Consider the following 57,671-nt stretch of genomic DNA (forward strand, 5'->3'; position numbering starts at 1 on the left):
GTGAGTTCGCCGCCGTTGACGGTGAGGCCGTCGATGGTCACCGGATCGTCGTTGTTGTGGACTTGCAGCACCAGGTTGGCGGTGCTGGTGTCGCCATCAGCATCCGTCAGCGTGTAGGTAAAGGTTTCCGTGCCGCTACCGCCGCCGTGCAGCGCCTTGAAATCGGCGTCGCTGGTGTTCAGCGTGTAGGTGTAGGTGCCGTTGGGATTCAGCACCAGGGTGCCGTAGGTGCCGGTGAAGGTGCCGCCAATCACCGGGCCGCTGTTGGGGCCCGTGGGAATGCGGTCGGCCCCCTGGGTGTCGTTTGGCAGCACGCTGCCGGTCAGGGTCAGCAAGGTTTCCGACGCGGTGTTGGCGTTGCTGTCATCGACAGCCTTGGGCACATCGTCGGTGATGTTGACGTCCAGCGTGCCGGTGGCGGTGTCGCCGTTGCTGTCGCCGGCCACCACGGTGAACTGTTCGCTGAGGGCGTTGGCGCCGTCGCCGGCCGAATGGGTTTCGTTGCCGTTGAGGGTGTAGCTGTAACTCACCACGCCTGTGGCCGGATTGTAACCGGTGATGGTCAGGGTGTTGCCCAGTTGCGTGGTGATCGACTGCGGAAAGCCAATCGCCACGCCACCGCTGATCACATTGATACCGCCGATGCTCAGGCTGTTCAGCCCGTCCGGCGCCGATATGCTGAACGTGCCGCTCTGGGTCAATGCGCCCGGATTGCTCGCGGAACCGTCGGCCAGGTTGGCTTCGTTGACGGTCAGTTCGCCACCCGCCACCGACAGGCCATTGAGCGTGACCGGGTTATTGACCGGCGTTACCGGTGGGGCAATGACCGCAGGAGTGCCGTCGGCGTTCTGCTGGACGTCGGCGTTATGGCGTTCTTCAGGGAACTCAGGAATGCCGCCAAATCCAGCGGTCGGGAAGCCAATCGTCGGATCGACCTTCCCGCCCACTTCTTCGAGCATGACAAAACTGTGACCACCGCCCTGCGCACCATTGGGCGCCCCTGTGAAGCTCGGCCCGGCCGCAGTGGCTTCACCGGTTTGCGTCGGGTCAGCGCCCGCCGCGATAGCTTTTTGCAGTTGCTCGACATCGGTCAGTTGCGCTTCGCTCGGCGTTACCGCTTCTGAAGTGCCGACGTGCGGCGACTCATTGGCGAGGAGATGCGGGTCCATATTCATGCTGCTGCCACGCCCGAGGGTCAGTTCCTGGCCATTTTGCAGATGGACCGCCACCGCGCCTTCGGCCCCGGTGACCAGTTGATCGCCGGCGAACAATCGATCGCCCTCGATCACCGCACGCCGGGTACCGTCGCTCGCGACCACGAACACCTGACCAATGACTTTACTGACGATACCGATGAGCGTAGCCATGTGCATTTCCTCCGCTGCCAACCGGTGTCGGCATCCTGTTTTTAGCGAAGAATGTGCTCATGGTTTGAAAGCAGGTGGCTGCGCGGATCGCCTGCAGGACGCGTTTACCTGAGTAATCCACTGCCCTGGCGATGTCCTCGCCCAGCGTGCCGCTCACCGGCAACGTCGGCGACTGCGGGATAAACCCCTCTGCAATCAATGGCTTCGAAGGCCCAATTGCGTCGCCCTTGCCCAGTGAGCGATGCGTAACGATCCTGAATCAACAGGGTGACAAAAAACCGTCACTGCAAATCGTTACGCGTCCCTCCCCTCCAGCACTTCTCCGCCCTATGTCGATAAGTGGATGGAACTTTTCCTGAAACCTTTGAAAGCTCCCTAAAGCTCGTAATTCAAAGGCTTTCGTAATGAACAATGTGCTGGATTTTGCTGACGGCATAAGTTTTTTTTGGCATAAGGGTTATGAGAAAAATTTCTTAGCTATTCTCTAGAATGTTCTTAGCTCTGTTGTTACAAGGGTGAAACGGTTTTACCTATAAATGCCGTCAAATATTTGGCGACTGATAAGCACCATCAGGAATTCAGGGAGATGCACCCATGCGCGTTTTAACCCCCCTCTGCAGCGCGGTTCTGCTGGCCATGGCCTGCACTTCCGGCGCTCAGGCCATGTCGTTGACCGAGGCAATCCAGAGCACTATCGCAACCCATCCGGAACTGGCCTCGCGCGTGGATTCGCGCCTGTCCGCGGATGAGCAGGTGAAAGTGGCCAAGGGGGGCTTTTATCCATCTGTTGATCTGAACGCCGCCTACGGGCGCGGGTACAGCGATAACACCAACACCCGGGCATTCGGCAATCACCACACCGAAATCCTCAACTACACCCAGTCGGAACTGCGCCTGCGGCAGATGCTGTTCGACGGTTTCAACACCGCCAACGAAGTTGAACGCACCAAAGGCGTGGTCAACTCCCGGGCCTATTACGCTCAAGGCACCGCTCAGGACCTGGCCCTGCGCACCATCGAGGTCTACCTCGAAGTGCTCAAGCGCCGCGAACTGGTGACCCTGGCTACCAACAACCTGCAAGCGCACTTGCGCGTCAACGACCAGATCGGCCTGCGCACCCAGCGTGGCGTCGGCAGCAACGCCGACTCCGATCAATCCGGCGCTCGCCGTGCACTGGCGCAAAACAACCTCGACACCGCCGAAGTCGATCTGGCGGACGCCGAGTCGAACTTCGCCGCCGTTGTCGGGCGCCTGCCCGATGAGCTCGAAACACCGCCGTCGACCCGCGGTGAACTGCCCACCTCCCTGCAAGAAGCCCAGCAGAGCATGGTGGAAAACAACCCCTATCTGAAATCCGCCCAGGCTGACGTGCAATCGGCCGAGAGCCAGTACGAAGTTGCCAAGTCGCCATTCTACCCACGCTTCGACGCCGAAGCCGCCGTGGGCGCGAACAACAACGTGCAAGGCGATGAAGGCCACGACAATGAGTGGCGCGTGGGTGTGGTGATGAACTACAACCTGTTCCGCGGTGGCAGCGACAAGGCACGCCTGGCGTCCGATGCGCACCAGATCAACCAGGCCATGGACATCCGCAACAACGCCCTGCGCCAACTCAACGAGAACATTCACCTGGCCTGGAACGCCATGGTCAATGCGAAGAAACAAACCCCGACTGCACGCGAATACGCTGAAACCAGTAAGCGAGTGCGCGTGGCGTATCAGGACCAGTTCGGTCTCGGTCAACGCACGTTGCTCGACTTGCTCGACAGTGAAAACGAGCTCTACAACGCCAACCGTCGCTACACCGAAGTGCGTTACACCGAGGAATACTCGATGTACCGCGTGCTGGCCAGCATGGGAGAGTTGCTGAGCAAGCAACGGGTGGTGTTGCCCGCCGATGCGATCGCCGCTACCGAAGTGAAGAACGAAGCCCGTTTGCCTGAACTGAAGTAGCTCACTGGAGCGATCAATGTGACCAGCATGGAATCCGGCAACACCGGTGTCGATCCGCGGCTGAGCTTCGATGACCCGCTTCTGGACGGTCTGTTGATCCTCTGCAAACTCCACGGCGCGACGGTCAGTCGCGCCAGCCTGAGTGCAGGGCTACCGCTGCACAAACAGCGCTTGAGCCTGGACCTGCTGCCCCGCGCAGCGGCCCGGGCCAGTTTGCAGGCGCGACTGCTGCGCCGGGAACTGGGGGATATTTCCGCCCTCAACCTGCCGGTGATGCTGATCCTCAACAACGGCCGAACGGCCATCCTGCGACGCTTTGGTGACAACGGTCAGGTGCTGATCCTGCCCAGCGAAGCCGATGGTGGCGAACAATGGGTCAGCACAGATGAGCTGGCCGAAAATTACAGTGGCCAGGCCTTGTTTGCCCGGCCACGCCATGAACTCGAAGACTTGCGTTCGCCCCTGGTTCCGCGCGTCGAAGCGTGGTTTCGCGACACGCTGAAACTGTCGAAGTGGCTGTACAGCGATGCGATCCTGGCGAGTTTCCTGATCAACCTGCTCGGGTTAATGGTCCCTCTGTTCGTCATGCAGACCTACGACCGGGTGGTGCCAAACCAGGCCACCTCGACCTTGTGGGTATTGTCGATCGGCCTGCTGATCGGCACCGGCTTCGAACTGGTGTTGCGCGTTGTGCGCGCCCATTTGCTGGACACCGCCGGCAAGAAAACCGACGTGATCCTGTCAGCGACCTTGTTCGAGCGCATCACCGGCATGTCGATGAAAGCCCGCCCGGCGACCATCGGCGGCTTCGCCCAAAGCATTCATGACTTCCAGGGCCTGCGCGAGTTTCTCACCGCGGTCACCCTGACCAGCCTGATCGACCTGCCCTTCGCCGTGTTGATGCTGGTGGTGATCGGTTTGCTCGGCGGCTGGCTGGTGGTGATTCCGCTGCTGGCGTTCCCCATCACGATCATTTTCGCGATGATGATCCAGGTGCGCCTGCGCGACACCGTGCAAAAAAGCCTGAGCCTGGGCGCCGAACGCCAGGCCTTGCTGATCGAAACCCTCGGCGGCCTGGAAACCCTCAAGGCCTGTAGCGCCGAAAGCGAGCGCCAGCACAAATGGGAAAGCACCCACGGCGCCCTCACCCGCCTCGACAGCCATGCACGCAACCTCTCGGCACTGGCCACCAACGGCACCTTGTTCATCCAGCAGTTCTCCGGCATGGCAACGATTGTCGCCGGGGTCTACAGCATCATCGCCGGTAACCTCAGCGTCGGGGCGCTGGTGGCGACCTACATGCTCGGCAGCCGCGTGCTCGCGCCGCTGGGGCAGATTGCCGGGCTGATCACCCGCTACCAGCAAGCGCAGCTGACCATGAAAAGCACCGATGCGCTGATGGGCCTGCCGCAGGAGCGCGACGCCAAACAGCGGCCGCTGGAGCGCACACAACTGCAAGGCGCGATCGAAGTCAGCGGCGTGACCTTCCACTACAACGGCCAGAACGCGCCCGCGCTGGCCAACGTCAGTTTCAGCATGAAGCCGGGCGAACGCATCGGCATCATCGGTCGCAGCGGTTCGGGAAAAAGTACCCTGGCGCGATTGGTGATGGGTTTCTACGCACCGGAGGAAGGCCAGTTGCTGCTCGACGGCCTGGACCTGCGGCAACTGGACGTCGCCGACCTGCGCCAACAGATCGGTTACGTCGCCCACGACCTGCCACTGCTGGCCGGCAGCCTGCGCGACAACCTGACCCTCGGCGCCCGCTACATCAGCGATTCACGGATGCTCGAAGTGGCCGAGCTGACCGGCGTCACGGAACTCGCCCGTCAGCATCCGCAAGGGTTTGATCGCCCGGTCGGCGAACGTGGGCAATTGCTGTCCGGCGGGCAACGTCAAGCCGTGTTGCTGGCGCGGGCCTTGTTGCTCGATCCGCCGATCATGCTGCTCGACGAACCGACCAGCGCGATGGACAACAGCAGCGAAGACATTCTGCGGCAAAAGCTCCACACCTGGGTCCAGGGCAAAACTCTGCTCTTGGTCACCCACCGCACCTCGATGCTCAGCCTGGTGGATCGACTGGTGGTGCTGGATAACGGACGGATCGTCGCTGACGGTCCCAAAGAAGCGGTCATCGATGCACTGCGCAAGGGCCGCGTCGGCTCTGCGGCTGTCTAGGAGCGACCCATGGCCCGTTCATCGTCCGACACCTCCAAGGACCGCGGCTACTTCGGCAGCTTCGGCAAAACCGCCGAGAGCGAGTTCATGCCGGAAACGGCCGGCGCCTCGTTGCAGGATTCCCCGCGCTGGTCGCGCATTACCGTGTGGCTGGCTGCCGGGCTGATTATCAGCGCGGTGGTGTGGGCCAAGTTCGCGGTGCTTCAGGAAGTCACCATGGGCGAAGGCAAGGCGATTCCGTCGAGCAAGGTCCAGGTGATCCAGAACCTGGAGGGCGGCATCGTCACCGAGATCTTCGTGCGCGAAGGGCAAATGGTGAACAAGGGCGATACCTTGCTGCGTCTGGATGACACGCGATTTCTGTCGAACAAAGGCGAAAGCGAAGCGGATCGTTATGCTCTGACCGCGCAGGTTGAACGCCTGTCGGCGGAAGCGGAAGGACGCCCCTTCAAACTGTCAGAAGAAGTAATCGCCAAAGCCCCGCAAGTGGCCGAAGACGAGCGCTCGCTGTACGAACAGCGCCAGCGTCGACTCGCCAGTGAGCAACGCACGCTGAGCGAACAACTTCGGCAAAAAACCCAGGAACTGGCAGAGTTCCGCTCAAAACAGGGGCAGTTCAGCTCCAGCCTGGCGTTACTGCAACAAGAGATGAACATGTCCACGCCTCTGGTGGGCACCGGCGCGGTATCACCGGTGGAAATCCTGCGCCTCAAACGCAGTGCGGTGGAGATTCGCGGTTCATTGAACGCAACGACACTGGCGATTCCCCGGGCGGAATCGGCGATCAACGAGATCAAGAGCAAGATTGACGAGTCGGAACAATCCTTCCGTTCCGACGCAGCGAAAGAGCTGAATGAGAAACGCACTGACCTGTCGAAAATCACGGCGTCGAGCATCGCCATCGATGACCGCGTGACGCGCACGACGGTGGTGTCGCCGGTGCACGGGATTATCAAAGTGCTGAAGGTCAACACCATCGGCGGCGTGGTCCAGCCCGGCAGTGACATGGTGGAAATCGTGCCGCTGGAAGACAACCTGTTGATCGAGGCCAAGGTGCGGCCGCAGGACGTGGCGTTCCTGCATCCGGGGCAGAAAGCGATGGTGAAGTTCAGTGCGTATGACTACACGATTTATGGCGGATTGAGCGCCAAGCTCGAACTGATCGGCGCCGACACCATCACCGATGACAAGGGCAACAGCTTTTATCTGATTCAGGTGCGCACGGATAAAAACCACTTGGGCGGGGATGTGAAACCGCTGCTGATCATTCCGGGGATGGTTGCCACGGTGGACATCATTACGGGTGAGAAAAGCGTGCTGGATTACCTGCTCAAACCGGTGTTGAAGGCCCGGACTGAGGCGATGCGCGAGCGGTAGTCTCTGGCTCGGGTTTGTGGTGACTGTTTCACCGCCATCGCGAGCAGGCTCGCTCCCACACTGGATCTGTGTCGTTCACACCCGCCCGGTGGGAGCGAAGTTGCTCGCGATGAGGCCCTTAAATTCAGCGATCATTTCGGCCCATGATTACGCTGGAACGTCTCCTCCCCCATCGCCGCAATCTGCCCCTCGATCAACGCCTCGAACGGTTTTAACAACGGCTCAAACGAGCCCGGCGTTTCCAGCGTTTGCAGCGCCTGCACAATCGCCTCCACTGTCGACAATGCCCCCGGCCCCGGCGCCTTGCGCAGTCGGTATCGTGACACTCCGCCCTGCGCCAACGTCACCCTCGGCAACGCCGCCAACAGCGGATTGAGGTGCAGCATCTTGCGCGCCTTGCGCCAGGTGCCGTCCGGAACCACCAGCAATAGCGGCTCGTCAGTCGCCGTATACGTTTGCATCGGCTGCGCATGCTCGCCCGGAAACAACAACCGTGCCTGATACCCCGGTTGATTCAACAACGCCGGCAAATCTTCGAACACCTCGCCGACAATCAGCTCGGCATTGTTCAAGCCCAACGCCGCCAACCGGGCCGTGTTGAGCGCGTGATTCACTTCGCTCGGATGCTGCAACAGCAGCACCCGAGTGCGGCTGTCGAGGCTCGGGATCAGCGCGCACAAACAATGAGTTTGCGGACGCAGGCAACGGGGACACTGGATTCTGGACATCGATCAAGCCTGATTCAGTTGTGCTTTAAGCAAATCGCGGAAGGTCTGGATCAGCGGTTCGCGGCTGCGGCCACGGCGCACGATCATCGAGAACGGCGCCTGATAACCAAAGGTCGCCGGTAGCAACACACGCAAATCGCCCTTGTCCGCCCAGGCCTGGGCGTAGTGTTCCGGCAGGTAGCCGATGTAGGCACCGGACAGCACCAGAATCAGTTGTGCCTCCATACTCTCCACCGTGGCCGCGCTGTGCTTGAAACCGTGACGCGCCAGTTCCGCCTGGCTCCAGTAACCCCGGCCGACCATGCGTTGCTGGGTGATGACTTGCTCGGGGATACGCCGCTCGGTGAACAGCGGATGACGGCTGCTGCAATACAGCCAGTGCTGTTCGCGGTAGAGCGGCATGTAGACCAGGCCGCTCATGCGCGTGGAGAACGCGCCGATGGCGAGGTCGAGGCGATTGTCCTGCACGCCGAGTTGCAATTCGTAAGGGCTCATCACCGACAAATGCAAATGCACCGCCGGGTGTTCCTGGCTGTAGGCGCCGATGGCTTCGGCGAAGGGCAACGCTTTGTCACTGACCGTCGAATCGATCACGCCGAGGTTCAGCGTACCGCGCAATTCGCCCTTGAGGGCGGCGGCGTATTGCTCGAAGCCTTCGAGCTCGCCCAACAGACGCAGGGTTTCCTGATGGAATAGTTCGCCCTTGCTGGTCAGGCTGAACCCACCGCGACCGCGATGACACAGGACCAAGCCGAGGGCCGCTTCGAGCTGGCTCATGTAGGTGCTGATGGCCGAGGTCGAAAGGTTGAGCTCTTGCTGGGCGTTGGCGAACCCCTGATGGCGGACCACGCTGACGAAGATGCGCAATAGTTTCAGGTCGGGTAAAGCGTTGGCCATGGGGCACTCCAGCAAAAACACAGACAGGTATTGACCCCGTAGCAGCTGACGAGCACCGCCGAACGCAGCCTCGCGGTGCTCGTCAGCTGCTACGGGGCTCTGCGAGTCTATCGCCACCAGAACCATTAGTTTAGAAAAATCTGAACTAAGTATTTGCCCGTAGCGATTCTTCCCGGCCACTACATTTCGCAGAATCGGCCTCCAACGGTACCTGTGTCTGTCCTGACCTGTGCAACCGACATAAATAAAACAACGACGATGAGGCCCTACCCGTGGACAAAATTCTTCACCAACCACTGGGCGGTAATGAAATGCCGCGCTTCGGCGGCATCGCCACCATGATGCGACTCCCCCACCTGGATACCGCTGCCGGTCTGGACGCTGCCTTCGTTGGCGTGCCACTGGACATCGGTACCTCGCTGCGCCCCGGCACCCGCTTCGGGCCTCGCGAAATCCGCGCTGAATCGGTCATGATCCGCCCGTACAACATGGCGACCGGCGCGGCGCCGTTCGATTCGCTGTCGGTGGCCGACATCGGCGACATCGCGATCAACACGTTCAACCTGCTGGACGCGGTACGGATCATCGAAGAGTCCTACCACAAGATCCTCGAACACGATGTGATCCCCCTGACTCTGGGCGGTGACCACACCATCACCCTGCCTATCCTGCGTGCCATCCATAAAAAGCACGGCAAGATCGGCCTCGTGCACATCGACGCTCACGCTGACGTGAACGATCACATGTTCGGCGAGAAAATCGCCCACGGCACCACCTTCCGTCGCGCTGTCGAAGAAGGCCTTCTGGATTGCGACCGCGTGGTGCAAATTGGCCTGCGCGCTCAGGGCTACACCGCTGACGACTTCAACTGGAGCCGCAATCAGGGTTTCCGTGTGGTTCAGGCCGAAGAGTGCTGGCACAAATCCCTGGCCCCATTGATGGCCGAAGTTCGCGAGAAAGTCGGCGGCGGTCCGGTGTACCTGAGTTTCGACATCGACGGCATCGACCCAGCCTGGGCACCTGGCACCGGCACCCCGGAAATTGGTGGTTTGACGACCATTCAGGCGATTGAAATCGTTCGCGGCTGCCAAGGCCTCGACCTGGTCGGGTGCGATCTGGTAGAAGTCTCGCCCGCTTATGACACCACCGGCAACACCTCGCTGCTGGCCGCCAACCTGCTGTACGAAATGCTCTGCGTACTGCCTGGCGTGGTCCACCGCTGAGGATGGGCCATGAACGAACGTGATCAGGTGTTGGAAGCCGCCGCCGATCTGGTGTCCGCTTTCGCCCGTAACGATCGCGAAGCCTACTTCGGTGCGTTCAGCACCGATGCCAGCTTCGTCTTCTACACCCTCGAACAGCCTCTGCTGTCGCGCGATGCCTATCAGGCGTTGTGGGACGCCTGGCGCTCGGAGGATGGCTTCGAGGTGCTTTCGTGCACCTCGAGCAACGCCTTTGTCAGCCTGCAGGGTGACGTGGCGATTTTCATCCATGACGTGGCCACCGAGTTGCGCATGCAAGGGGAGCAACACTTCAGCCAGGAGCGCGAGACGATTGTTTTCAAGAAACAAGCGTCTGGCCAAGAACAACAAGGCCTATGGCTGGCCTGCCACGAACATTTGTCCGCGATGCCGGAAGGGCTGCCAACCCCTTAGCCAAACAGGTGACGCTCACGCACGATGAGCGCGCCTTTATGATCGGAGCTGATCATGAATAAAAACAACAACGACCAAAGCCTTACGCAAATTGAAACCTACGGGGTCGAACAGATCCCGGACAGCGAACGCACCGCAGGCCCGACGGATTTGTTCCGGATGATCTTCGGTGGTTCCAACACCTTTGCCACCGCCGTGCTCGGCAGTTTCCCGGTGCTTTTCGGTCTGTCGTTTCAGGCCGGTGTGCTGGCGATTGTGCTGGGCGTGCTGCTGGGCTCGCTGATCCTTGCACCCATGGGCCTGTTCGGCCCGATCAACGGCACCAACAACGCCGTTTCGTCGGGTGCGCACTTCGGCGTGCACGGGCGGATCGTCGGTTCATTCCTCTCGCTATTGACCGCCATCGCGTTCTTCTCGCTCTCGGTATGGAGTTCGGGTGATGCGCTGATCGGTGGCGCCAAGCGTCTGATCGGCCTGCCGGAAACCGACCTGACCCTGGGCCTGGCCTACGGCCTGTTCGCGATTCTGGTGCTGACCGTTTGCATCTATGGTTTCCGTTTCCTGCTGTGGGTCAACAAGATCGCGGTGTGGAGCGCCAGCCTGCTGTTCCTGCTGGGTGTCTTCGCCTTCGCCGGTCCTTTCGATGTGAACTACGCCGGCACCGTCAGCATGGGTCAGCCAGGGTTCTGGGCTGCGTTCATCGGTGCCGCACTGGTGGCGATGAGCAACCCGATTTCCTTCGGTGCGTTCCTCGGTGACTGGTCGCGCTACATCCCGCGTGACACGCCAAAAGGCCGGATCATGGCGGCGGTGGTGATCTCGCAGGTCGCCACCTTCATCCCGTTCCTGTTTGGCCTGGCCACCGCGACCATCGTGGCGATCAAGGCACCGGACTACATCGCCGCCAACAACTATGTCGGCGGCTTGCTGGCTGTCTCGCCGAGCTGGTTCTTCCTGCCGGTGTGCCTGATTGCAGTAATCGGCGGCATGTCCACCGGCACCACGTCGCTGTATGGCACCGGGCTGGACATGTCCAGCGTGTTCCCTCGCGTGCTGTCGCGGGTCAAGGCCACGCTGCTGATCGGTGTGATGTCGATTGCCTTCATCTTCATCGGGCGCTTTGCGGCGAACCTGGTGCAGAGCGTGTCGACCTTCGCCGTACTGATCATCACCTGCACCACCCCGTGGATGGTGATCATGATCATCGGCCTGGTGGTGCGTCGCGGCTTCTATTGCCCGGATGACCTGCAAGTGTTCACCCGGGGCGAGAAAGGTGGCCGCTACTGGTTCACCCACGGGTGGAACTGGCGTGGCCTGGGTGCCTGGATCCCGAGCGCGGCCATCGGCCTGTGCTTCGTGAACCTGCCGGGGCAGTTTGTCGGACCACTGGGCGAAATGGCCGGCGGTATCGACATCAGCCTGCCGGTCACCCTGGGCCTGGCCTCGCTAGTGTATCTGGCGCTGCTGAGCCTGTTCCCGGAAACAGCTACGGTGTTCGGCCCGAATGATTCACGCAGCAAGGGCACGCATTCGCTCGCTAAACCGGCATTGCGACAAGCCGCCTGAAAAACACAACAGAGTGATGAGGTGAACATTTGTGGTGAGGGAGCGTGCTCCCTCGCCACAAAAAGCATCCCATCACAGTAATGCAATTGCGCCTCACCATAAAAAAGACAATCGGAGACACGCCATAATGGCTTTGGATTTATTCGTTGTACTCATCTACGCCGCCGCGATGCTGCTACTCGGCTACTACGGCATGCGCAAGGCCAAGACCAACGAAGACTTTTTGGTCGCCGGTCGTAACCTCGGCCCGACCATGTATATGGGCACCATGGCCGCCACCGTTCTGGGCGGCGCTTCTACAGTTGGTACCGTTCGCCTGGGCTACGTCCATGGCATCTCCGGTTTCTGGCTCTGCGCGGCACTCGGTTGCGGGATCGTGGCGCTGAACCTGTTCCTCGCCAAACCGCTGCTGAAACTGAAGATCTACACCGTTACCCAGGTGCTGGAAAAACGCTACAACCCGATGGCCCGCTCCGCGAGCGCGGTGATCATGCTGGCGTATGCGCTGATGATCGGCGTGGTCTCGATCCTGGCCATCGGCACCGTGCTGCAAGTGCTCTTCGGCCTGCCGTTCTGGGTCTCGATTTTGCTCGGCGGTGGCGTGGTAGTGATCTACTCGGCGATTGGCGGCATGTGGTCCCTGACCCTGACCGACATCGTCCAGTTCGTGATCAAGACCGTCGGCCTGATGTTCATCCTGTTGCCGATCTGCCTGTACCGCGTTGGCGGCTGGGATGAGTTGGTGTTGAAACTGCCGGCGACCGCCTTCAGCTTCACCACGATTGGCTGGGACACCATCATCACCTACTTCATGATCTACTTCTTCGGGATCCTGATCGGCCAGGACATCTGGCAGCGGGTGTTCACCGTCAAGAGCGCCAAGGTGGCTCAAGTCGCCGGTACCTTCGCAGGCTTCTACTGCATCGTTTACGGACTGGCCTGTGCCTTGATCGGCATGGCCGCTCACGTGCTGATCCCGGACCTGGACAACGTCAACAACGCCTTCGCCGCCATCGTCAAATTGTCCCTGCCGGACGGTATCCGTGGCCTGGTGATCGCTGCGGCCCTGGCCGCCATGATGTCCACCGCCAGCGCCGGCCTGCTCGCCGCTGCCACCACCCTGACCGAAGACCTGCTGCCGAAACTGCGTGGCGGTAAGCAGTCGAGCCTGGGCATGAACCGCCTGTTCACCCTGTTGACCGGTATCGTGGTACTGGGCATCGCCCTGGTCGTGAATGACGTGATCAGCGCCCTGACCTTGGCGTACAACCTGTTGGTAGGCGGCATGCTGATCCCGCTGATCGGTGCGATTTTCTGGAAACGCGCAACCACCGCCGGCGCTATCGCCAGCATGGGCATGGGCTTCGCTACCGCGCTGGTGTTCATGTTCAAGGATGGTCTGGATGCCAACTCCCCGATCTACTACAGCCTCGCCGTAGGTCTGGTGAGCTTCGTGGTGGTGAGCTTGATGTCCCGCCGCCCTGCATTGGTGGCCAACGCCGCCTAAGCTGAACATAACGACTTGATGCTTTCTTCGACGGGTGTGGCGTCGGTTGCCACACCCGTTTTTTTTCGTCTGAAGGAAACTGCTTATGAAGATCGTCAGCCGCGATCAGTGGTTCGAAGTCAAACAGCTCAGCGACGGCATTCGCCTGATTCACGAGCCGTACATTCGGCCTTTCTATCGCTGCAACCTCTGGCACGTACAGGGCCGCGACAAGGACCTGCTGCTGGACAGCGGATCGGGACTGGTGAGCCTGCGCGAGCAATTGCCATGGATCACTGAACGGCCGCTGGTGGCGGTGGCGAGTCATTGCCATTTCGACCACATCGCCGGGCATCACGAGTTTCCTGAACGGCTGGTACACCCGGCTGAGGCCGACATCCTTGCCGCACCGGACGGCGACAACGATTTGAGCAAGGCCTTTGTCGGCGACGAGATGTTCGAGGCTCATCCCGATTGCCCGTTGTGCTACGCCGAATACCGGGTCAAGGCCGCGCCGGCCACGGGTCTGATTGAAGAAGGTGATGTGCTGGATTTGGGTGACCGCGTGCTGCAGGTGCTGCACACACCGGGGCATTCACCGGGTGGCATCAGCCTGTATGAAGCGGCGACCGAGACGCTGTTCAGTGGCGACATCATCTATGACGGACCGCTGATCGAAGACGCTTACCACTCCAATCTCGATGACTACGCCCGCAGCTTGCAACGCTTGCGTGCCTTGCCGATCCGCACAGTGCATGGCGGGCATTTCGGCAGTTTTTCCGGTGAGCATTTGCGCACGATGATTGACGAGTGGCAGCGCTCACACGGCTGAAGCCTGCTGTACTCAAGCGCAGGGACAACTACAATAACGCCCGCCAAGAGCAACCATGAAAAGAGCTGCCGTTCGCCGCGCCGTCCATCAGTTCATCAGCCGCTTGCTGGAGGGCCGGGATGACTTCAGCGACAACGTCAGTCTGGTGGAGTTGGGATTGGATAAAGCGGACATTGAAGACCTGATCTTCCATCTGGAAGATGAATTGGGGTTGACGGCGTTTACGGCGGAAGAAGACCGGATGCTCAAGACCGCCAGAACGGCGAATGATTTGAGTCGGTTTTTGCTGGAGATCGGGCGGGATTGACTGTGCCCGGTCTCTGAAATTCAGCTGCCCCCTGTAGCAGCTGCCGAGCACCGCGAGGCTGCGTTCGGCGCGAGTCGCGTTCGGACGGAGCCGTCGGTGGAGTCAAGGTTTCGACGTGTGTCAGGTAGATCGTGCATGTAGGGTTTACGGCTGCTGCGCAGCCGAACGCTGCCTCGCGGTGCTCGACAGCTGCTACATGCGTCGCGATTACCGGCGGCGCTGCTGGCGTCGGCGCTGTTCGTCGTCCGTCCGAATAGGCACAGGTTGCAGAGGCGGTTCGATCAAACCGAGTGCAACACCCAAGTCGTGCAGCCAGTTTTGGATTTTCTCTTTCATGGTGCCCCCTTCAGGGTAGTGCCGAGCGACCGGAATTCTGAGGCCGCTTCGCACTGATAATAGTCCGAAGTCCTACGCAATGCTCATCAAAAGTCGCAATGATCTGTTACTGAATTGAACAAAATACCTGACCGTTCGTTCAGGCAATCGCCTGGGCTTCAACCGGCGCCCACGGATAGACCGTTCGCTGCTGCTCGATCCACGCATTCAAATTGGCCCCGACCATGCCCTTGCGCCACATCAGCCACGTCGTCGCGCGGGCGAACGGCTCGGCCAACGGGTGCGCCGCGACACTCTCACGGCCCGGCAGGCTGGCAAGCATCGACTCCGACATCAACGCCACGCCGGAGCCGGCAATCACGCATGCAAGCATTCCTGGATAAGATTCGATCTCCATCGCCCGGCCCATCGCTGCATGGTCGTGGGCGAACCAGGCCTCCAGGCGCATGCGGTAGGAACATCCCTGGCGGAACGTGAACACCGAGCGCCCTTCCACATCCAGCGCGCTGTGCACTGGCGGGTGATCGGCCTCCGTGATCAGCACCAGCCGTTCGTCGCACAAGGGCACGCCGTCCAGCCCCGCGAGCTCCAGTGGGCCGTCCACCAGCGCCGCATCCAGCCGGCCGGTGAGCAGGCCTTCAAGCAATTCTCCGCTCGGCCCGGATTGCACTTGCAGGTTTACCGCGGGGTAAGTGCGGTGATAACCCGCCAACAATGGCGGCAGATGAATTGCCGCCGTGCTGTACATGGTGCCGAGCACAAAGTCCCCGGCCGGTTGCCCACCCTGCACGGCTGCACTGGCTTCGTCATGCAGGGCGAACAGCTTGGCGGTGTAGTCCAGCAGGACTTTTCCTGCAGGCGACAACTGCAAACGCTGACGCTCGCGGACGAACAGTTCTACGCCGAGTTGCTCCTCGAGTTGTTTGAGACGCGTCGACAGGTTGGACGGCACCCGATGCAATCGCTCGGCGGCACGGGTGATCGAACCCTCCTGCGCCACGGCCTGGAAGATCCGCAACTGGCTGAACTCCACGATCTTCTCCAAATCAGAACAAGTTACTCACTATTATTCATTTTAAAAGAAAGTCAATCAGTCCTAGCCTGACGGTCATTGATCCTTTGCCGGAACTGAGACTATGTCTGCGCTGATTCGCTTAACCGCCAGTTTTATCGCCCTGATGATGGCCATGGGCATCGGGCGCTTCGCCCTCACCCCGCAAATGCCACATTTGCTTAGCGAAGGTCAGATCGACCTGACCGCAGCGGGCCTGATTGCCGCTGCCAATTACCTGGGCTACTTCGTCGGCGCGTTGGATGCGATGTTCTCGCGCAAGCCGGCGCAAATCCGTCAGCGCTTGCTGGGCGGGTTGTGGCTGTGTGTGCTGCTGACACTGGCGTCGTTCTGGGCCAACGGGTTCTGGTCGCATCTGCTGCTGCGTTTTGGCACCGGCGTGGCCAGCGCCTGGGTGCTGGTGATGATCACCGCGCTGAGTCAGCCATTGGCGGCCGCGGCCGGTCGTCCACGGCTGGGCGCCCTGGTGTTTGCCGGGCCGGGTCTGGGGATTTTTCTCACGGGTTTATTGGCCTTGGGCTCGAACCTTCTGGGGCAGACCTCCGCGACGCTGTGGCTGGTGTATGCCGGCGTAGCGCTGGTGATGCTGCTGGGGATTCTGCCGTTCCTGCCACCATCCGCGGCAACGGTGGCGGCTGCGCCCGTCGCCGCCACAGCGAACAATCAGGGTATCGCTCGACTGGGTGTGATCTATGGCCTGTACGGTCTGGGCTACATCATCCCCGCCACATTCCTCTCGCAGATGGCCAATGCGCAGTTCCATGGGCAATGGCAGGCCGACCTGTTCTGGCCGTGCTTTGGCCTGGCGTCGTCGATTGGGGTGGTACTGGTGAGCCTGCGTCGACAATCCCTGAATGGCACGCGCCATTGGCTGATGATCACCTTGTGGCTGCAAGCCGTCGGGGTCTTCGCTTGCCTGTTGGGCAGCGGAGCGGGTCTGGCGTTGGGCGTGCTGCTGTGTGGCACACCGTTTCTGGCCTGCATGCAACTGGTGATGCAACGCTCTCGGGAACTGGCGCCCCACGCCACCCAGCGCAACGCCGGGCTGCTGACCGCGTGCTTCGCCGTGGGTCAACTCGCCGGGCCGTTGCTGGCGGCCCTGAGCAGTCACTTCAGTGGCGGTTTGCAGCCCGCGCTGATTGTTGCCGGCAGCGGACTACTGATCGCCGGCAGCCTGTTGCTGCGCCCGGTCAATACTGCCCGAGGGCTTTGCGCAAACGACGGCGCACCCACTGCTCAGCACTGACAAAGGTGATGCCGAGCAAGACCAGCACCGCGCCGATGACAAAATTGAGGCTCAGTTCCTCGCCCAACAGCACCACGCCGAACGTGACGCCGAACAACGGCGTCATGAACGAAAACACCGCCAGGTTCGCCGCCAGATAACGCCGCAACAGCCAGAACCAGGTCAGGTAACTGAAGAACGACACCACCACCCCCTGGAACAGCACGCTGGTCACCGCGATGGTGGTCAGGCTGACGTGAGTGACCTGGCCGCTGAGAATCGCGATCAGCATCAGGCCGACGAAACCGACGATCAATTGATAGAACAAAGTCAGCGTCACCGGCGCTTCCGACAGCCGTGAAGCGCGCACCACCACCGTGGTTGCCCCCCACGCTGCGCCGGCCAGTACGCCCAGCGCATCGCCCATCAACATGCGGTGATCGAGGTTATCCCAGGACACGCCACCGGCAAACGCGATGGCGATCCCGACAAAGGCGAGGAAAATCCCCAGCCACTGCACCGGCCTCAAACGCTCACTCGGCAGCAACCAATGCACGCCCAACGCGGTGAAAATTGGTGCGGTGTAGAGGAACACCGACATGTGCGCCGCGGTGGTCAGTTGCAGGCCTTCGGAGATGAAGAAGAATTCCAGACCAAACAGCGCACCGGCCAGCAAACCGCCGCGCCAGGTCGCGCCGACCTGATCCCAGCCGCCCTTCCAGCAGATCAGCAAACCGACGAGCAACGCGGACATGCCCGACCGCCCCGCCGCCTGCATGACCGGTGCGATGTCCGGCGCCGCCCACTTGATCATCACCTGCTGCACACCCCAGATCAGGCACAACCCGATCATCACCTGCAGGGCAAACCCGTCGGCGCTACGCCGGCTGGCGCTCATCGTGATACCTCGATAACACAATCCATGGCAGAAACCCGGCAGTCAAAAAGCAAAGCCCGGCACAGGGGCCGGGGCTTTTCATTACGGTTGTTGCAGGATCAGCTTAGTTCAATGCGATCCGCATGAATGACGATCTGGCCATTCTTGTACAGCGCACCAATGGCCTTCTTGAAGTTGCCCTTGCTGACGCCAAACATACTGGTGATCACCGTCGGGTCGCTCTTGTCGCTGACCGGCAGGGAGCCGTTGTTTTCACGCAACTTGGCGAGGATCTTCGAGTTGAGGCTGGTGGCCGCTTCTTCGCCCACCGGTTGCAGGCTCAGGCTGATCTTGCCGTCGGCACGGACTTCTTTGATAAAGCCCTTCTCTTCTTTGCCGGCGCGCATGAACTTGAAGATTTCGTTCTTGTGGATCAGGCCCCAGTGCTTGTTGTTGATGATTGCCTTGAAGCCCATGTCGGTCGCTTCGGCCACCAGCAAATCAACTTCCTGGCCCGGTGTGTAGCTGGCCGGCGTCTTGTCCAGATAGCGGTCCAGACGCGCGGTCGCGGTAATGCGACGGGTGTGCTTGTCGAGGTAGACATGCACCACCACATATTCACCGGCGGTCATCTGGCGTTTTTCTTCGGAGTACGGCAGCAGCAGGTCCTTGGGCAGCCCCCAATCCAGGAACACGCCGATACTGTTGACTTCAACGACTTTCAAACTGGCGAACTCACCAACCTGAACTTTCGGCTTTTCGGTAGTTGCGATGAGTTTGTCATCGCTGTCCAGATAAACAAAAACGTTGAGCCAGTCTTCATCTTCGCTGGGAATATCTTTGGGGATATAACGATTAGGCAAGAGGATTTCGCCGTCTGCCCCACCGTCCAGATATAAACCGAAGTTAGTGTGTTTAACCACTTGCAAACTGTTGTAACGCCCGACTAAAGCCATTTCAAATACCCTCATTACGTGGGCGGCATTCTACCCGGTTTTGCGGGCGACGTTCGGCGGCCGGCCGGGTGGCGGGCGAAAATACTGCGCAATCCGTGATTTTCCTGAGGGGATGGCCCGCACGGCTTCGCCACTCGTCAGCCCGACGAGGCGGTTTTGTCCCCTGCCAACCCATCCGAACATGGGCCTTTTCATCAACGTTCTTAGTTAAAACAGTGTGTTAGAGACCTATTTCAGATAATACCCTGAGATAAATTCCAGCCCTGCTCTGGGTATTTTGAGGGGATATTAGCCAAGCAATTGTCAAGTATTTCCTGTACGATGCCTGGCCAAGTTAATTTTCTACAGGTTAATGGCCGCCATGCGTGTAAAAGCATCCAACAGCAAAGCAAAGCCAGCTCCAGCCGTTGAAACCAGCGAATCGATCAACAACCAGATTGCTGCGTTCCTCAAGTCCGGTGGTGAAATCCAGCAAATTGCCAAAGGCGTCAGCGGCCAGACGTTCGGCCCGTCCAAGCAAATCACGCTCGGCAAGAAGTAACACCCTGCTTTAACTGGTCCCAAAGCGCTTTGAGCTTCGAAGCGCTTGGACTGGAACCCTCTCGCAACACCCTGCCAAACCCCTCTAAATTTCAAAAAACGACGAACGGCCCTCAATGCCGAGCATTCGCCGGTATCCTTGCACACGTCTAGAACAAGCGTTTCAGTAGGTTTCCGATCCCTGCTCCTCGCTGTCAATGGAGTGACGCATGCTCAAACCCTTTCTCCTGCTGCTCTCTACAGTGCTCGCCTGTCCGCTCGCCAATGCGCAAATCTTCCAGCGTGAACTGGGCGACTACGACCTCAAGCTCGGCACCACACCCAGCCGCAGCATGGCCCAGGGGCTGGTCAAACCCTCCAGCACCGGCTCATTCCATGGCGGCCTCGACCTGACCCACGACAGTGGCTTCTACGTTGGCCAATGGGCACCGAGCATGGGCTTGAGTCCGGGCAAAAACCTCGAAGTCGATTCCTACGCGGGATATAAACAGCCCTTCGATCAAACCCTCGGCTACGAAGTCGGCATGATCCACTACAGCTATCCGAAAGTGGACACCCTCGACAGCCAGGAGCTCTTCGGCGGCCTGACCCTGCTCGGCAGCCGCTTTGGTGCAGCCTTCAGCAACGACCCGGACAAGCGGAACAGAACGTTGTTCGCCGACCTCGGTGGCAACCAGCCGTTCGGCATCGGGATCAGCATGAAATACACCACCCACCAGCTCTACACCCCGGTGTCGGTCGAGGGAGGGTATGTCGACAGTTTTACCGACTGGTCGGTGCAACTTTCCCGGCCCTTCATGGGCATCGACCTGGACCTCATCTACAGTGACTCCAACCTCAGCGGCAGCAACTGTTCAGCCTATTCCGGGCACAACGGCCAATGCGACGGGTTGGTCACTCTCAAGGCTGAACACGCGTTTTATTGAACGGCTGAACTGCCGGGCTCATCCTGCGTTCACATGAATACCCAGGCTTTCGCAAGGATCCGCCCATGTCGCGCTGGCTAATTCGCTTCGCCGCTTTGATCATTTTGAGCCTCATCCTTGGCGCATGCAGCCGGGTGGGCCTGGCCTACCGCAACCTCGACGTGATCATTCCTTGGACGCTCAGCGATTACCTGGACATGAACGGCGAGCAAAAAGGCTGGTTCAACGAGCGCCTCAAAGAGCACCTGAGCTGGCACTGCAGCACGCAACTGCCGGGTTATCTGGATTGGCTGGACCGCCTGCAAACCATGGTCGAAACCAACCAGGTCACCGACGACGCCCTGCAAATCCGCACCCAGGAAGCCAAAGCCGCGATTGCCCAGACCGCCCGGGAAATTACTCCGTCGGCCATCGAGTTGCTGCAGGGGCTGGACGACAAACAAGTCGCGGAAATGAACGACGCTTTCGCCAAGGACCTGCGCAAACGCCAAGAGGAATACCTCAAACCGTCCCTCGATCAACAGATCAAACAGCGTGCCGAGCGCATGGAGAAACGTCTGGATGACTGGCTCGGCCCGCTGAGCACTACCCAACAACAACGTGTAGTCACTTGGTCAAGGGCCTTGGGTGACCAGAACACGCAATGGATCGCCAACCGCGCGCATTGGCAGACGCAGTTCAGCGCGGCGGTTGCTCAACGCCAAAGTCCTGAATTCCCACAGCAAATCGAGACGCTTCTGGTCAATCGCGAGAGCCTGTGGACGCCAGCCTATCGTCAGGCCTATGCCAATACCGAGGCTCAGGCGCGTGGGTTGATCGTGGATTTGATGGCCGAGAGCACTCCGGCCCAGCGTCAGCGGTTGTTGAAGAAAATCGGAGTCGTGAGAAAAGACTTCAACGACCTCAAGTGCCTAAAAGCAGCCAAACAAAGCTAAGCCGCACACACATTTCCCCTGAGGGAGCGAGCCTGCTCGCTCCCTCACTGTTATGCGCAGACTTCAGGCAATCTGCGCTTTAGACGCCACTTCATCGAACTTCACTTCATCCAGCGCATCTTCCTGCTCATCCAGCACCTGCCGCGGATGGTCATTCCCCGGAATGCTGCTGTCGATCAGGCTCAACAAACTGGAGCCGCGCTGCGTCAAAATGTAATTCGAGCCGCTGCCGCCCTGATCCTCAGGCCGCGATTCGATGTAGCCACGCGCCAGCAGCAGTTTTTCGTACTCGCCCGCCACCGCTTTCAAGTGATCGAGGTTTTCCGTCTGCTCGCCTTCCGCCGTTTTCTGCGCCACGTACTGCTCGGCATAGTGCCGTGGCGTGAAGCTGCTGGCACCGTTTTGCACTTCGTGCAGCAAGCGTTCAATCAAATCCCAGTTATAAGTCGTCATCCTGATTCAACCTCCAGACCGCATGAGTGAAAGGGCCTTCTTAATTTGTGACCGGCAGCGTGCGCAGCCGTTCAGCCAATGCGCTGAACAGCACCGACCAGCGGTATGTCGAATCCGGCATCGGTCAAACGACTAGGCTGTGTAAGTCACCTCCCCGCCCCCCGCAGGAGAAAAGCCAATGAACATTCAGAATCATCCCGTCGTGTCCCGCGAAGAATGGCTCGCCGCGCGCAAGCAACACCTGGCCCACGAAAAAGCCTTCACCAGGGAACGCGACAAACTCAGCGCCGAACGCCGCGCCCTGCCCTGGGTGAAAATCGACAAGGACTACCACTTTCAAGGCCCCCATGGCGAACTGAAACTGGCCGACCTGTTTGGCGGCCGCAGCCAATTGGTGATCTACCACTTCATGTTCGCCGCCGGATGGGACGAAGGCTGCCCTGGCTGCTCGTTCCTGTCAGACCACATCGACGGCGCCAATCAACACCTGTCGCACCATGACATCGCCGTCGTGGCGGTTTCCCACGCACCGTTCGCCGAATTCCAGGCCTTCAAGCGGCGCATGGGCTGGAAATTCGATTGGGTTTCGTCAGCGGGTTGCGATTTCAACTACGACTTCGGCGTCTGTGCACGAGCTGAAGAAGTCGCCGCTGGCAGAGCCACCTACAACTACGAAAAAACCGACGGCGCCGAAGAAGAACTTCCCGGATTGAGCGTGTTTTATCGCAATGAAGCGGGCGATATTTTCCATACCTATTCCACTTATGCCCGAGGGCTGGACATGCTGGTCGGCGCCTATAACTACCTCGACCTCACGCCCAAGGGCCGTAACGAAGAAGAGATCATGGAATGGGTGCGGCATCACGACAAATACGAAGACAAAGCCGCAGCAAGCTGCTGCCATGGGGGCTAGTCTCATAGACCGAGTCGCGACCATCGCAGGCAAGCCAGCTCCCACATTGGATTTGCGTTCGCCACCAATCTCCTGTGGGAGCGACCTTGCTCCGGGCGGCGTTCCGACGATGAGGCCGCACCATTCACCCCAGCCCTCAAGAGAAGACCCCGAGGCCCCAAACAATGAACGTCACCCTGAAAACCCTCCCCCCAGCCCGCGTCGCCTACCTGCGCTACACCGGCCCCTACGGCCCGGAAATCGGCACCTTCTGGCGCGAAACCGTCGCCCCGTGGATGGTCGAAAACAACCTCCTCAACCGCGTGCGCTACGGCATTGGCCACGACGACCCGAGCACCACACCAGCGCAATACTGCCGCTACGACGCCTGCGTCGAAGTGCCCGCCGACTTCGAACCGAAATACCCGTTCGCCGTCACCCATCTGCCCGGCGGCCGCTACGCCGTCGCCCACTTCAAAGGACCGACCAGTGAAATCCCGACAGCATGGGGAGAGCTGTGCGGGCAGTGGATGCCGCAAAGCGGATTGGCTTACGACCAGCGTCCGGGATTTGAACGTTACCCGGTGGAGGCGTCCTACGATGAGAACAGCGGCGTGGTGGAAATGGATATGTGCATTGCCGTGAAGGATCAGTAACACCCAAGACTCTGCGGTCAACGAGCTGAACTTTTACCGGCCTTCAACCCTCAACCGATTAACCCGCCTTAACCGGAACTGAGGCTCACTTATGAAAACCCTGCTGAAACTCACCCTCGCCACCACCCTCGCCTGCGCCCTCCCCGTTTGGGCCTGCACCCCCGAGGAAGCCACCGCCAAGCGCGAGCAACTGGCGCAGGAAGTGGCCAAGCTCACCGAACAGAATCCAACCAAAGCCAAAGAGATCAACGCCGAGCTGCAGAAGATGGACCTGGGCACGGCCAGCAAGGATCTACCGGACAAGTGCCAGCTCATCGATCAGCGCTTGAAAGAATTGCAGACGGCGGACAAGAAGGCCGAGAGCTGATCAACCGACAAATCCCGCGCATAAAAAAACCGGACATCCGTCCGGTTTTTTTGGGTCACGACAACGGTTTATTCAGCCGCTGGCGCTTCCGGCTTGCGGCGCTTGAGCGGCGCCATGCCGTCCTTGCTGACCAGCGACAGAGCGTCGGTCTTCGGGCGGTTGGCGATTTTGCGCTTGGTGGGTGCCTTGGCGCCGGTTTTCTTCTTGTCGCCTTTGGCGTCGACTTTTTTCTTCTTCACGCCAACGGCTTTGCCCGAGGCCTTGACCTTTTTCGGTCCGCCGTAGGTGCCTTTGACTTCCTTGATGGTGCGGCGCTCGAAGCTCTGCTTGAGGTAGCGCTCGATGCTCGACATCAGGTTCCAGTCGCCGTGGCAGATCAGCGAGATCGCCAGGCCTTCATTGCCGGCACGGCCGGTACGACCGATACGGTGAACGTATTCGTCGCCGCTGCGCGGCATGTCGAAGTTGATCACCAGGTCCAGGCCATCCACGTCCAGGCCGCGTGCGGCGACGTCGGTGGCAACGAGGATCTTCACGCCCCCCTGCTTCAGGCGGTCGATGGCCAGTTTGCGGTCTTTCTGGTCTTTGTCGCCGTGCAGCACGAACGCTTTGTATTCTTGCGCCACCAGACGACCGTAGATGCGGTCGGCCATGGCCCGAGTGTTGGTGAACACGATAGCCTTCTGATAGGTCTCGTTGGCCAACAGCCAGTTGAGGATCTGCTCTTTATGCACGTTGTGGTCAGCGGTGATGATCTGCTGACGGGTGGTCGCATTCAGATCGCTGACGTTGTTGACCTGCAGGTGCTCAGGGTTGTTCAACACCTTGGCCACCATGTCGCGCAGGCCCGAACCGCCGGTGGTGGCGGAGAACAGCATGGTCTGCTGGCGGTTGGTGCATTCGGCTACCAGCCGCTGCACGTCATCGGCAAAGCCCATGTCGAGCATGCGGTCGGCTTCGTCGAGGACCAGCACTTCAACTTCTTTCAAGTCGAGGTTGCCGGCGTTCAGTTGCTCGATCATCCGGCCCGGCGTACCAATCAGGATGTCCGGCACCTTGCGCAGCATGGCGGCCTGGACCTTGAAGTCTTCACCGCCGGTGATCAGACCGGACTTGATGAACGTGAACTGCGCAAAGCGTTCGACTTCCTTGATGGTCTGCTGAGCCAGCTCGCGGGTCGGCAGCAGGATCAGGGTCTTGATGCTGACGCGGACTTTCGCCGGGCCGATCAGACGGTTGAGGATCGGCAAAACGAAAGCAGCGGTTTTGCCGCTACCGGTTTGCGCAGTCACCCGCAGGTCACGCCCTTGGAGCGCCAGCGGAATAGCCGCTGCTTGCACTGGCGTTGGCTCGACAAATTTAAGCTCGGCCACGGCTTTGAGCAGGCGTTCGTGCAGGGCGAATTGGGAAAACACGGGTGCTACCTCGAAGAAATACAAAAAAACAGCTGCATAGGGTAACGGTTTCGAGCGCTCAGGCCGAGTTTCTTTACGAAAACGACGATAAACAGTGGCTTTTTGTTGCCTGATTTGTCTTCAAACGTCATCCAAACCCTCTTAAATGCTCTAATCGCCCGATCGTGTCCTTCCGGAGAATCGTTTTAGCCCATGGATATCAAACAGCTCTGGCTCAATGCCCAGGACCTCTGGGGTGCCCTCGATCAGCATCCGCTCGTGCACTCAAGTCTGGCGCTGATGCTGTTACTGGTCATTGCACTGGTCCTCGGACGAGTGGCGCGTTTCCTCATTCTTCACGCGACCAAAATGCTCGGCCGCCAACCGGCGCTGCACTGGATCAACGACTTTCGGCACAACAAGGTCTTTCATCGTCTCGCGCAGATGACGCCGTCACTGGTGATTCAATTTGGCTTGCATCTGGTACCGGAGCTGAGCAAGACCAGCCTGAATTTCCTCGGCAATGTGGCGCTGGCGTTCACCACTCTGTTCTTGCTGCTGGCGTTCAGCGCTCTGCTCAGCGCCTTGCTGGACATCTACGCGCGCACCGAGCACGCCCGCACGCGCTCGATCAAGGGCTACGTGCAACTGACAAAAATGGTCTTGTACGTATTGGGGGCGATCGTCATCGTCTCCACCCTGATCGACCGTTCGCCGCTGTTGCTGCTGTCGGGTCTGGGTGCCATGTCGGCGGTGATTATTCTGGTCTACAAAGACACGCTGCTGTCGTTCGTGGCCAGCGTGCAACTGACCAGCAACGACATGCTGCGGGTGGGCGACTGGATCGAGATGCCGCAGGTCGGCGCTGACGGTGACGTGGTCGACATCACGTTGCACACGGTGAAGGTGCAGAATTTCGACAAGACGATTGTTTCGATCCCGACCTGGCGCCTGATGTCCGAGTCGTTCAAGAACTGGCGCGGGATGCAGCAATCCGGCGGGCGACGGATCAAACGCAGCCTGTTCATCGATGCCAGCGGTGTGCGGTTCATCCGCGATGACGAAGAGCAGAAGTTGTCGCAGGTGCATTTGCTGACTGATTACATCGGTCGCAAGCAGGCCGAACTCAAGGCCTGGAATGCAGCGCAGGGCAATGTGGCGGCCATGTCCGCCAACCGTCGGCGGATGACCAACATCGGGACCTTCCGCGCGTATGCGTTGGCGTACTTGAAGAGTCACCCGGAGATTCAGCCCGGCATGACCTGCATGGTGCGGCAGATGCAAACCACCGCGCAGGGTATTCCGCTGGAAATCTACTGCTTCACCAGCACCACGGCGTGGGCGGATTACGAGCGGATTCAGGGGGATATTTTCGACTACCTGCTGGCGGTATTGCCGGAGTTTGGGTTGAGTCTTTATCAGCAGCCGAGTGGTGGGGATATGCGTGCGGGGTTGCTGCCAATAGTGTTGGGTGCGAGCTCAATACCTGCTCTGGAAAAAACCCCATGAAGTGAGGCCGTCGGCTATCCTCGCCACTTGCGTCAACGGTATAAGCGATGACGAGACGGTATCGGTATACTCAACGCTTTTGGCAGACACCCAGACGATGCTCAACTCAATACAGTCGTTACGCGCACTCGCCGCATGGATGGTGGTCTTCCACCATTACATGCAGTTAGTGCATAACTTCCAACTGACCGACCCTATATCCGTTTCAATGCAAAGGTACGGAGCCATGGGAGTCGATCTGTTTTTTGTTATTAGCGGCTTTGTCATTTACCTGTCTGCCACCGGCAAAGACATTTCACCGTCGACATTTATTCGCCATCGACTGGCGAGAGTTGCGCCTGCCTACTGGGTATTTACACTTATCACTGCAGTTACGCTGATACTTTTACCAGGAACTGTACCACTGACACTCTATGAGCCTCTCTTCATGCTCAAGAGTCTGATATTTATTCCTGCCCAGAACCCGTCCGGAATTGGCTTGTATCCGTTGATGACTGTAGGGTGGACGCTTAATTACGAAATGGCGTTCTACATCGTTTTTCTGGGCAGCTTGTTTTTTCCTCAGAAACTCAGAATCCCGTTGATCGTTCTGGGCGTTTATCTGCTTTACAAAGCGCCCCCCAAACTCGGCGACGGTTTCACTTTCTACGGTAATCCAATCGTTTTTGAGTTCCTGTTCGGCATCCTGATTGCTTACGCTTATCAGAAAAAACTGGTTCAGCGCATTCACTTTCTTCCTGCATTCTTGATGGCCGCAACATCTGTCGCCGTCATCATTTATTTCGGACAGACTACTCACTCGCCACTGAAATCAGGCTTGCCCTGCGCGATAATTTTGCTGGCGGCGATTTCCCAAGAACGCTTTTTCACCCGAATAGACTTTATTAACAAACTGGGTGACTGGTCATACTCCACCTACCTGTGCCATGTACTGATTATTTCCGGCATGGTAAAGATCCAGCAGTCACTAGGTCTTGGCCACATCACCACACTTCTATTGATTATCGGACTGGTTATCGCGGCATCTGGCCTGAGCTTTCACTTTATTGAAAAGCCGATATCCAGACGGGTCAAGAGAAACGAAAGCAAGACCATCGTAACGACGCTCTGATTCCACGCACTTGGCCAGGGCTCTCGTCCATCACGGAGCCCTGAACAAAATTGCGAATTGATTACGGGGCTTTCTTCAACAGCAGCCCGAGTTTTGTCGATACGGACGCTCGCCAGTTTAAAGCCAGGGTCACGATGAAAAACACCACCATCAAGCCCACGCCCAAGCGGTATGTGTCCGCCGACATCCAAGGACCGAACCGACCGAAATACAACTGCCACTGTAAGCTTTGAAAGCCCAACCCCAAGCTCACAGCCGACAACGTCGCCGCCTTGAGCCAGAAAACAGGCAGCATAAGCAAGACAGAGAAAACCGCACTCCAGATCCGCACCGCCATCGAATACCCAGCGACTGAAAACACCGCGACTGCAATCGGGAGGATGCCAATCCACTGGCGACTTTCTGAACCAAACGCCAATAACGGCAAGAAGCCCACCATCAACACCAACAACGCTTTGGACATGGTGCTCTTGCTATCGAATGCCAGGGAAACGCTGCTAAGCATCGCCAATAGCATCACGGGGCCAAAAGTAAGAAAGTGTGCAACCAGCGGTTTGAGTGGCGCTGCGAGTGTTTGCAGCAACATGTATTTCCATAAAGGTGGGCCTGTAAAGCCGTTATTCCAATCAACCACCCCATACATCAATCCTCCACTGATGCACAGGCTCGCTACCGCCAGCACGATCCCTGAAGCGCTTATGGACTTCCACATGCTGATGTTGACTGCCAGGTGACTGAATACTCCACATACCACCAGCCCCGAAACGATGAAGCACGCCATGGAAAAGCCGTACAAGTCGATGATTGCCGTCTGACCATCAGGACTGGCGGAGTGCGTCGCGATTTCTTCAGGCGATAGTGCAAAGGCGACCGGCACAATAAAATAGAGAAATCCGATCGTCATCGTCGCAAATACCAAACTCGCAAATACCCACTTGTATTTTAGTTCCTCAAGTGGACTGCATTGCTTTTCCCGAGGCCAGATTGCCAACACGAGAGGTATCAGGAAAAACCCGGGAATCAACCAAAGGGAAAACAACAGCACACTGTAGATAACCCAACGATAGGACCGTGCCCAACTCCACAAACAAAAACAGCTTGCGGCCAACACTACACCATCGCTCAGTACGGGGTAAAAAACCGGCAAGGTTGAAAACGACCAACTGGATACAAGCGTTACAATCGACAGCAGTGCAGCATTTCGCGCTACACCCAGTACACGCAAGGCATCAAAAAACAAGGCAGCCGCCAGCGAAAGCATCGCTATGTTCAAGAAACACTGTATTGAAATCAGTGCCTCTCGTGACACTCCGGATGTAGAAGCAAGAATCAGCGGCAGGAACCCGGACAAACGTATCAGCCGATAGGGATCGCCCATGACGGCCTCCCCTCGCCCAATCTTCTCAATATAATCAAGATAGATACTTCCGTCCCAGCCTCCGCCGTTACCGACGGGAATATGCCCCACCAGGCTATAAACCGCCAATAGCACCAATGCCACGGCGAAACTGACTGCTAAATGCTCTGCCTTCACATGAACCTCAATACAAAACCTGCTCCGCACCCGGCAACAATCAAGCCGTCACTTCACAAAAACAAACCGCGACAACACATAAGTAAGAGGCACGGTAATGGCAATTGCCACGAGGGGAGCGACTTGCTGATTCCACCCCAGTTGCTCAATCCACAGCCAAAGGCACAACATGCTTACCAGGTACTGAAGCAGGTATACAAAGGGGAAAAAAGCGATTGAACGAAACCCTTTATGGCTTTTAAACACGAAATACCTGTTCATGAAAAACGCCAGCAGAATCCCGAACAAATAGGCTGCGGTATAGCTGACCTTGTATGAAGCCACCATCAGCAACAGCAAATAAATAACATAAGTGACCGCTGTATTAAATCCCCCGGAAATCAAGAATCTGGAGAATCGATGCTTCATGGCACCAGACAGAAACTCACGCAATTGAGTCCACACCTTCGGCATTTTTCGACAATCGCAGGAACTCGTTGTAATCGCGTATATAGTCCTGGGAGTTGTAGTACTCCGATGCGAATACCAGAAGCACCGCATCGCTGGAATAACGGTACTGAATACCCCAGGTCATGGGTGGCAAGTAGATACCGACATTGGGTTTATCAAGCACAAACTCTTCGCGTGTCACGCCATCATCAGCAACTACGTGCACCGAGCCGTGGGCCGCGATAAGAAACTGCGCACAACTGTGATGCGCATGTTCGCCTCGGGTTTCGGCTGTTGGGACGTCATAGACAAGAAAAAAACGCAGTACGTTGAAAGGGACTGTACGCTCGAACTCACCGACGGAGAGCTGACCACGGATATCCGCCACTTCATTCAGGTGATGCAACGTTACGTTTTTCACTGACGTTTTCACGACGCCCGGCGTGGACAGCTTGGAGGTCGACTCGCGGTTGTCTCCGACGGCTTTGGCATCCACATATCCGATGATTTTCGCCGGATTGCCCACCACGATTGCGTTGGGTGGTACCGAACGGGTGACGACCGAGCCGGCACCAATCATTGCATTCATTCCAATGGTAATGCCGGGTAAAATGGTCGCGTTCGCGCCCAGCGATGCACCCTTGCAGATAATGGTTCGTGAAAAACTCTCGGGGTACACCTTGCTGCGTGGAAAACGGTCATTGGTGAACGTGACGTTCGGGCCAACAAAAACATCATCTTCCAGCGAAATCCCGTCCCAGACCTGTACACCGCATTTAAGGGTTACCCGATCACCGATGACAACATCGTTCTCAACGAACACGTGATCGCAAACATTGCAGTCCTTGCCGACCCGGGCCTGTGGAAGAATGTGAGCGAATGCCCATACACGGGTGCCGCTCCCTATGTGAGATGACTCGCACAGAGCCCTCTCATGCACGAAGTAGTCCTTTTCCTCACTCATTCGATTCTCCAAAACTGTCTACCCGCATCGGGATCGCCAATGGACGATTCTTGGTATTTTCATATGTTCTCCATGAATAGGAACCCACGATACCCAGCCCCAGCAAATTGAGACATCCAAGAAAGCTGATCGCAAGCATCGTCATGGCATAACCGGGCACGGCAATCATGTCATTGAGTTTGGCAATCAACACCACCAACCCCAGCGTCGCCGCGAGGACGGACCCGGCGGCCCCCAAACGGATCAGCATCCGGATAGGCAGATCGGTGAAAGAAAAAATGCTGTCCATCAGGTAATTGACCTTTTTACCCAGTGTCCAGGCCGACTTGCCATGCTGGCGCTCTTGCCGTGTATACATCACCGTCTCGCGGCGGAAGCCCAACCAGAAAACTTGTGCAATCAAGGAGCTGTGGCGCTCGTCGAGCGTTAACAACGTGTCACGGAAAACTTTGTTGCAGGCGAACATATCAACACCGCCCGGCGGGATTTCCGGAATCACGTAACGACGATACAGGCCCCAGAACATTTTGGACGCGAGTCGAGAGAAGAGCGGATCGCTACGCCCCTCACGAACACCCACGACCACATCCACTTCGCCATTGCACAGGATACGGTCCATTTCCAGAACCAGTTCTGGAGGCTCCTGCAGGTCTGCGGCCATCACGGCAAATCGACTGCCTTTGCCAAATTGAAGCCCCGTGCGAATCGCCATGAAGGAACCAAAGTTCCTGGACAACAGGATCAGTTGAGATCGCACCGGATGATCGGGTAACGCGTCACGCAGCAGTTCATAGCATCGGTCCGGGCTGCCATCGACCACAAACACTACTTCCAGATCATTGCTCAGTTTCTCGTTCAACTGGGTAACGGCCTTCAGCAGGTCTGGAATGGAGCCTTCATTGCGATAGACCGGTATGACTAAACTCAGCAAACTCATGCTCCTTTGAGAAAATAGTCTGAAACTGCATCAATAACCTGCTGCACCTGTTGATCCGTCATTCCTGGAAAACAAGGCAGCGAGATGACTGTTTCACACGCAGATTCAGTAACGGGCAGTGACACGTCCCTATGTACGTAGGCAGGCTGACGATGATCTGGAATGGGATAGTGAATATCTGTGGCAATTGATTTTTCTTTTAAAGCCACCGCAAAGCGCTCCCTGTTTGCGACTCGCAATACATACAGATGCGCGACGTAATCCTCTCCCGTAGAAGACGGTAATTTTGCCTCCAGACCGGCAAAGGCACTGTTGTAACGCATCGCAATTTCACGTCGCTGCGCGTTCCAGGCATCTAGATGGGGCAACTTGATTCGAAGGATGGCAGCCTGGATTTCATCCAGTCGGCTATTCCGTCCACCCCCCAATGAAACTTCGTATTTACGTGACCAGCCGTACTGCCGCAGTTGCCGGATCCGCTCGGCGAGTTCGGTATCCTGGGTCACTATGGCACCGCCATCCCCCAGTGCACCGAGGTTTTTGGTCGGATAAAAACTGAAACATCCGACGGTGCCAAAACTACCGGCTCGCCTGCCTTGACGCTGCGCTCCGTGGGACTGCGCACAATCCTCAAGCACCGGGATGCCAGCAGCAGATGCGATCTTTACCAGTTCCTCGATGCCGGCCAGTTGCCCATAAAGATGAGTAACAATCACCACGGCCGGTTTACTGTCGATCATCGCCGCCAGTGCTTTCGGGCACAGCGTCAAAGTATCTGGATCGACATCCAGGTAGACGGGGACAGCCCCCACTGCATGGATGGCGGTACTTCCGTAAAAACCGGCGTTCGCGACCGCCACGACCCTGTCTCCAGGCTTGACTTGAAGCCCCCGCAGAGCAAGCTCCAGCGCATCAGAACCATTGGCCACACTGATGCAGTGATCAACACCGACATACTTCGCAAATTCCGACTCAAAACGCTTCACTTCTTCGCCGAGAATGTACCAGTGGCTGTCAATTACCTTCATGACTGGAGTAATGAAGTCTATGCCAGCATTGGCGATGGATGCCGAAAACAAGGGAACCAATTCAGTCATGTTATTTCTACCCCAACCTTAAACCTGCAGATAATCCATCAAGCCTTGTCCCAGAGCAATTTTTCACTGCTTACACCCACTTAACCTACTCGGTAGAACTTCTATTCAAACAATCTGGACAGTCAGGTGACGGAAAATTCGTTGATTTAAATGTCAAGAACGGAAGTCCATCGTTTCAGGAGAAACGGTCACCGCACGCCACCGTTACGGGGGAGCACAGTAGCAGATCGCCCTCCACGACGACTTAGCCACACGGCAACCAGGATCACCAAAGCCCCGAGCAGCAACCGCCCCAGCTCCTCATGCTGATTCCAGATCAACAAATTGATCAGCAACCCCACCGGCACATGCAGGTTGTTCATCACCGCGAGCGTTCCGCCGTTCACCATGCACGCGCCCTTGTTCCACCAATACAAACCCAGCGCGGTCGAGACCAGGCCGAGGAACACCAGCACGCCCCATTGCAGCGGCGCTTCGGGCAGGAAGTTCTGTTTGCCGAACAGCAGGAATGCCGGCAATGCCACGGCCAATGCGCCGAGGTAGAAGTAGCCGAAACGCCGGTAATGCGGCAGATCGCTCGGGTGGCGCGCCACCAGATGCTTATAAAGCACCTGCCCGGCGGCGTAGGTGAAGTTGGCCAGTTGCAGCAGCAGGAACCCCATGAAGAAATCCGGGTTGATCCGGTCGTAGCGAATCACCGCCGCGCCCATCACCGCCACCAACGCGGCGACCAATGCCCACGGATTGAAACGCCGGTTCAGCGCGTCTTCGATCAGGGTCACATGCAACGGTGTGAGGATGGTGAACAGCAACACTTCCGGCACTGTCAGCACGCGGAAGCTCAGGTACAGGCACACGTACGTCACGCCGAACTGCAACGCGCCGATCAACAGCATGCCGCGCATGAATGCCGGTTCCACCGAGCGCCAGCGCGTTAGTGGAATGAACACCAGTCCTGCCAGCACTACGCGCACCAGTACTGCGAAATAGCTGTCAACGTGACCGGCCAGGTATTCGCCGATCAAACTGAAGGAAAACGCCTGGATCAGCGTGACAAAAAGTAGATAGCCCATGCTCGCCTCGTTTTGAATGGCGGCGACGATACACACAAAACCATTGTGGGAGCGAGCCTGCTCGCGAAAGCGGTGTGTCAGTTAAAGGAGATGTTGGATGACACGACGCCTTCGCGAGCAAGCCCGCTCCCACAGGGGATCTGGGTATTCATGAAATTCCGGGCAAAAAAAAGCCCGATCTCGCTAAAGCGTTCAATCGGGCGACAGCACTCAGGAGCAACAAGTGCAAAGGGAGGTTCGTTGCGCGTAGAGCCTTGAAGGGGTTGCGCCAGGTCACTAGACCATCCGGTGATTATCTGGCGATTAAAAGATCAGGCGACCTGGGAAAGCTTGGCGTTCGCCTGGTTCAGGCCCTTCTCCTGGAAGTCGCCGCCCAGGTTCATGCCTTCAGCGTGAATGAACGTCACGTCGTGGATGCCGATGAACGCCATGACCTGACGCAGGTAGGGTTCCTGGTGATCCGCCGTGCTACCGGCGTAGATCCCGCCGCGGGCGGTCAGCACGTAGGCACGCTTGCCGCTGAGCAGGCCTTGCGGGCCGGTGTCGGTGTACTTGAAGGTCACGCCGGCACGCAGCACATGGTCGAGCCAGGCTTTGAGCGTGCTGGGGATGGCGAAGTTGTACATGGGTGCGGCCATGACCAGCACGTCGGCGGCCAGCAGCTCATCGGTCAACTGGTTGGAGCGCTCCAGCGAAGCCTGTTCGATGTCGCTGCGTTGCTCGGCCGGTTTCATCCATCCGCCCAGCAGGTTGATGTCCAGGTGCGGCACCGGATTGACCGCCAGGTCACGTACGGTGATCTGATCGGCCGGATGCGCGGCTTTCCATTGGCTGATGAAGGTCTGGGTCAGTTGACGGGAAACCGAGTCTTGCTGACGGGCGCTGCTTTCGATGATCAGAACGCGTGACATGGGATGTAGGCTCCATCTGAGAATGCTGTAAGGCGATGGAGTGAAGGTTAAACAGAGTCATATCGATGAAAAAGCGCAAATAACTGCTACAACCCATCAATAAATTCGTTTATAAGCTGAGCATACCTTGTAGAAGCGAGCAGGCTCACACCTACAAGGAATTGAATTCATTTCGGGGTGCAGGTCAGCTCGATACGCAGCTTGATAATGCTGCGGGTGAACTTCGCAGTGGCATTTTTATGCTTGCCTGCCGGTACATCGATCTTGCGGGTGCGTGGCGCTTCCGGGCCATTAATGAACACCGCCTTGCAGCTGACATCGACGTCGCCGTAGTTAGCCACCCGGATGGAGCCGATGTCGTTATCCGTGTCGAAGGTCTCGTAGTCGACTTTCAAGCCGTTAAGGTCTTTCTGCACATCAATCGGATAAGCAAACGCCGTCAGCGGCAGCATCGCCAGCAGCACACAACAGAATTTATTCATTCAGCAGTCTCCATAAAGGGCTGCCAGCTTAGGACAAGAGGAGCTATTCATGAAAGCGCCCCGCGTGACCCTTGATCAATGGCGAACATTGCAGGCCGTGGTCGACCACGGTGGTTTCGCCCAGGCCGCCGAAGCGCTGCACCGTTCGCAATCGTCGGTGAGCTACACCGTGGCGCGCATGCAGGACCAGCTAGGCGTGCCGCTGTTGCGCATCGACGGTCGCAAAGCCGTGCTCACCGAAGCCGGTGGCGTATTGCTTCGTCGCTCGCGGCAACTGGTGAAACAAGCCAGCCAGCTGGAAGACCTGGCCCATCACATGGAACAAGGCTGGGAAGCCGAAGTGCGGCTGGTGGTCGACGCGGCGTACCCGAGCGCCCGCCTCGTGCGCGCCCTGACCGCGTTCATGCCGCAAAGTCGCGGCTGCCGTGTTCGCCTGCGTGAAGAGGTGCTGTCGGGGGTGGAGGAAGTCCTGCTCGAAGGCGTGGCCGACCTGGCGATTACCGGTTTTAGCATTCCAGGCTATTTGGGCGCGGAATTGAGCGATGTCGAATTCGTCGCGGTCGCCCATCCCGACCATGCGCTGCACCGCCTCAACCGCGAACTGAATTTCCAGGATTTGGAAAGCCAGATGCAAGTGGTGATCCGTGACTCCGGTCGGCAGCAGCCGCGCGACGTCGGCTGGCTCGGTGCCGAACAGCGCTGGACCGTCGGCAGCCTGGCCACCGCCGCGACATTTGTCAGCAGCGGCCTGGGGTTCGCCTGGCTGCCACGGCACATGATTGAACGGGAACTCAAGGAAGGCACGCTCAAGCTGCTACCGTTGGATCAGGGCGGCAGCCGCAACCCGAGCTTCTACCTGTATTCGAACAAGGACAAACCCTTGGGACCGGCGACGCAGATTCTTATCGAACTGCTGCGAACCTTCGACACCGCACCGCTGGACGCGCCTTTCGCCGCCCCTGAACAAGCCTGACAAGGAGTGAATGCATGGCCTATTTCGAACATGAAGGTTGCAACCTGCACTATGAGGAATATGGCCATGGCACGCCATTGCTCCTTGTCCATGGACTGGGGTCCAGCACGCTGGACTGGGAAATGCAGATCCCGGCGCTGTCCACGCGCTACCGGGTGATCGTTCCGGATGTGCGCGGCCACGGTCGTTCCGACAAACCTCGCGAGCGTTACAGCATTGCCGGTTTCAGCGCCGACCTGGTCGCGCTGATCGAACATCTGAACCTCGGCCCGGTGCATTACGTGGGGCTATCGATGGGCGGGATGATCGGCTTTCAACTGGCGGTGGACCAGCCGCTTCTGCTCAAAAGCCTGACCATCGTCAACAGCGCGCCAGAGGTCAAGTTGCGCAGCCGCGACGATTATTGGCAGTGGTTCAAACGCTGGAGCCTGATGCGCCTCCTCAGCCTGGGTACCATCGGCAAGGCCCTCGGCGGCAAGTTGTTCCCGAATCCGGACCAAGGTGATTTGCGTCAAAAGATGGCCGAGCGCTGGGCAAAAAACGACAAACATGCTTATCTCGCCAGCTTCGATGCCATCGTTGGCTGGGGGGTTCAGGAACGACTTTCGAAGGTTGCCTGTCCAACCCTCATCGTCAGCGCCGACCGTGATTACACCCCGGTGGCGTTGAAGGAAACCTATGTAAAACTGCTGCCCGATGCGCGGCTGGTGGTGATCGCCGATTCACGCCACGCCACCCCGCTGGACCAACCCGAACGTTTCAACCAAACACTGCTCGAGTTTCTCACCGCAGTCGATACCACCCCAATCAGGATCACTGACCCATGCTGAAAAAAATCGCCCTCGTCGCCGGTTCCGTTCTGTTTGCCGCCAACCTGATGGCTGCCACGCCAGCCAAGGCACCGCACGTCTTGCTGGACACCACCAACGGCCAGATCGAAATCGAACTGGACCCGGTCAAGGCGCCGATCAGTACCAAGAACTTCCTTGATTACGTGAACAGCGGCTTTTACAACAACACGATTTTCCACCGCGTGATTCCGGGCTTCATGATCCAGGGCGGCGGTTTTACACAAGCCATGCAGCAGAAAGAAACCAAGGCACCGATCAAGAACGAATCGAAAAACGGCCTGCATAACGTCCGTGGCACCCTGTCCATGGCGCGTACCTCTGACCCGGATTCGGCCACCAGCCAGTTCTTCGTCAACGTCAAGGACAACGATTTCCTCGACAGCGGTGATGGTTATGCCGTGTTCGGCAAAGTCGTGAAAGGCATGGACGTGGTAGACGTCATCGTCAATTCCCAGACCACCACCAAAAGCGGCATGAAAGACGTGCCCGCCGATCCTGTCATCATCAAGTCGGCCAAGGTCATCGACTAAGCTACACAGGAAGTCTTGAGCGGTTGCCGGACTGCGGCACCGCTCACACTGTTCAAAGGAGAGCCCGTGCGCGGGCGGAGAACTGATGCTTTATCGCCGTTTTGAAAAATTGATCGACGTCTTTCGTGATGCACCGACGGCGGCTCCGCCGGATCGGGTTCTCCCTTTCTATACCTATTACCTGAAACAGGTCTGGCCGAGTTTCGCCGCCCTGCTGATCGTCGGCCTGTTTGGTGCGCTGATCGAAGTGGCGCTGTTCAGCTACTTGAGCCGCATCATCGACCTTGCCCAGGGCACGCCCAACGTTAATTTCTTCAAGGAACACGGCATCGAACTGGCCTGGATGGCGGTGGTGGCGCTGATCCTGCGCCCAGTGTTCGTCGGCCTGCATGACCTGCTGGTGCACCAGACCCTGAGCCCCAGCATGACCAGCATGATCCGCTGGCAGAACCACAGTTACGTGCTCAAACAGAGCCTCAATTTCTTCCAGAACGACTTCGCCGGGCGCATCGCCCAACGCATCATGCAGACCGGCAACTCGTTGCGCGATTCGGCGGTGCAGGCGGTGGACGCGCTATGGCACGTGCTGATCTACGCCATCAGTTCGCTGGTGTTGTTTGCCGAAGCCGACTGGCGCCTGATGATCCCGTTGCTGAGCTGGATCGCCGCGTACATGGGCGCGCTCTATTACTTCGTGCCACGGGTCAAGGAGCGTTCGGTCGTGTCGTCCGATGCGCGCTCCAAACTCATGGGGCGGATCGTCGACGGCTACACCAACATCACCACGCTGAAGCTGTTCGCCCACACCAATTTCGAACAGCAATACGCCAAGGAAGCCATTGAGGAGCAGACAGTGAAGGCCCAACTGGCTGGCCGCGTGGTCACCAGCATGGACGTGGTCATCACCAGCATGAACGGCCTGCTGATCGTCACCACCACCGGCCTGGCGCTGTGGCTATGGACGCAGTCGCTGATCACCGTGGGGGCGATTGCCTTGGCCACGGGCCTGGTGATCCGCATCGTCAACATGTCCGGCTGGATCATGTGGGTGGTCACCGGCATCTTCGAAAACATCGGCATGGTCCAGGACGGTTTGCAGACGATCTCGCAACCGGTCAGCGTGACCGATCGCGAAGAGGCCAAACCGCTGGCTGTCGCCCGCGGCGAAGTGCGATTCGAGCACGTGGATTTCCACTACGGCAAGAAGAGCGGGATCATTGGCGACCTCAACCTGAACATCAAGGCCGGTGAAAAGATCGGTCTGATCGGCCCGTCCGGCGCCGGCAAATCGACCTTGGTCAACCTGCTGCTGCGCCTGTATGACGTGGAGGGCGGGCGAATTCTCATCGACGGCCAGAACATTGCCGACGTCGGCCAGGAAAGCCTGCGCGAGCGCATCGGCATGATCACCCAGGACACGTCGCTGCTGCACCGCTCTATTCGCGACAATTTGCTGTACGGCAAACCCGACGCCACCGACGCCGAACTCTGGGAAGCGGTGCACAAGGCCCGTGCCGACGAGTTCATTCCGTTACTGTCCGACGCCGAAGGCCGCACCGGTTTTGATGCGCATGTCGGTGAGCGCGGGGTGAAGCTCTCGGGTGGCCAGCGTCAGCGGATCGCGATTGCGCGGGTGCTGCTCAAAGACGCGCCGATCCTGATCATGGACGAGGCCACGTCGGCCCTCGATTCGGAAGTGGAAGCGGCGATCCAGGAGAGCCTGGAAACCCTGATGCAGGGCAAAACCGTAATTGCCATTGCCCACCGGCTTTCAACCATCGCCCGGATGGACCGGTTGGTGGTGCTGGAAAACGGCAGGATCGCCGAAACCGGCACCCACGCCGAACTGCTGGCCCATGGCGGGTTGTATGCACGGCTGTGGCAGCACCAGACCGGCGGTTTCGTAGGAATCGATTAACCCAAAACCACCACTATTCCTTTGTAGGAGTGAGCCTGCTCGCGATGAGGGCTTCACATTCAACATCTCTGTTGACTGATCTACCGCTATCGCGAGCAGGCTCACTCCTACAAGGACCTTTTACACTCAAAAAACCGCCACAGCCTCTCAACCACGGGCTCTGGCGGTTTTTTACAAGCACTGGAATTCTCAAAAAACCCTGCTGTACTCAGCCAAGGTTCTGGAGATGGTTCTGCAGTCCATCTACTGGATGCGATAGGCAGTAAAATCTCGAAAGGACACGCTCTCATGTCTCTATTCAAACGTTCTGCGACAGAGTTGGTAGGCACGTTCTGGCTGGTATTGGGGGGTTGTGGAAGTGCGGTGCTGGCCGCTGCCTTCCCTAATGTGGGAATCGGATTGCTGGGAGTGTCCCTGGCGTTTGGTCTGACGGTGCTGACCATGGCGTTCGCCATTGGCCATATCTCCGGTTGTCATCTCAACCCGGCAGTGTCGCTGGGACTGGTGGTCGGCGGACGGTTCCCGGCCAAGGAACTGCCGGCCTACATCATTGCGCAAGTGATCGGCGGGGTGATTGCCGCCGCGTTGCTGTACTTCATTGCCAGTGGCAAACCCGGTTTCGATCTGGCCGGGGGCCTGGCGTCCAATGGTTATGGCGAACACTCCCCCGGCGGCTATTCCATGGCAGCGGGGTTTGTCTGTGAACTGGTGATGACGGCGATGTTCATCCTGATCATCCTCGGGGCCACCGACAAGCGCGCCCCGGCCGGGCTTGCGCCCATCGCCATCGGTCTGGCGCTGACCCTGATCCACCTGATCTCGATCCCGGTCACCAACACCTCGGTCAACCCGGCGCGCAGCACCGGCCCGGCCTTGATTGTCGGCGGCTGGGCGATTCAACAACTGTGGATGTTCTGGGTCGCGCCGTTGCTGGGTGCGGTGATTGGCGGTGTAACCTATCGCTGGCTGGGCAAAGAAGACACTTAAGGCCCCGGACGAGGATCAGTCTTGCCGATAAGGCAAGGCGGTCCTCGCCTCTTCGGCATAGGCCAGCACCCCGACACGCTCTTGCTGCAGAAAGTCGTTGACCGCCGCCTTCAGCCCCGGGTGACGCAGGTAATGCCAGGAATGCGTGATCACCGGTTCAAAGCCGCGAATCAACTTGTGCTCGCCCTGGGCACCGGCATCGAATCGCTGGAAGCCGTTGGCAATCGCATAGTCCATGCCCTGATAGAAACAGGTCTCGAAGTGCAGGCGATCAAACTCCGCCAGGCAGCCCCAGTAACGACCATAAAAACTGTCGCCGCCCACCAGGCTGAAGGCCATGGCCACCGGCCGTGAACCCTGTTTGGCCAGCACCACACGAATCGATTCCGGCATGCGTTCGGCCAACAGGCTGAAGAATTCGCGCGTCAGATAAGGCCTTTGCCGACGCACCGCGTAGGTGTTGGCGTAGCAGGCATAGACGAAATCCCACTGCGCCTGATCCAGTTGCCGACCTTCAAGCCATTCGAAATCAATACCCTGCCCCGCTACTTGCTCACGCTCTTTGCGCATCTGCTTGCGCTTGCGTGAACTGAGGGCGTCGAGGAAATCCTGGAAATCCCGATAGCCGCGATTCTGCCAGTGATACTGGCAGCCAATGCGCTGCAGCCAGCCAGGTTGTTCGCTCAATGCGGCATCGGTAAACGGGTCGGTGAAGTTGATGTGCGCACTGGACAGTCCTTCGATCTCAAGGTAGCCCGGCAGGCTGTTGAGTAGCTCGAAACCGTCCTCGACACTGGCCGCCAGCAACCGCGGGCCGCTGACCGGACTGAACGGCACGGCGGTCAATAATTTGGGGTAATAGTCGATGCCGGCCCGCTCGCAGGCATCGGCCCAGGCGTGATCGAACACGTACTCGCCATAGGAGTGCCACTTGCGGTAGCTGGGCAGCGCGGCGATCAGTCGATCACCCTCGATGTGCAGCAAATGCTCGGGCTGCCAGCCGGAATGCGGACCGACACTGCCGCTGTCCTCCAGGGCACTGAGGAAAGCATGACGCAGAAAAGGCTGGCGATCGGGAACGAGCGCATCCCAAGTGTGAGGTGCGATTTCGGACAGATTTTCCAAACGTTGCAGCGGCATCAACTTCCTCTCCACTTCTTGCGTGAAAGCCTCGCGAGTATCGCCTATCGCCGTCCATTCCACACCCGCGATTCGCCGACAGACCTGCGACGAAAAAGTTCAAACAGCCTTTATATCGTCATCTAGACGCCATCACTTTGCCACTGCCTTGTCATAAACCATCGCGATACTGGCGCCTGTTTTTAGAGCGCCTGGTTATTACCCGGCCACTGTTTTCCGTCCATCAATGGTCGGTTGTGCCCTGGATGGCTCAGCCATCCACTCTCATCTTCGGAGATTGATATGCGTCTTGCTTCCACGAAAACTGCGGCGGTCCTGTGTGGCGGGCTGCTGCTGGCCATGAGCGTTCCGGCCAGCGCCGCAGTCGACGCCAAACTGCTCGACATGCTCAAGGCTAACGGCTCGATTACCAACGCCCAGTACGGCGAACTGCAAGCCGAACTGGCCCGGGATCAGAAGGACCAGCAAATCGCCCGTCAGGCTCAGCAAGAGACCAACGAGCAGATCGCACAAACTGCGAAGAAAACCGACACGCTGAGCGCTTTCGACCAGAAACTGGCCTGGGCCGCCAAGACCCAATTCAAGGGTGACGTTCGTTTCCGTGAAGAAACCGTCCACAACGATGGCGTTCCAAACAACAAAGACCAGGATCGCCAGCGCATTCGTGCCCGCCTGGGTGCCTACAGCGAAATCAACCCGCAAGTCGACACCGGCATCCGTATCGCCACCGGCAGCAACGACGACGCGCGCTCCACCAACCAGGACTTGAACAACTACTTCGACAAGAAGTCGATCTGGCTGGACCAGGGTTACGTCGACTACCACCCGGACGCGATCAAGAACCTGCACCTCGTTGGCGGCAAGATGCCGCAACAATGGGTGAGCATGGGCGACATCATCTGGGATAGCGACATCAACCCGGAAGGCCTGTCGGCGTCCTACAAGTACCCACTGAGCGGCAGCACCGAACTGTTCGGCAGCGCCGGTCACTACACGCTCAAGGACAACGTCGACGGCGAAGGCGTGCAGTTCAAGCATGACTTGCGCCTGTATGCCGGCCAGTTGGGTGCGCGCTTTGCCATCACCGACAGCATGAAAATGACGTTGGGCGGCAGCATCTACTCGTACGACAACGACTCGAACAGCGCCTGCCCGACCACCGGCACCGCCACCGCGCCATGCGCCTTGGCCGTCAACGGCAACAGCCCGGGCGAAACGTTCAAGCTGTATGAAGGTTTTGGTCAGTTGGACTTCACCAACCTGCCAGTGCCACTTTCGCTGTACGGCCAGTACGTCAACAACAAAGACGCGAGCAACGATCAGGACACTGGCTGGTTGGCCGGCGCCAAGACCAAGCTCTACGGTTTCGCAGTGGACTACAACTACCGCGACGTACAACAGAACTCTGTGGTTGGCGCGTTCACCGACTCCGACTTCGCCAACGGCTACACCGGTTCGCGCGGCAGCAAGCTGAAAGTGAGCTACGAGCTGGACAAGAACTTCAACCTCGGCGCCACATACTTCATGGCTAACTCCGACTACACCAACGCCAGCATCAAGAAGACCGACTCCGACATCAATACCCTGCAACTGGATGCCGAAGCAAAGTTCTGACTTCCCCCGTTACACGACTCGGGCAAGGAAGCCCGGGTTGCTTTTACAGTCTGGCGTGGATGGGTTGATCCCCATCATCCGTTCGATTCATCCACGCGAGCCTGTTTCTTGACCCCCGCCATCAATCCCCTCAGCTACGGAATGTCCTTGCGACGTTCGCCAGCCAGACGTTCGGCCAGCGTATCGGCGTCCGGCACGACCTCCTCCGGCATGGCGCGCAATGTCGCCTGCATCACCCGCATCTGACGAATGAACCGCCGGCAATTAGGGCAGAACATCAAATGATGACGCACCATCAGCCGTTCACGAAAACTCAACTGTCCGTCAAGATAATCGCTGGAACGTGCCACTTGTTCCTTACAGGTCAGCATTCGCCGGTTTCCTCAAAATGTTCTACGGTCGCAAAGACCTTCAACCGTGCCCGATGCAACAGCACACGAACATTGGAGAGCGAGATTTCCAGAAGATTACAGATCTCTTCCAGCTCCAGCCCCTGACGCTCGCGAAGTAATAACACACTGCTTTGCAGTTCCGACAGGCTGAGCAGGGTGTGTTCCAGGCATTCTCGCAGTTCGTTTTCAGTCAGTAGCGCTTCCGGGGTGTCCTGGTGCCAGGCAAACGGCGCCACCAGCCAATGACCATCACCGGGCGAGAAACGATCATCATCGATGGTGCCATGGGGTGACGGCAGGTCATCGAGGAGCACTTCACGACGGTTTTGTTTGTATCGACCCTTTGCCGCATTCGCGGTAATGGTCAGCAACCAGGTCTTGAGGCTCGAACGCGCCTCGAATTTGCTCAGGTTACGCACCACTGAGAGCCACGCATCCTGGACGATTTCGTCAGCATGCCGGCTGCCCACAATTGCATAAGCCACCGCGCGCATGGCGCTCTGGTAAGTGCTGACTAATTCCTTGAAAGCCTTTTGCTCGCCGGCCAGTAATCGCGCAAGCAGTTGCGAATCGTCAGCCGCCATCAATCAATCCCCTTGTTCAGACGTCGAAAATGACGACGGCAAGACTTCGCCCGTTGCGCAGTCCTGCCGTCATTTCCGAAAACTACAGTGTCCTGACTATTTCGACTGTAGGAAACGTCCTAACTATCCAACGAAAAAAGTTCGGATCAACGCTTGCGCAGAATCACACTGCCAATCGAATAACCGGCACCAAACGAACTGAGCACGGCCAGCGAGCCGGCAACCAGATCATCCTGGTTCTTGTGAAACGCAATCACTGAACCGGCAGAGCTGGTGTTGGCGTAGGTGTCGAGAATCACCGGGGCTTCTTCTTCGGTGGCCTCGCGACCCAGCAGTTTCTTGACGATCAGGTGGTTCATGCTGAGGTTGGCCTGGTGCAGCCAGAAGCGCTTCACGTCGCCGATGTTGAGCTTGTTCTCATCCAGGTGCGTGGCGATCAGCTCGGCAACCATCGGGCACACGTCGCGGAACACCTTGCGGCCTTCCTGCACGAACAGTTTGTCCTTGGCACCGATGCCCTCTTCCGCGGCGCGGTTGAGGAAGCCGAAGTTGTTGCGGATGTTGTTGGAGAACTTGGTCAACAGCTTGGTGCTGACGATGTCGAACTGATACTTGGACGTCGCCAGGTCCGCACGTTCGATGATCACAGCCGTGGCCGCGTCACCGAAGATGAAGTGGCTGTCGCGGTCGCGGAAGTTCAGGTGACCGGTGCAGACTTCCGGGTTGACCATCAGGATGGCCCGGGCCTGGCCCAGTTGCACGCTGTTGGTCGCGGCCTGAATGCCGAAAGTTGCCGAGGAGCAGGCAACGTTCATGTCGAAACCGAAACCCTGGATGCCCAGCGCTTCCTGGACTTCGATGGCGATGGCCGGGTAGGCGCGTTGCAGGTTTGAGCAAGCGACGATCACGCCGTCGATGTCCGCGGCGGTCTTGCCGGCGCGCTGCAAGGCTTGTTCGGCAGCGCCGATGGCCATTTGGCAGAGCACCGACCATTCGTCGTTCGAACGCTCCGGCAGGCGTGGTGCCATGCGTTGCGGGTCGAGAATACCGTCCTTGTCCATGACAAAGCGGCTTTTGATGCCGGAGGCTTTTTCGATAAACGCAGCGCTGGACTCGGTCAACGCTTCGATTTCGCCACGGGCAATGGCTTCGGCGTTGTCGGCGTTGAATTGCGCGACGTAGGCATTGAAAGACTGCACCAGCTCTTCGTTGGAGATGCTGTTGGCCGGGGTGTACAGGCCGGTGCCGCTGATGACGACGTTATGCATGGTCGTTTCTCTAATCTGTTCAGGCAGAAAGCATTGGCACCGACGTACCAACACACAAAGGGTCTGTTCCCGTCACGGGAAGCCAACCTGGCATCGCTTTATTCCGATCCGCCCGAACCTTGAAGGGCTCAAAACCGCGGGGCCGGCGTTTATAGGCGCGAAGTTTGCCATAAACGTTAGATTTTGGCGCCTTTTGCTGGATAAAGCGCCTACCCCAGCTGTAGGAGCACGGCTTGCCGGCGATGGCTATCGCGAGCAAGCTCGGCTCCTACAGATCCGGGATCCTACGGTTCGACCTGGGTCCATTGTTTGTTCAGGCGTTTATCGGAGATCGGCACCTTGGTCCCCAATTGTTGGGCGAACAGCGAAACCCGGTACTCCTCCAGCCACCAGCGGTACAGCTCCAACTGCGGATCGCGCTTGCCTTCCTGGGCATGTTTGCCGGCGCGGGTCTGGTATTGGGTCCAGAGGCCGGACAATTCGCCGCTCCACACCCGATCCCTTTGCACCTGAGCACCGATTTTCTCGAACCGTTGCTCGACCGCTTTCAGATAACGCGGCAACTCCTTGAGCCACACCATCGGTGTTTCACGCACGAAACCGGGATACACCAAGTGACTGAGCTGCTGCTTGATGTCGTTCAGGGCCACGGCTTGCGCCAGGTCGATCTTGCCCTTGAAGCGTTTTTGCAGGCCATGCCACAGTTTGAGGATGTCCAGGGTCAGCTTCGCCAGACGCTCGGCATGTTCGGTCCAGCCGCCACGTTTGCGCTCGGCCAACGCCGCCAACCCGGCACCATCACGCGGCAATGGGTCTTCGCCATCGAGAATGCAGCTGTCGAGACTGGCCAACAGAATGTCTTCCACCAGACTGTCGACGCGCCCCATGTCGCGGTACATCAGGCCCAGCTCGGTCAGCCCCGGCAGTTTGCCGCGCAGGAATTTCGCCGGCTCCGCCAGTTGCTGCATCAGCAAACGCTGCAATGCGCGGCGATGCTGGAACTCGGCTTCGGCCGGTGTCGAGAAACGCCCTTCCTTGACCGTACCGCCCTCTTCCACCAGCGCCGGATAGACCGTCATCGACAGCCCGGCGATCTTCTGCTGGGTTTTCTCGGCGACCGCGGCAAAGACTTTCGCCTCCACCGGTTGCTGGCTTTTCGCGGTTTGCGGCACCGCCAAGGCGGCCTGACTGGCTTCGGCAAAACGCGCGGTCAGCTCCGCCAGATCTCGCCCTTCGCCCAGGAACTTGCCCTGGCCGTCGACGATTTCCAGGTTCATCCGCAAATGGCTGTCGACCTGCTGCGACGCTTCGGCCCACGCCTCATCGCTGACCCGCGCACCGGTCATGCGCAGCAATTCGCGGCCCAGCGCCAGCGGCAATGAACCCTCGGCGAAGGTCATGCGTTGCAACGCGGCTTTGACGAAGTCGGGCACCGGCACGAAATTCTTGCGCAAGGCCTTGGGCAGGTTGCGCACCAGCGCGATGCATTTGGCTTCGATCACACCCGGCACCAGCCACTCAAGACGCTCCGGTGGCAGCATCGGCAGCAACGGTGCCGGCACGCGCAGGGTCACGCCATCACGGGGATGGTTAGGCTCGAAGTGGTAACTCAGCGCCAGTTCCAGATCGCCGATGTGCAAGGTGTCCGGGTAATGCAGGGCGGTGACTTCGCTGGCCTCGCGGGCCAGCACGTCTTCTTCGCGCATGATCAACAGCTGTGGGTCTTTCTGACTGTTGACCCGATACCAGCTGTCGAACGTCGCGGTCTGGTGAATCTCCGCTGGCAATCGCGCATCGTAAAAGGCGAACAGGGTTTCCTCGTCCGCGAGAATGTCGCGGCGACGGGCCTTGGCTTCCAGTTCGTCGAGTTGCTCCAGCAGTTGCGCATTGGCTGTCAGGCACTTGGCCTTGGACTGAATCTCGCCGCGCACCAAGCCTTCACGAATGAACATCTCACGGGACACCACCGGATCAATCGGCCCGTAATGCACCGGCCGCCGGCCGACCACGATCAGCCCGAACAACGTGATCTGCTCGAAGGCCACGACCTGACCGCGCTTCTTCTCCCAATGCGGTTCGAAGTGGTTTTTCTTGATCAGGTGCCCGGCCAGCGGCTCGATCCAGTCGGCGTCGATCTTGGCGACCATGCGCGCATAGAGCTTGGTGGTTTCCACCAGCTCGGCAGTCATCAGCCATTGCGGACGTTTTTTACCCAAACCGGATGACGGGTGAATCCAGAAACGTCGCTGACGGGCACCGAGGTAATCGCCTTCATCGGTTTTCTGGCCGATCTGACTGAGCAGTCCGGAGAGCACCGCTTTGTGCAGTTTCGGGTAATCCGCCGGTTCTTTGTTGAGGCTCAACTGCATGTCGCGGCAGATCAGGCTCAACTGGCGGTGCGAGTCGCGCCATTCGCGCAGGCGCAGGTAATTGAGGAAATTCTTGCGGCACCAATTGCGCAATGGACTGGCCGTCAGCGCCTGACGCTGTTCTTCAAAGCCGCGCCACAGATTGACCAGCCCGGCGAAGTCCGAGTCCACGTCTTTCCATTGTGCGTGGGCCTGATCCGCCGCTTGCTGACGCTCCGGCGGACGCTCGCGCGGGTCTTGAATCGACATGGCGCTGGCGACGATCAGCACTTCCTGCAAGCTGCCGAGTTTCGCCGCTTCCAGCAGCATGCGCCCCATGCGCGGGTCCACCGGCAAACGCGCCAGATTGCGCCCCAGCGGGGTCAGTTGGCTGTTGCGGTCCACCGCCGAGAGTTCTTGCAGGAGGTTGAAACCGTCGCTGATCGCCTTGCCGTCCGGCGGTTCGATAAACGGGAAGTCGGTGATCTCGCCAAGGCGCAGATGCAACATCTGCAGGATCACGGCGGCGAGGTTGGTGCGCAGGATCTCCGGGTCGGTAAATTCCGGACGCCCCATGAAATCGTCTTCGCCGTAGAGGCGGATGCAGATGCCGGGCTCGACCCGACCACAGCGACCTTTACGCTGGTTGGCGCTGGCCTGGGAAATCGCCTCGATGGGCAGGCGCTGGACCTTGGCGCGGTAGCTGTAGCGGCTGATGCGTGCAGTGCCGCTGTCGATCACGTAACGAATGCCCGGCACGGTGAGCGAGGTTTCCGCGACGTTGGTTGCCAGTACGACGCGACGGCCTGGGTGCGACTGGAAAATCCGCTGCTGCTCGGCTGGCGACAGACGCGCATACAACGGCAGGATTTCGGTGTGCTTGAGCTGGGCCTTGCGCAGCATGTCGGCGGCGTCACGAATTTCGCGCTCACCGGGCAGAAACACCAGCACATCGCCTGGGCTCTTGCGCTCGCTGCGTTCGAACGCGGCGATTTCGTCGAGGGTGGCGAGGATCGCCTGATCGACGGTCAAGTCATCCTCGACGCGATTGCCCTCTTCGTCTTGCTCCAGGGTCAGCGGGCGATACCAGGTGTCCACCGGGAAGGTGCGGCCAGAGACCTCGACAATCGGCGCATCGTCGAAGTGCCTGGAGAAGCGCTCCAGGTCGATGGTGGCCGAGGTGATGATGACTTTCAGGTCCGGACGACGGGGCAGCAGGGTTTTCAGGTAACCGAGCAGGAAATCGATGTTGAGGCTACGTTCGTGGGCTTCGTCGACGATGATTGTGTCGTAGCGTTCGAGATAGCGGTCGTTCTGGGTTTCCGCCAGCAGGATGCCGTCGGTCATCAGTTTGATCAGGGTGTTGGAATCGCTCTGGTCCTCGAACCGCACCTGATAGCCGACCAGCGCGCCCAATGGCGTCGCCAGTTCTTCAGCCACCCGACTGGCCACGCTACGCGCTGCAATTCGACGCGGCTGGGTGTGGCCGATCAGGCCATGCTGGCCGCGCCCGATTTCCAGGCAGATTTTCGGCAACTGGGTGGTTTTACCCGAACCGGTTTCGCCAGCGATGATCAGCACCTGATGCTTGAGCAGCGCTTCTTTGATTTCGTCGCGCTTGGCGGCGATCGGCAGGCTGTCGTCGTAACGAATCACCGGCAGGCTGGCGCGCCGCGCCAACACCTGATCACAGGACGCCTGCATGCGTGCCACCCATTGGGCCAGCTTGGCCTCGTCGGGCTTCTTGCGCAGCTCAAGCAACTGCCGCCGCAGCCGGTGGCGGTCGGCGAGCATGGCGTGATCGAGGTTTTTCAGCAGTTTGTCGATGGAGGGCGATTCGTCGGTCATCGGGTACGCAATTCAGTCGTCTAGTGGCGCAGGGGGGCGATTGTCGCAGATTTGCGCGGCCCTGTGATCGTTCCCACGCGGAGCGCGGGAACGATCAGTGAGAGGGGTTATTCGTTTTCGAGGCCTTTGCGCCGATACGGGAACACGTCGATGATCTTCCCCGCCCGAATCGCTTCCTGCAGGCTTTTCCAGTAATCGGCGTTGTACAACTCGCCATGCAACTGATCAAACAAGCGCCGCTGCCCCGAGTCAGCAAACAAAAACGGCGGAAACTCCTCGGGAAACACATCCAGCGGCCCGATCGAGTACCAAGGCTCCGACGCCATCTCGTCTTCCGGCGTACGCGGCTGCGGGATGTGCCGGAAGTTGGCTTCGGTCAAAAAGCAAATCTCGTCATAGTCATAAAACACCACGCGACCGTGGCGGGTGACGCCGAAGTTTTTCAACAGCATGTCGCCGGGAAAGATATTCGCCGCCGCCAGTTGCTTGATCGCCAGGCCGTAATCTTCCAGCGCCTCATGCACCTGCGCCTCGTTGGCGTTTTCCAGGTACAGGTTCAACGGCGTCATCCGCCGTTCGGTCCAGCAGTGGCGAATCAATACCGTGTCACCTTCCACCGACACCGTGGACGCGGCCACTTCGAGCAATTCTTCCAGGCACGCCGGGTCGAATTTGCTCAATGGAAAACGGAAATCGGCGAACTCCTGGGTATCGGCCATGCGCCCGACGCGGTCGACGCTTTTGACCAGCCGGTATTTCTCGATCACCGTGGCGCGGTCGACGTTCTTCGACGGTGAGAAGCGGTCCTTGATGATTTTGAACACGGTGTTGAAACCCGGCAGGGTAAACACGCTCATGACCATGCCGCGCACGCCGGGGGCCATGATGAACTGGTCGTCGGTGTTGGCCAGGTGATTGATCAGCGCCCGATAGAATTCGGACTTGCCGTGTTTGTAGAAACCGATCGAGGTGTACAGCTCGGCGATGTGCTTGCCCGGCAGGATGCGCTTGAGGAAACCGATGAACTCCGCCGGCACCGGCACGTCGACCATGAAATACGAGCGGGTGAACGAGAAAATGATCGACACGTCCGCTTCATCGGTAATCAGCGCATCGATCTGAATCCCGCGACCCTCGCGGTGCAGCAGCGGAATCACCAGCGGCCACTGTTCGTCCCGGGTGTAGATACGCCCGACCAGGTACGCTCCCTTATTGCGGTAGAGCACCGAGGAAAACAGTTCGACGCTCAACTCCGGGTCCTTGCACACCCAGTCCGGCAGGTTCTCGCGCAGTTGCGCTTCGAGGCGGTGCAAGTCCCCGGCCAGATCAGCGTAATCCTCACTGAAACGGTAGTCGGCAAAAATGCTCGCGAGCATGCCGGACAACTGGCCCTGAGGCTTGTACGTGCGGGTTTGTGCGGCACGAGCCCGGCGCAGGCTCGGGCGGGTGGTGTGGATGAACATACAGCCGTCGCTGATCAGGTCATGACTGAACAGACCGCAGAAAATCGAGTTGTACCAGGTCTCGGACAATTCATCGTCGAACCGCAGGTCGATCAGCGTGATGTACGCGCTCTTGACCAGTGGCCAGCAACTGACGTCCAGTGTGTCGCTGTCGAACGCGACGCGCAGCCGCTCCACGGTTTCACTGACTTTTTCTTCATAGAGATTGATCCGCGCGGCCGACGCGATTTGCGTCTCCTGCCACTGGGCCTGTTCGAAGCGGGCTCGCGCGCCGTCGGTGATCTGACGGAAATGCTCGCGGTAATCGTCAAAGCCATCGAGGATCATTCGGGCGATATCGGCGGCCGGCCATTGCTGCGGCATAGTGAGACCTCTGCGGGAATTCGTGAGCCCTGAGCTTAGCCAGTGAACCGGGTGCAGGAGAAGCGTAATTTTTCGCTCCAGTTATTTGCCCGTTTTTCGGTTGCCATCGATCAGGCACTCGGCAACACTCTCGTCCCCAGCAAGGAAGGAGAGCACCGTGAACCCCGTCGATATCGTCCGTTTACTGTCACTGGCGGCCATTTGGGGTGCGAGTTTTCTGTTCATGCGCATCATCGCCCCCGTGATTGGCACCATCCCCACGGCGTTTTTCCGCGTGTCGATTGCCGCGACCGGCCTGCTGATTATTCTCGGGCTGATGCGCATCAGCTGGGATTTCAAAGGCAAACTCAAGACCGTGATGCTGCTCGGGGTGATCAACTCCGGGATTCCGGCGACCCTGTATTCCGTGGCCGCCCAGGTGCTGCCGGCCGGGTACTCGGCGATCTTCAACGCCACCACGCCGCTGATGGGCGTGCTGATTGGCGGGTTGTTCTTCCATGAACGACTCACCGCCGCCAAGCTCGGTGGGGTTTTCCTGGGATTGTTTGGTGTTGGCGTACTGACCCGCGCGGGCCCTGTGGCGTTCGACCTGCAATTGTTGATGGGCGCCCTCGCCTGCCTGATGGCGACGACGTGTTATGGCTTCGCCGGTTTCCTCGCCCGCCGCTGGCTGGATCAGGCCGGTGGTCTCGACAGCCGTTTGTCTGCGCTGGGCAGCATGCTCGGCGCGACGCTGTTTCTGTTGCCGCTGTTCGGCTACAGCGTGATCAGCCAACCGCCAGCAAGCTGGGGTGGCTGGAATGTCTGGTTGTCGTTGCTGGGGTTGGGGCTGGTGTGTACCGCGCTGGCGTACATCATTTACTTCCGTTTGCTCAGCTCGATCGGGCCGGTGCGGTCGATGACCACGACCTTCCTGATCCCGCCGTTCGGGGTGTTGTGGGGGGCGTTGTTGCTGGACGAGCCGTTGTCCATGGCGCATATCTATGGCGGGGTGTTGATTGCGGCGGCGTTGTGGCTGGTGTTGAAGCCGGCGGTGGTGAACGTGGCTGAGGTGACTGCCAGGTAATTTTGCGGTGTTGCTGATGACGCCTTCGCGAGCAGGCTCGCTCCCACAGGGTTTTGTGAATAACGCAAATCCAATGTCGGAGCGAACTTACTCGCGAAGGCGGTAGTCCAGAGCCTACAAGGCCGAATGACTCACCTCCCCATCCACCAACCGCCGAATCCCCAGCGGATTAGCATTCTGCAACGCCTCGGGCAGCAACGCATCCGGGTAATTCTGAAAGCACACCGGCCGCAGGAACCGATCGATCGCCAACGTCCCCACCGACGTCCCCCGCGAATCGGACGTCGCCGGGTACGGCCCGCCATGCACCATCGCCTCGCACACCTCGACCCCGGTCGGATAGCCGTTGAGCAGAATCCGCCCGACCTTTTCCTGAAGCATTTCCGCCAGCCAGCGGTACTCCAGCAACTCCTCGCTCTCGCCAATCAACGTCGCCGTCAATTGCCCGCGCAACCCCTGCAACGCTTCTGCCAACTGCGCGCGGCTCTCGACTTCGACGACGATGGTGGTCGGCCCGAACACTTCTTCCTGAAGCAGCTCATCACCCTTGAGCAACAAACTGACGTCAGCCTTGAACACTTGCGGTTGCGCCTGATTGCCCCGTTGCGGCCGACCCGCCAGGTGCGTCAGCCCCGGATGTTCGTGCAACTCGCTAAGGCCCCGGCTGTAGCTGACCAGCGCACCGGCGTTGAGCATGGTTTGCGCCGGTTGCTGGTTCATGCTGGCGCAGAAGGTTTCCAGAAAGCTGCTGAACTGCGCCGAACGCAGACCAATAACCAGACCGGGATTGGTGCAGAACTGACCGCAACCCAAAGTCACGGAGCCGGCCAGTTGCGCAGCGATCTGCTCGCCGCGTACCGCCAGTGCTTCGGGCAACAGGAACACCGGGTTGATGCTCGACATCTCGGCAAATACCGGGATCGGTTGCGGGCGGGTCGCGGCCATGTGGCTCAGGGCATTGCCGCCCTTGAGCGAACCGGTGAAGCCCACCGCCTGAATCGCCGGATGCTTGACCAGCCACTCGCCGACGCCCCCACCGTAGATCATGTTGAACACGCCGGCCGGCATTTCGGTGCGCTCGGCGGCACGGATGATCGCGTCCGCCACCCATTCGGCCGTCGCCATGTGACCGCTGTGCGCCTTGAACACCACCGGGCAACCGGCGGCCAAGGCCGACGCGGTATCGCCGCCGGCCGTGGAGAACGCCAAGGGAAAGTTACTCGCGCCAAACACCGCGACCGGCCCTAAACCGATGCGGTACTGACGCAGGTCCGGACGCGGCAATGGTTGGCGATCCAGCAGTGCCCGATCAATCCGCGCACCATAAAAATCCCCGCGACGCAGGACCTTGGCAAACAAACGCATCTGCCCGCTGGTGCGCCCCCGCTCCCCCTGAATACGCCCGGCCGGCAGCGCGGTTTCGCGGCACACGGTGGCGACGAAGTCATCGCCGAGTGCATCGATTTCATCGGCGATAGCGTCGAGGAAGCGTGCGCGCTTTTCCGCGCTCAGGTTGCGCAAGACCGGGTAAGCAGCGGCCGCAGCGTTGGCGGCGGCATCCACTTCGGCTTCGCTGGCCTGAAAAAACGTGCCCGGCAGCGGTTCGCCAGTCGTCGCGTCGAGGCTTTGCAGTTGCAACGTGCCGTCGGCGCTGCGGCGACCGCCGATGTAGTTGTGTCCCAGTGGCAATGTCATGAGGGGGTTCCTTTAAAGGCTTAAAGCGCACGCACCTGGCCGATGGCCAACGGCTGGGCGCTTTCGCCGATGCCGTTCACCAGTGGCGCACCAAACTCATCGAGGCTGATCTGGAAGCGATCGCCCGGCTGGGTTTTCACCCCGTCGGCAAACGACAGCGTGGCTGTACCGAAGTAGTGCACATGGACATCGCCGGGGCGCAAGAACTGCGCGTATTTGAAGTGGTGGTATTCGAGGTTGGCGAGGCTGTGGCACATGTTGTCTTCGCCACTGAGAAATTCCTTTTCCCAGATCGTTTCGCCGTTGCGCTTGATGCGGCTGGTGCCGGCCAGATGCCTGGGCAACTCACCGACACGCAGCTCGGGACCGTAGGAGCAAAAACGCAGTTTCGAATGTGCCAGGTACAAGTAATTGCGCCGTTCCATCACATGGTCGGAGAACTCGTTGCCCAAGGCATAACCGAGGCGATACGGCACGCCGTCGTCGCCAATCACATACAGGCCCGTCAGCTCCGGTTCCTCGCCAGCGTCTTCGGCAAACGGTGGCACTGGAAAATCCGCCCCGGGACGCACGACGATGCTGCCATTGCCCTTGTAAAACCATTCCGGCTGCGCGCCGACCTGCCCGGCTGCGGGTTTTCCGCCCTCCAGGCCCCACTTGAAGATGCGCATGGTGTCGGTCATGCCGGCTTCGACGGCGCCGTCCTGCTGGTGCATTTTGTCCCGCGCCGAGGCGCTGCCCAAGTGCGTCAGGCCGGTGCCGCTGATCAGGCAATGGGCCGGGTCTTCGTGGTCCAGCGGCGGCAGGATTTTGCCTTGCTGTAACAGTGGCGCGTAATCGGGCCCCGGTTCGGTGCCGCGCCGGGCGACCTCTTCTTGCAGGCTGCGCTGGGCGCGGATCGCCGCGAGGGCCAACTCACGGGTGCTGCCGGTGCCTTTGAGCACCTGGACCTGTGCCCCCTCGACGAGGCCAACCTGGCGCTCGCCGGCAGTGTTTTCAAATTGAATCAGGCGCATGACGGCCTCCAGAAAGTCGGGGATGGCGCCGTACGTTTACGGCGCCTCAAGGTCACTCGATGATGTTGAAGTCGCTCAGGTACTCATCGGAGATTTCCAGGCCCAGGCCCGGCTTGTTGTCGTCGAGCTGGATATAGCCGTTGACCGGTTGCGGCTCGCCCTTGAACACGTAGTAGAAGAGTTCGTTGCCGACCTCGACGTCGAACACCGGGAAGAATTCGGCCATTGGCGAGGCGGTGGTGGACATGGTCAGGTGGTAGTTGTGCATCTGCCCGGCGTGGGGAATCACCGGCACCGACCAGGCTTCGGCCATGGCATTGATCTTGCGCGCGGCGGTGATGCCGCCCACGCGGTTGGTGTCGTACTGGATCACGTCGACGGCGCGGCGCTCCAGCAAGTCCTTGAAGCCGTAGGAGGTGAACTCATGCTCGCCGCCGGAGATCGGCATGATCCCCATTTTTTTCAGCTCGATGTAGCCTTCGATGTCGTCGGCGATCACCGGTTCTTCGAGCCAGCGCGGTTCGAACTCGGCGAGTTTGGGCAACATGCGCCGCGCGTATTCCAGGGTCCAGCCCATGTAGCATTCGAGCATGATGTCGATGTCTGGACCGGCCAGGTTACGCAGGGCACGGACTTGCTCGATGTTCTTGCGCATGCCCGCCGGGCCGTCTTTCGGGCCGTAGCCGAAGCGCATTTTCAGCGCGGTGAAACCCTGGTTCAGATAACCCTGGGCCTCTTCGAGGAACAGGTCGAGGTTGTCGTTGGCATAGAGCTTGGAGGCGTAGGTCCAGATCTTTTCCTTGGTGCGGCCGCCGAGCAGTTTGAACACCGGTTTGTTCACGGCTTTGCCCATGATGTCCCAGATGGCGATGTCGATCGCCGAGATCGCCGCCATGCCGATGCCTTTACGGCCCCAGGCGTGGCTCTGGCGGTACATTTTCTGCCAGATGTATTCGTTGTCGAACGGGTCTTCGCCAACCGCAATAGGTGCCAGGTAAGTGTCGATGATTTCCTTGGCCACGCGAGGCGCCAGGGCGCAGTTACCGATGCCGACGAGGCCGGTATCGGTCTCGACTTCCACCACCAGCCAACCGTGAAAACGGAACGAGCCCATGGCGTCGCCACGCTCGAACAGGATGTCGCTGGCGTTGGTGCAGAAGTGCGCTTGAGGCGGAACGACTTTGCCTTTCCACTCAAAAACGCGGGTACGGATGGCTTTGATTTTCATGAATACAGTTCCTTGCGCTACCGGCTTCTTGTCATTGTTTGGTCGCTGCTCAGAACCGCATGGGAGGCGGGTTCCAGGCATTCGATGGAGCGACTTTAGCCAGCGCTCGGGGGTGCGGATAATCACTTATGCGTATCCGGCGATAACCTGGGGTGATCGCAAAAACGGGATATCCGTCAGATCGGGTTATCAGCCCCAATACAAAACAAATGTAGGAGTGAGCCTGCTCGCGATAGCGGCGAGCCAGTCACCCATTCCGTGACTGTCAAACCGCTATCGCGAGCAGGCTCACTCCTACAAGGGGGATTGGGGTGTGTCAGTAGTTGTTGGTGCCCATCCGGCAGGCGATTTCGAACGCCTGGCGGATCGCCCCGACATTCGCTTTGCCCTGCCCCGCAATATCGAATGCGGTGCCATGGGCCGGAGTGGTAATCGGAATCGGCAAGCCGCCCTGCACCGTCACCCCGCGGGAGAAGCCCATCAACTTGATCGCGATCTGTCCCTGGTCGTGATACATCGTCACCACCGCGTCAAAGGCACTTGCATCGCCCTGCACCTTGAGGAAAATAGTGTCCCCCGGGTACGGCCCTTCCGCCGCAATCCCCAACGCCTGGGCGGAGCGCACGGCGGGGCCGATGATGTCCAGTTCTTCGCGACCGAACGAGCCATTGTCGCCGTTGTGCGGGTTCAGCCCACACACGCCGATACGCGGTTTGGCCAGGCCGTTGCGCTTGAGCGCGGTGTCGATCAACTGAATGGCTTCCACCACCCGCGCCTGCGTGAGCATGCCCGGCACTTCAGCCAGCGCCACGTGGGAGGTCACCCGCGACGTCCACAAGTTATCGAGCACGTTGAACTCACAGAACGGCCCGTGGAAATCCAGCAACTCGGCGAACCAGTGCAACTCATCGTTATGCGCCATGCCAGCCATGTGCAGCGAGGTCTTGTTCAGCGGTCCGAACAGCACGGAGTCGGTGATGCCGGCCTCGGTCAGGCGCAGGGCTTGTTCCAGGGTGTCGAGGCTGTAGCGACCGCCGATGATGCTGGCTTCATTGCGCGCAAATTCGCCAATCGTATCGCCGCGAAAGTCATAGAACAGCGGCGTGTCATCAACGAATGACAGTTGCTCCAGCGACTCGACGCGACGGTACGGAAACTCCGTCCCGGCAATGCGCATGCCGCGACGCATTTCTGCCTCGTCGGCGATCAAAATCACCTGGGCCTGACGGCGCACCTCGGGCTCGGCGAGCAGGCGTGCGATCAGTTCCGGGCCGATGCCGGCCGGGTCGCCCAGGACCATCGCGATGGTGGTTTTGTTCATGCTTCACTCCTCAAGGATTCAGGCCGCGCCCGGTCAATGGCGCA

The 57,671-nt window shown here is 59.0% G+C and carries 52 protein-coding genes and 1 pseudogene (1 of these 53 running past the window's edge); 25 read left to right on the forward strand and 28 right to left on the reverse strand.

Annotated features, from left to right (window positions below):
* On the reverse strand, nt 1-1,367 hold a 1,367-nt coding region (locus tag J2X66_RS27235), incomplete at its 3' end, for a retention module-containing protein (protein ID WP_310270905.1).
* Nucleotides 1,368-1,961: 594 nt separating this feature from the next.
* Between J2X66_RS27235 and J2X66_RS27240 the strand changes: the two genes are divergently transcribed.
* The 3 genes from J2X66_RS27240 to J2X66_RS27250 are packed head-to-tail and all read left to right on the forward strand — an operon-like array spanning nt 1,962 to nt 6,875.
* Complete coding sequence (locus tag J2X66_RS27240; protein ID WP_027925804.1) at nt 1,962-3,320, forward strand: TolC family outer membrane protein; 1,359 nt, start codon at nt 1,962-1,964, stop codon at nt 3,318-3,320.
* 18 nt (nt 3,321-3,338) lie between these two features.
* Nucleotides 3,339-5,498 carry a type I secretion system permease/ATPase gene (locus tag J2X66_RS27245; RefSeq protein ID WP_310270908.1) on the forward strand — a complete coding sequence of 720 codons (2,160 nt, stop codon included), beginning with the start codon at nt 3,339-3,341 and terminating at the stop codon, nt 5,496-5,498.
* Nucleotides 5,499-5,507: 9 nt separating this feature from the next.
* Complete coding sequence (locus J2X66_RS27250) at nt 5,508-6,875, forward strand: HlyD family type I secretion periplasmic adaptor subunit (protein ID WP_027925806.1); 1,368 nt, start codon at nt 5,508-5,510, stop codon at nt 6,873-6,875.
* A gap of 131 nt (nt 6,876-7,006) precedes the next feature.
* Here J2X66_RS27250 and J2X66_RS27255 read toward each other — a convergent pair whose 3' ends face one another.
* Nucleotides 7,007-7,603 carry a DTW domain-containing protein gene (locus J2X66_RS27255; protein ID WP_310270911.1) on the reverse strand — a complete coding sequence of 199 codons (597 nt, stop codon included), beginning with the start codon at nt 7,601-7,603 and terminating at the stop codon, nt 7,007-7,009.
* A gap of 3 nt (nt 7,604-7,606) precedes the next feature.
* Nucleotides 7,607-8,500 carry a LysR family transcriptional regulator gene (locus J2X66_RS27260; RefSeq protein ID WP_007945995.1) on the reverse strand — a complete coding sequence of 298 codons (894 nt, stop codon included), beginning with the start codon at nt 8,498-8,500 and terminating at the stop codon, nt 7,607-7,609.
* Between the two features lie 272 nt (nt 8,501-8,772).
* Here J2X66_RS27260 and speB point away from each other — a divergent pair, with 272 nt between their 5' ends.
* The 6 genes from speB to J2X66_RS27290 all read left to right on the forward strand — a co-directional run bounded on the left by speB (nt 8,773) and on the right by J2X66_RS27290 (nt 14,346).
* Nucleotides 8,773-9,723: an agmatinase gene (speB, locus tag J2X66_RS27265; protein WP_027925808.1), complete on the forward strand. Its 951-nt coding sequence runs from the start codon at nt 8,773-8,775 to the stop codon at nt 9,721-9,723.
* 9 nt (nt 9,724-9,732) lie between these two features.
* A complete protein-coding gene (locus J2X66_RS27270) occupies nt 9,733-10,155 on the forward strand; it encodes a nuclear transport factor 2 family protein (RefSeq protein ID WP_310270916.1) in 423 nt (140 codons plus the stop codon).
* Between the two features lie 54 nt (nt 10,156-10,209).
* Entirely contained in the window at nt 10,210-11,721 is a 1,512-nt protein-coding gene (locus tag J2X66_RS27275; protein ID WP_310270919.1) for a cytosine permease, read from the forward strand.
* Nucleotides 11,722-11,848: 127 nt separating this feature from the next.
* Nucleotides 11,849-13,228: a sodium:solute symporter gene (locus J2X66_RS27280; RefSeq protein ID WP_310270921.1), complete on the forward strand. Its 1,380-nt coding sequence runs from the start codon at nt 11,849-11,851 to the stop codon at nt 13,226-13,228.
* An 85-nt stretch (nt 13,229-13,313) separates the two neighbouring features.
* Nucleotides 13,314-14,039 carry an MBL fold metallo-hydrolase gene (locus J2X66_RS27285; RefSeq protein WP_310270924.1) on the forward strand — a complete coding sequence of 242 codons (726 nt, stop codon included), beginning with the start codon at nt 13,314-13,316 and terminating at the stop codon, nt 14,037-14,039.
* A gap of 55 nt (nt 14,040-14,094) precedes the next feature.
* Nucleotides 14,095-14,346 carry an acyl carrier protein gene (locus tag J2X66_RS27290; protein WP_310270927.1) on the forward strand — a complete coding sequence of 84 codons (252 nt, stop codon included), beginning with the start codon at nt 14,095-14,097 and terminating at the stop codon, nt 14,344-14,346.
* A 207-nt stretch (nt 14,347-14,553) separates the two neighbouring features.
* Here J2X66_RS27290 and J2X66_RS27295 read toward each other — a convergent pair whose 3' ends face one another.
* Nucleotides 14,554-14,682, reverse strand: a complete 129-nt coding sequence (locus tag J2X66_RS27295; RefSeq protein WP_007914492.1) for a PA1414 family protein — start codon at nt 14,680-14,682, stop codon at nt 14,554-14,556.
* Between the two features lie 139 nt (nt 14,683-14,821).
* Entirely contained in the window at nt 14,822-15,715 is an 894-nt protein-coding gene (locus J2X66_RS27300) for a putrescine utilization regulator PtrR (protein WP_310270930.1), read from the reverse strand.
* A gap of 103 nt (nt 15,716-15,818) precedes the next feature.
* On the opposite strand from J2X66_RS27300, the gene J2X66_RS27305 reads away from it, so the two are divergent.
* Entirely contained in the window at nt 15,819-17,000 is a 1,182-nt protein-coding gene (locus tag J2X66_RS27305; RefSeq protein WP_310270933.1) for an MFS transporter, read from the forward strand.
* Here J2X66_RS27305 and J2X66_RS27310 read toward each other — a convergent pair.
* On the reverse strand, nt 16,945-17,877 hold the full coding sequence (locus tag J2X66_RS27310) for a DMT family transporter (RefSeq protein ID WP_310270936.1): 933 nt from the start codon (nt 17,875-17,877) through the stop codon (nt 16,945-16,947). The two genes, J2X66_RS27305 and J2X66_RS27310, sit on opposite strands and share 56 nt — an antisense overlap.
* A gap of 98 nt (nt 17,878-17,975) precedes the next feature.
* A complete protein-coding gene (locus J2X66_RS27315) occupies nt 17,976-18,812 on the reverse strand; it encodes a S1 RNA-binding domain-containing protein (protein ID WP_140666898.1) in 837 nt (278 codons plus the stop codon).
* Between the two features lie 352 nt (nt 18,813-19,164).
* On the opposite strand from J2X66_RS27315, the gene J2X66_RS27320 reads away from it, so the two are divergent.
* The 3 genes from J2X66_RS27320 to J2X66_RS27330 all read left to right on the forward strand — a co-directional run bounded on the left by J2X66_RS27320 (nt 19,165) and on the right by J2X66_RS27330 (nt 21,213).
* Nucleotides 19,165-19,353, forward strand: a complete 189-nt coding sequence (locus tag J2X66_RS27320) for a hypothetical protein (protein WP_017337097.1) — start codon at nt 19,165-19,167, stop codon at nt 19,351-19,353.
* 208 nt (nt 19,354-19,561) lie between these two features.
* Nucleotides 19,562-20,278 carry a TorF family putative porin gene (locus J2X66_RS27325; protein WP_310270941.1) on the forward strand — a complete coding sequence of 239 codons (717 nt, stop codon included), beginning with the start codon at nt 19,562-19,564 and terminating at the stop codon, nt 20,276-20,278.
* A 65-nt stretch (nt 20,279-20,343) separates the two neighbouring features.
* Entirely contained in the window at nt 20,344-21,213 is an 870-nt protein-coding gene (locus J2X66_RS27330) for a DUF6279 family lipoprotein (protein WP_310270943.1), read from the forward strand.
* A gap of 63 nt (nt 21,214-21,276) precedes the next feature.
* On the opposite strand, the gene J2X66_RS27335 is transcribed toward J2X66_RS27330, so the two are convergent.
* Complete coding sequence (locus J2X66_RS27335; protein ID WP_310270945.1) at nt 21,277-21,666, reverse strand: transcriptional regulator; 390 nt, start codon at nt 21,664-21,666, stop codon at nt 21,277-21,279.
* Between the two features lie 178 nt (nt 21,667-21,844).
* Here J2X66_RS27335 and J2X66_RS27340 point away from each other — a divergent pair, with 178 nt between their 5' ends.
* The 3 genes from J2X66_RS27340 (at nt 21,845) to J2X66_RS27350 (ending at nt 23,581) form a co-directional block, all read left to right on the forward strand.
* The gene (locus J2X66_RS27340; protein WP_310270948.1) at nt 21,845-22,579 is read left to right on the forward strand and encodes a thioredoxin family protein; all 735 of its coding nucleotides are present in this window, start codon (nt 21,845-21,847) and stop codon (nt 22,577-22,579) included.
* A gap of 164 nt (nt 22,580-22,743) precedes the next feature.
* A complete protein-coding gene (locus J2X66_RS27345) occupies nt 22,744-23,214 on the forward strand; it encodes a GyrI-like domain-containing protein (protein ID WP_310270951.1) in 471 nt (156 codons plus the stop codon).
* A 91-nt stretch (nt 23,215-23,305) separates the two neighbouring features.
* On the forward strand, nt 23,306-23,581 hold the full coding sequence (locus tag J2X66_RS27350) for a hypothetical protein (RefSeq protein WP_310270954.1): 276 nt from the start codon (nt 23,306-23,308) through the stop codon (nt 23,579-23,581).
* Nucleotides 23,582-23,649: 68 nt separating this feature from the next.
* Here J2X66_RS27350 and J2X66_RS27355 read toward each other — a convergent pair whose 3' ends face one another.
* On the reverse strand, nt 23,650-24,996 hold the full coding sequence (locus J2X66_RS27355; protein ID WP_027925824.1) for a DEAD/DEAH box helicase: 1,347 nt from the start codon (nt 24,994-24,996) through the stop codon (nt 23,650-23,652).
* 192 nt (nt 24,997-25,188) lie between these two features.
* Between J2X66_RS27355 and J2X66_RS27360 the strand changes: the two genes are divergently transcribed.
* Entirely contained in the window at nt 25,189-26,484 is a 1,296-nt protein-coding gene (locus J2X66_RS27360) for a mechanosensitive ion channel family protein (protein WP_310270957.1), read from the forward strand.
* 97 nt (nt 26,485-26,581) lie between these two features.
* A complete protein-coding gene (locus tag J2X66_RS27365) occupies nt 26,582-27,595 on the forward strand; it encodes an acyltransferase (RefSeq protein ID WP_310270960.1) in 1,014 nt (337 codons plus the stop codon).
* Nucleotides 27,596-27,656: 61 nt separating this feature from the next.
* On the opposite strand, the gene J2X66_RS27370 is transcribed toward J2X66_RS27365, so the two are convergent.
* The 8 genes from J2X66_RS27370 to J2X66_RS27405 all read right to left on the reverse strand — a co-directional run bounded on the left by J2X66_RS27370 (nt 27,657) and on the right by J2X66_RS27405 (nt 35,022).
* Nucleotides 27,657-29,129 carry a hypothetical protein gene (locus tag J2X66_RS27370; RefSeq protein WP_310270962.1) on the reverse strand — a complete coding sequence of 491 codons (1,473 nt, stop codon included), beginning with the start codon at nt 29,127-29,129 and terminating at the stop codon, nt 27,657-27,659.
* Between the two features lie 48 nt (nt 29,130-29,177).
* A complete protein-coding gene (locus J2X66_RS27375) occupies nt 29,178-29,561 on the reverse strand; it encodes a GtrA family protein (protein ID WP_310270965.1) in 384 nt (127 codons plus the stop codon).
* Nucleotides 29,554-30,522: a WxcM-like domain-containing protein gene (locus J2X66_RS27380; RefSeq protein ID WP_310270969.1), complete on the reverse strand. Its 969-nt coding sequence runs from the start codon at nt 30,520-30,522 to the stop codon at nt 29,554-29,556. The genes J2X66_RS27375 and J2X66_RS27380 overlap by 8 nt, the downstream gene beginning before the upstream one ends.
* Nucleotides 30,515-31,459: a glycosyltransferase family 2 protein gene (locus J2X66_RS27385; RefSeq protein WP_310270972.1), complete on the reverse strand. Its 945-nt coding sequence runs from the start codon at nt 31,457-31,459 to the stop codon at nt 30,515-30,517. The genes J2X66_RS27380 and J2X66_RS27385 overlap by 8 nt, the downstream gene beginning before the upstream one ends.
* On the reverse strand, nt 31,456-32,556 hold the full coding sequence (locus tag J2X66_RS27390; protein ID WP_310270975.1) for a DegT/DnrJ/EryC1/StrS family aminotransferase: 1,101 nt from the start codon (nt 32,554-32,556) through the stop codon (nt 31,456-31,458). The genes J2X66_RS27385 and J2X66_RS27390 overlap by 4 nt, the downstream gene beginning before the upstream one ends.
* A 188-nt stretch (nt 32,557-32,744) precedes the next feature.
* Complete coding sequence (locus J2X66_RS27395) at nt 32,745-33,629, reverse strand: carboxylate/amino acid/amine transporter (RefSeq protein ID WP_310270978.1); 885 nt, start codon at nt 33,627-33,629, stop codon at nt 32,745-32,747.
* Between the two features lie 311 nt (nt 33,630-33,940).
* On the reverse strand, nt 33,941-34,540 hold the full coding sequence (locus J2X66_RS27400) for an FMN-dependent NADH-azoreductase (protein WP_310270982.1): 600 nt from the start codon (nt 34,538-34,540) through the stop codon (nt 33,941-33,943).
* A gap of 167 nt (nt 34,541-34,707) precedes the next feature.
* A complete protein-coding gene (locus J2X66_RS27405) occupies nt 34,708-35,022 on the reverse strand; it encodes a hypothetical protein (RefSeq protein WP_027925830.1) in 315 nt (104 codons plus the stop codon).
* Between the two features lie 49 nt (nt 35,023-35,071).
* On the opposite strand from J2X66_RS27405, the gene J2X66_RS27410 reads away from it, so the two are divergent.
* The 5 genes and pseudogenes from J2X66_RS27410 to aqpZ all read left to right on the forward strand — a co-directional run bounded on the left by J2X66_RS27410 (nt 35,072) and on the right by aqpZ (nt 40,281).
* Nucleotides 35,072-35,995 carry a LysR family transcriptional regulator gene (locus J2X66_RS27410; RefSeq protein ID WP_027925831.1) on the forward strand — a complete coding sequence of 308 codons (924 nt, stop codon included), beginning with the start codon at nt 35,072-35,074 and terminating at the stop codon, nt 35,993-35,995.
* A 14-nt stretch (nt 35,996-36,009) separates the two neighbouring features.
* Nucleotides 36,010-36,815 (forward strand): annotated as a pseudogene (locus J2X66_RS27415) (alpha/beta fold hydrolase).
* 3 nt (nt 36,816-36,818) lie between these two features.
* Nucleotides 36,819-37,376 (forward strand): peptidylprolyl isomerase, encoded by a 558-nt coding sequence (locus J2X66_RS27420; protein ID WP_310270990.1) that lies wholly within the window; start codon nt 36,819-36,821, stop codon nt 37,374-37,376.
* 85 nt (nt 37,377-37,461) lie between these two features.
* Entirely contained in the window at nt 37,462-39,294 is a 1,833-nt protein-coding gene (locus tag J2X66_RS27425) for an ABC transporter ATP-binding protein (protein ID WP_310270993.1), read from the forward strand.
* Nucleotides 39,295-39,582: 288 nt separating this feature from the next.
* Nucleotides 39,583-40,281 carry an aquaporin Z gene (aqpZ, locus tag J2X66_RS27430; protein ID WP_310270996.1) on the forward strand — a complete coding sequence of 233 codons (699 nt, stop codon included), beginning with the start codon at nt 39,583-39,585 and terminating at the stop codon, nt 40,279-40,281.
* Between the two features lie 15 nt (nt 40,282-40,296).
* Here aqpZ and J2X66_RS27435 read toward each other — a convergent pair whose 3' ends face one another.
* A complete protein-coding gene (locus tag J2X66_RS27435; protein ID WP_310271000.1) occupies nt 40,297-41,421 on the reverse strand; it encodes a GNAT family N-acetyltransferase in 1,125 nt (374 codons plus the stop codon).
* A 282-nt stretch (nt 41,422-41,703) separates the two neighbouring features.
* Between J2X66_RS27435 and J2X66_RS27440 the strand changes: the two genes are divergently transcribed.
* Nucleotides 41,704-43,035: a putative porin gene (locus J2X66_RS27440; RefSeq protein ID WP_310271003.1), complete on the forward strand. Its 1,332-nt coding sequence runs from the start codon at nt 41,704-41,706 to the stop codon at nt 43,033-43,035.
* Between the two features lie 134 nt (nt 43,036-43,169).
* Here the strand turns inward: J2X66_RS27440 and J2X66_RS27445 are convergent, their stop codons facing one another.
* The 5 genes from J2X66_RS27445 to aceK all read right to left on the reverse strand — a co-directional run bounded on the left by J2X66_RS27445 (nt 43,170) and on the right by aceK (nt 51,301).
* Nucleotides 43,170-43,406 (reverse strand): zf-HC2 domain-containing protein, encoded by a 237-nt coding sequence (locus J2X66_RS27445; protein ID WP_310271007.1) that lies wholly within the window; start codon nt 43,404-43,406, stop codon nt 43,170-43,172.
* Nucleotides 43,400-44,014, reverse strand: coding sequence for an RNA polymerase sigma factor (locus J2X66_RS27450; protein ID WP_027925839.1), 615 nt, complete (start codon nt 44,012-44,014; stop codon nt 43,400-43,402). Before J2X66_RS27450 ends, J2X66_RS27445 begins: the two co-directional genes overlap by 7 nt.
* Nucleotides 44,015-44,157: 143 nt before the next feature.
* Nucleotides 44,158-45,279: a beta-ketoacyl-ACP synthase III gene (locus J2X66_RS27455; RefSeq protein WP_310271010.1), complete on the reverse strand. Its 1,122-nt coding sequence runs from the start codon at nt 45,277-45,279 to the stop codon at nt 44,158-44,160.
* A gap of 284 nt (nt 45,280-45,563) precedes the next feature.
* Nucleotides 45,564-49,475: an ATP-dependent RNA helicase HrpA gene (gene hrpA, locus J2X66_RS27460; protein ID WP_310271013.1), complete on the reverse strand. Its 3,912-nt coding sequence runs from the start codon at nt 49,473-49,475 to the stop codon at nt 45,564-45,566.
* Nucleotides 49,476-49,582: 107 nt separating this feature from the next.
* Nucleotides 49,583-51,301: a bifunctional isocitrate dehydrogenase kinase/phosphatase gene (aceK, locus tag J2X66_RS27465; RefSeq protein ID WP_310271016.1), complete on the reverse strand. Its 1,719-nt coding sequence runs from the start codon at nt 51,299-51,301 to the stop codon at nt 49,583-49,585.
* A 157-nt stretch (nt 51,302-51,458) separates the two neighbouring features.
* Here aceK and J2X66_RS27470 point away from each other — a divergent pair, with 157 nt between their 5' ends.
* Nucleotides 51,459-52,367: a DMT family transporter gene (locus J2X66_RS27470; RefSeq protein ID WP_310271019.1), complete on the forward strand. Its 909-nt coding sequence runs from the start codon at nt 51,459-51,461 to the stop codon at nt 52,365-52,367.
* A gap of 114 nt (nt 52,368-52,481) precedes the next feature.
* Here J2X66_RS27470 and J2X66_RS27475 read toward each other — a convergent pair whose 3' ends face one another.
* The 5 genes from J2X66_RS27475 to J2X66_RS27495 form a co-directional block, all read right to left on the reverse strand.
* The gene (locus J2X66_RS27475) at nt 52,482-54,062 is read right to left on the reverse strand and encodes an aldehyde dehydrogenase (NADP(+)) (RefSeq protein ID WP_310271022.1); all 1,581 of its coding nucleotides are present in this window, start codon (nt 54,060-54,062) and stop codon (nt 52,482-52,484) included.
* Nucleotides 54,063-54,082: 20 nt separating this feature from the next.
* Nucleotides 54,083-55,078: an AraD1 family protein gene (gene araD1, locus J2X66_RS27480; RefSeq protein WP_310271027.1), complete on the reverse strand. Its 996-nt coding sequence runs from the start codon at nt 55,076-55,078 to the stop codon at nt 54,083-54,085.
* A 52-nt stretch (nt 55,079-55,130) separates the two neighbouring features.
* Nucleotides 55,131-56,306, reverse strand: coding sequence for an L-rhamnonate dehydratase (locus J2X66_RS27485; RefSeq protein WP_310271031.1), 1,176 nt, complete (start codon nt 56,304-56,306; stop codon nt 55,131-55,133).
* A 316-nt stretch (nt 56,307-56,622) separates the two neighbouring features.
* Entirely contained in the window at nt 56,623-57,627 is a 1,005-nt protein-coding gene (locus J2X66_RS27490) for a 4-hydroxythreonine-4-phosphate dehydrogenase PdxA (RefSeq protein ID WP_310271034.1), read from the reverse strand.
* A protein-coding gene (locus J2X66_RS27495) for an amidohydrolase family protein (RefSeq protein WP_310271037.1) crosses the window boundary here: on the reverse strand, nt 57,624-57,671 show its end. 909 nt of this gene lie beyond the right edge of the window; only the last 48 of its 957 coding nucleotides appear in the window; the start codon falls outside the window, past its right edge; the stop codon is at nt 57,624-57,626. The genes J2X66_RS27490 and J2X66_RS27495 overlap by 4 nt, the downstream gene beginning before the upstream one ends.

Origin of the sequence: Pseudomonas sp. 3296 (genome assembly GCF_031456615.1) — a bacterium.
GTDB lineage: Bacteria > Pseudomonadota > Gammaproteobacteria > Pseudomonadales > Pseudomonadaceae > Aquipseudomonas > Aquipseudomonas mucoides.

Bases quoted from the DNA above. Each gene is read 5' to 3' on its own strand.
- J2X66_RS27240 (WP_027925804.1), top strand. From the start codon at position 1,962: ATGCGCGTTTTAACCCCCCTCTGCAGCGCGGTTCTGCTGGCCATGGCC.
- J2X66_RS27250 (WP_027925806.1), top strand. From the start codon at position 5,508: ATGGCCCGTTCATCGTCCGACACCTCCAAGGACCGCGGCTACTTCGGC.
- J2X66_RS27255 (WP_310270911.1), bottom strand. From the start codon at position 7,603: ATGTCCAGAATCCAGTGTCCCCGTTGCCTGCGTCCGCAAACTCATTGT.
- J2X66_RS27260 (WP_007945995.1), bottom strand. From the start codon at position 8,500: ATGGCCAACGCTTTACCCGACCTGAAACTATTGCGCATCTTCGTCAGC.
- J2X66_RS27270 (WP_310270916.1), top strand. From the start codon at position 9,733: ATGAACGAACGTGATCAGGTGTTGGAAGCCGCCGCCGATCTGGTGTCC.
- J2X66_RS27275 (WP_310270919.1), top strand. From the start codon at position 10,210: ATGAATAAAAACAACAACGACCAAAGCCTTACGCAAATTGAAACCTAC.
- J2X66_RS27280 (WP_310270921.1), top strand. From the start codon at position 11,849: ATGGCTTTGGATTTATTCGTTGTACTCATCTACGCCGCCGCGATGCTG.
- J2X66_RS27285 (WP_310270924.1), top strand. From the start codon at position 13,314: ATGAAGATCGTCAGCCGCGATCAGTGGTTCGAAGTCAAACAGCTCAGC.
- J2X66_RS27290 (WP_310270927.1), top strand. From the start codon at position 14,095: ATGAAAAGAGCTGCCGTTCGCCGCGCCGTCCATCAGTTCATCAGCCGC.
- J2X66_RS27295 (WP_007914492.1), bottom strand. From the start codon at position 14,682: ATGAAAGAGAAAATCCAAAACTGGCTGCACGACTTGGGTGTTGCACTC.
- J2X66_RS27305 (WP_310270933.1), top strand. From the start codon at position 15,819: ATGTCTGCGCTGATTCGCTTAACCGCCAGTTTTATCGCCCTGATGATG.
- J2X66_RS27310 (WP_310270936.1), bottom strand. From the start codon at position 17,877: ATGAGCGCCAGCCGGCGTAGCGCCGACGGGTTTGCCCTGCAGGTGATG.
- J2X66_RS27315 (WP_140666898.1), bottom strand. From the start codon at position 18,812: ATGGCTTTAGTCGGGCGTTACAACAGTTTGCAAGTGGTTAAACACACT.
- J2X66_RS27320 (WP_017337097.1), top strand. From the start codon at position 19,165: ATGGCCGCCATGCGTGTAAAAGCATCCAACAGCAAAGCAAAGCCAGCT.
- J2X66_RS27325 (WP_310270941.1), top strand. From the start codon at position 19,562: ATGCTCAAACCCTTTCTCCTGCTGCTCTCTACAGTGCTCGCCTGTCCG.
- J2X66_RS27330 (WP_310270943.1), top strand. From the start codon at position 20,344: ATGTCGCGCTGGCTAATTCGCTTCGCCGCTTTGATCATTTTGAGCCTC.
- J2X66_RS27335 (WP_310270945.1), bottom strand. From the start codon at position 21,666: ATGACGACTTATAACTGGGATTTGATTGAACGCTTGCTGCACGAAGTG.
- J2X66_RS27340 (WP_310270948.1), top strand. From the start codon at position 21,845: ATGAACATTCAGAATCATCCCGTCGTGTCCCGCGAAGAATGGCTCGCC.
- J2X66_RS27345 (WP_310270951.1), top strand. From the start codon at position 22,744: ATGAACGTCACCCTGAAAACCCTCCCCCCAGCCCGCGTCGCCTACCTG.
- J2X66_RS27350 (WP_310270954.1), top strand. From the start codon at position 23,306: ATGAAAACCCTGCTGAAACTCACCCTCGCCACCACCCTCGCCTGCGCC.
- J2X66_RS27360 (WP_310270957.1), top strand. From the start codon at position 25,189: ATGGATATCAAACAGCTCTGGCTCAATGCCCAGGACCTCTGGGGTGCC.
- J2X66_RS27365 (WP_310270960.1), top strand. From the start codon at position 26,582: ATGCTCAACTCAATACAGTCGTTACGCGCACTCGCCGCATGGATGGTG.
- J2X66_RS27380 (WP_310270969.1), bottom strand. From the start codon at position 30,522: ATGAGTGAGGAAAAGGACTACTTCGTGCATGAGAGGGCTCTGTGCGAG.
- J2X66_RS27385 (WP_310270972.1), bottom strand. From the start codon at position 31,459: ATGAGTTTGCTGAGTTTAGTCATACCGGTCTATCGCAATGAAGGCTCC.
- J2X66_RS27390 (WP_310270975.1), bottom strand. From the start codon at position 32,556: ATGACTGAATTGGTTCCCTTGTTTTCGGCATCCATCGCCAATGCTGGC.
- J2X66_RS27395 (WP_310270978.1), bottom strand. From the start codon at position 33,629: ATGGGCTATCTACTTTTTGTCACGCTGATCCAGGCGTTTTCCTTCAGT.
- J2X66_RS27400 (WP_310270982.1), bottom strand. From the start codon at position 34,540: ATGTCACGCGTTCTGATCATCGAAAGCAGCGCCCGTCAGCAAGACTCG.
- J2X66_RS27405 (WP_027925830.1), bottom strand. From the start codon at position 35,022: ATGAATAAATTCTGTTGTGTGCTGCTGGCGATGCTGCCGCTGACGGCG.
- J2X66_RS27410 (WP_027925831.1), top strand. From the start codon at position 35,072: ATGAAAGCGCCCCGCGTGACCCTTGATCAATGGCGAACATTGCAGGCC.
- J2X66_RS27420 (WP_310270990.1), top strand. From the start codon at position 36,819: ATGCTGAAAAAAATCGCCCTCGTCGCCGGTTCCGTTCTGTTTGCCGCC.
- J2X66_RS27425 (WP_310270993.1), top strand. From the start codon at position 37,462: ATGCTTTATCGCCGTTTTGAAAAATTGATCGACGTCTTTCGTGATGCA.
- aqpZ (WP_310270996.1), top strand. From the start codon at position 39,583: ATGTCTCTATTCAAACGTTCTGCGACAGAGTTGGTAGGCACGTTCTGG.
- J2X66_RS27435 (WP_310271000.1), bottom strand. From the start codon at position 41,421: ATGCCGCTGCAACGTTTGGAAAATCTGTCCGAAATCGCACCTCACACT.
- J2X66_RS27440 (WP_310271003.1), top strand. From the start codon at position 41,704: ATGCGTCTTGCTTCCACGAAAACTGCGGCGGTCCTGTGTGGCGGGCTG.
- J2X66_RS27445 (WP_310271007.1), bottom strand. From the start codon at position 43,406: ATGCTGACCTGTAAGGAACAAGTGGCACGTTCCAGCGATTATCTTGAC.
- J2X66_RS27455 (WP_310271010.1), bottom strand. From the start codon at position 45,279: ATGCATAACGTCGTCATCAGCGGCACCGGCCTGTACACCCCGGCCAAC.
- hrpA (WP_310271013.1), bottom strand. From the start codon at position 49,475: ATGACCGACGAATCGCCCTCCATCGACAAACTGCTGAAAAACCTCGAT.
- aceK (WP_310271016.1), bottom strand. From the start codon at position 51,301: ATGCCGCAGCAATGGCCGGCCGCCGATATCGCCCGAATGATCCTCGAT.
- J2X66_RS27475 (WP_310271022.1), bottom strand. From the start codon at position 54,062: ATGACATTGCCACTGGGACACAACTACATCGGCGGTCGCCGCAGCGCC.
- araD1 (WP_310271027.1), bottom strand. From the start codon at position 55,078: ATGCGCCTGATTCAATTTGAAAACACTGCCGGCGAGCGCCAGGTTGGC.
- J2X66_RS27485 (WP_310271031.1), bottom strand. From the start codon at position 56,306: ATGAAAATCAAAGCCATCCGTACCCGCGTTTTTGAGTGGAAAGGCAAA.
- J2X66_RS27490 (WP_310271034.1), bottom strand. From the start codon at position 57,627: ATGAACAAAACCACCATCGCGATGGTCCTGGGCGACCCGGCCGGCATC.